Annotated in this window: 38 protein-coding genes and 1 tRNA gene (1 of these 39 running past the window's edge); 24 read left to right on the forward strand and 15 right to left on the reverse strand. The window is 47.6% G+C overall.

Annotated features, from left to right (window positions below; all coding sequences use genetic code 11):
• Positions 1-283 precede the first annotated feature (283 nt).
• From D7D25_RS10580 to D7D25_RS10660, 16 genes are all read left to right on the forward strand, one after another.
• Positions 284-1,486 carry an MFS transporter gene (locus D7D25_RS10580; protein WP_122968933.1) on the forward strand — a complete coding sequence of 401 codons (1,203 nt, stop codon included), beginning with the start codon at positions 284-286 and terminating at the stop codon, positions 1,484-1,486.
• A gap of 142 nt (positions 1,487-1,628) precedes the next feature.
• A complete protein-coding gene (locus D7D25_RS10585; RefSeq protein WP_255417266.1) occupies positions 1,629-4,712 on the forward strand; it encodes a TonB-dependent receptor in 3,084 nt (1,027 codons plus the stop codon).
• A gap of 12 nt (positions 4,713-4,724) precedes the next feature.
• Positions 4,725-6,614, forward strand: a complete 1,890-nt coding sequence (locus D7D25_RS10590; RefSeq protein ID WP_255417267.1) for a RagB/SusD family nutrient uptake outer membrane protein — start codon at positions 4,725-4,727, stop codon at positions 6,612-6,614.
• A gap of 303 nt (positions 6,615-6,917) precedes the next feature.
• Positions 6,918-8,084, forward strand: coding sequence for a Gfo/Idh/MocA family protein (locus tag D7D25_RS10595; protein ID WP_122968935.1), 1,167 nt, complete (start codon positions 6,918-6,920; stop codon positions 8,082-8,084).
• A gap of 134 nt (positions 8,085-8,218) precedes the next feature.
• Positions 8,219-9,784, forward strand: coding sequence for an SUMF1/EgtB/PvdO family nonheme iron enzyme (locus D7D25_RS10600; protein ID WP_122968936.1), 1,566 nt, complete (start codon positions 8,219-8,221; stop codon positions 9,782-9,784).
• Between the two features lie 326 nt (positions 9,785-10,110).
• On the forward strand, positions 10,111-11,481 hold the full coding sequence (locus tag D7D25_RS10610; protein ID WP_122968937.1) for a Gfo/Idh/MocA family oxidoreductase: 1,371 nt from the start codon (positions 10,111-10,113) through the stop codon (positions 11,479-11,481).
• Positions 11,482-11,493: 12 nt separating this feature from the next.
• Entirely contained in the window at positions 11,494-12,408 is a 915-nt protein-coding gene (locus D7D25_RS10615; RefSeq protein WP_122968938.1) for a TIM barrel protein, read from the forward strand.
• A gap of 50 nt (positions 12,409-12,458) precedes the next feature.
• Positions 12,459-14,807, forward strand: coding sequence for a cytochrome c biogenesis protein CcsA (ccsA, locus tag D7D25_RS10620; RefSeq protein ID WP_255417271.1), 2,349 nt, complete (start codon positions 12,459-12,461; stop codon positions 14,805-14,807).
• Positions 14,808-15,126: 319 nt separating this feature from the next.
• Positions 15,127-16,101: a Gfo/Idh/MocA family protein gene (locus D7D25_RS10630; RefSeq protein ID WP_122968940.1), complete on the forward strand. Its 975-nt coding sequence runs from the start codon at positions 15,127-15,129 to the stop codon at positions 16,099-16,101.
• Between the two features lie 203 nt (positions 16,102-16,304).
• Complete coding sequence (locus D7D25_RS18025) at positions 16,305-16,442, forward strand: hypothetical protein (protein ID WP_158602596.1); 138 nt, start codon at positions 16,305-16,307, stop codon at positions 16,440-16,442.
• 79 nt (positions 16,443-16,521) lie between these two features.
• On the forward strand, positions 16,522-17,601 hold the full coding sequence (locus D7D25_RS10635; protein ID WP_122968941.1) for a hypothetical protein: 1,080 nt from the start codon (positions 16,522-16,524) through the stop codon (positions 17,599-17,601).
• A gap of 23 nt (positions 17,602-17,624) precedes the next feature.
• Positions 17,625-18,500 (forward strand): hypothetical protein, encoded by an 876-nt coding sequence (locus D7D25_RS10640; protein WP_122968942.1) that lies wholly within the window; start codon positions 17,625-17,627, stop codon positions 18,498-18,500.
• A 2-nt stretch (positions 18,501-18,502) separates the two neighbouring features.
• Positions 18,503-18,943, forward strand: a complete 441-nt coding sequence (locus D7D25_RS10645; RefSeq protein ID WP_122968943.1) for a S24/S26 family peptidase — start codon at positions 18,503-18,505, stop codon at positions 18,941-18,943.
• Positions 18,944-18,948: 5 nt separating this feature from the next.
• Complete coding sequence (locus D7D25_RS10650; protein ID WP_122968944.1) at positions 18,949-19,218, forward strand: PqqD family protein; 270 nt, start codon at positions 18,949-18,951, stop codon at positions 19,216-19,218.
• Positions 19,215-20,342 (forward strand): nucleotidyltransferase family protein, encoded by a 1,128-nt coding sequence (locus tag D7D25_RS10655; RefSeq protein WP_122968945.1) that lies wholly within the window; start codon positions 19,215-19,217, stop codon positions 20,340-20,342. Before D7D25_RS10650 ends, D7D25_RS10655 begins: the two co-directional genes overlap by 4 nt.
• A 3-nt stretch (positions 20,343-20,345) precedes the next feature.
• Positions 20,346-21,998, forward strand: coding sequence for an ABC transporter ATP-binding protein (locus tag D7D25_RS10660; protein ID WP_122968946.1), 1,653 nt, complete (start codon positions 20,346-20,348; stop codon positions 21,996-21,998).
• Between the two features lie 107 nt (positions 21,999-22,105).
• On the opposite strand, the gene D7D25_RS10670 is transcribed toward D7D25_RS10660, so the two are convergent.
• The 8 genes from D7D25_RS10670 to sprA all read right to left on the reverse strand — a co-directional run bounded on the left by D7D25_RS10670 (position 22,106) and on the right by sprA (position 36,602).
• Positions 22,106-22,999 carry a bile acid:sodium symporter family protein gene (locus D7D25_RS10670; protein ID WP_122968947.1) on the reverse strand — a complete coding sequence of 298 codons (894 nt, stop codon included), beginning with the start codon at positions 22,997-22,999 and terminating at the stop codon, positions 22,106-22,108.
• 140 nt (positions 23,000-23,139) lie between these two features.
• Complete coding sequence (locus D7D25_RS10675) at positions 23,140-24,060, reverse strand: alpha/beta hydrolase (protein ID WP_122968948.1); 921 nt, start codon at positions 24,058-24,060, stop codon at positions 23,140-23,142.
• Between the two features lie 166 nt (positions 24,061-24,226).
• On the reverse strand, positions 24,227-24,790 hold the full coding sequence (gene gmk, locus D7D25_RS10680) for a guanylate kinase (RefSeq protein ID WP_122969019.1): 564 nt from the start codon (positions 24,788-24,790) through the stop codon (positions 24,227-24,229).
• 46 nt (positions 24,791-24,836) lie between these two features.
• On the reverse strand, positions 24,837-25,709 hold the full coding sequence (locus tag D7D25_RS10685) for a YicC/YloC family endoribonuclease (protein ID WP_185140249.1): 873 nt from the start codon (positions 25,707-25,709) through the stop codon (positions 24,837-24,839).
• Between the two features lie 219 nt (positions 25,710-25,928).
• On the reverse strand, positions 25,929-26,654 hold the full coding sequence (locus tag D7D25_RS10690; RefSeq protein ID WP_255417268.1) for a CDP-alcohol phosphatidyltransferase family protein: 726 nt from the start codon (positions 26,652-26,654) through the stop codon (positions 25,929-25,931).
• A 206-nt stretch (positions 26,655-26,860) separates the two neighbouring features.
• Positions 26,861-27,577, reverse strand: a complete 717-nt coding sequence (locus D7D25_RS10695) for a response regulator transcription factor (RefSeq protein WP_019539830.1) — start codon at positions 27,575-27,577, stop codon at positions 26,861-26,863.
• Position 27,578: 1 nt separating this feature from the next.
• Positions 27,579-29,138: a sensor histidine kinase KdpD gene (locus D7D25_RS10700; RefSeq protein WP_122968950.1), complete on the reverse strand. Its 1,560-nt coding sequence runs from the start codon at positions 29,136-29,138 to the stop codon at positions 27,579-27,581.
• Positions 29,139-29,378: 240 nt separating this feature from the next.
• On the reverse strand, positions 29,379-36,602 hold the full coding sequence (gene sprA / locus D7D25_RS10705; protein ID WP_255417269.1) for a cell surface protein SprA: 7,224 nt from the start codon (positions 36,600-36,602) through the stop codon (positions 29,379-29,381).
• Here sprA and D7D25_RS18540 point away from each other — a divergent pair.
• On the forward strand, positions 36,508-36,753 hold the full coding sequence (locus tag D7D25_RS18540; protein WP_255417272.1) for a hypothetical protein: 246 nt from the start codon (positions 36,508-36,510) through the stop codon (positions 36,751-36,753). The two genes, sprA and D7D25_RS18540, sit on opposite strands and share 95 nt — an antisense overlap.
• Positions 36,754-36,900: 147 nt before the next feature.
• On the opposite strand, the gene ruvA is transcribed toward D7D25_RS18540, so the two are convergent.
• Together ruvA and D7D25_RS10715 are read right to left on the reverse strand one after the other, a co-directional pair.
• Complete coding sequence (gene ruvA, locus D7D25_RS10710; RefSeq protein ID WP_122968952.1) at positions 36,901-37,491, reverse strand: Holliday junction branch migration protein RuvA; 591 nt, start codon at positions 37,489-37,491, stop codon at positions 36,901-36,903.
• A gap of 145 nt (positions 37,492-37,636) precedes the next feature.
• Positions 37,637-38,854, reverse strand: a complete 1,218-nt coding sequence (locus tag D7D25_RS10715) for an L-serine ammonia-lyase (RefSeq protein ID WP_122968953.1) — start codon at positions 38,852-38,854, stop codon at positions 37,637-37,639.
• Between the two features lie 211 nt (positions 38,855-39,065).
• Here D7D25_RS10715 and D7D25_RS10720 point away from each other — a divergent pair, with 211 nt between their 5' ends.
• On the forward strand, positions 39,066-39,845 hold the full coding sequence (locus D7D25_RS10720) for an acyl-[acyl-carrier-protein] thioesterase (protein WP_122968954.1): 780 nt from the start codon (positions 39,066-39,068) through the stop codon (positions 39,843-39,845).
• On the opposite strand, the gene D7D25_RS10725 is transcribed toward D7D25_RS10720, so the two are convergent.
• Together D7D25_RS10725 and D7D25_RS10730 are read right to left on the reverse strand one after the other, a co-directional pair.
• Positions 39,831-40,442: an LEA type 2 family protein gene (locus D7D25_RS10725; RefSeq protein ID WP_122968955.1), complete on the reverse strand. Its 612-nt coding sequence runs from the start codon at positions 40,440-40,442 to the stop codon at positions 39,831-39,833. The two genes, D7D25_RS10720 and D7D25_RS10725, sit on opposite strands and share 15 nt — an antisense overlap.
• 14 nt (positions 40,443-40,456) lie before the next feature.
• The gene (locus D7D25_RS10730) at positions 40,457-41,545 is read right to left on the reverse strand and encodes a DUF2027 domain-containing protein (protein WP_122968956.1); all 1,089 of its coding nucleotides are present in this window, start codon (positions 41,543-41,545) and stop codon (positions 40,457-40,459) included.
• A 174-nt stretch (positions 41,546-41,719) separates the two neighbouring features.
• Between D7D25_RS10730 and D7D25_RS10735 the strand changes: the two genes are divergently transcribed.
• The 4 genes from D7D25_RS10735 (at position 41,720) to D7D25_RS10750 (ending at position 51,007) form a co-directional block, all read left to right on the forward strand.
• Positions 41,720-42,946, forward strand: a complete 1,227-nt coding sequence (locus D7D25_RS10735; protein ID WP_122968957.1) for an S-adenosylmethionine:tRNA ribosyltransferase-isomerase — start codon at positions 41,720-41,722, stop codon at positions 42,944-42,946.
• Between the two features lie 278 nt (positions 42,947-43,224).
• The gene (locus D7D25_RS10740; RefSeq protein ID WP_148038908.1) at positions 43,225-47,670 is read left to right on the forward strand and encodes a translocation/assembly module TamB domain-containing protein; all 4,446 of its coding nucleotides are present in this window, start codon (positions 43,225-43,227) and stop codon (positions 47,668-47,670) included.
• A 159-nt stretch (positions 47,671-47,829) separates the two neighbouring features.
• The gene (locus D7D25_RS10745; protein ID WP_122968959.1) at positions 47,830-50,124 is read left to right on the forward strand and encodes a BamA/TamA family outer membrane protein; all 2,295 of its coding nucleotides are present in this window, start codon (positions 47,830-47,832) and stop codon (positions 50,122-50,124) included.
• Positions 50,125-50,383: 259 nt separating this feature from the next.
• Entirely contained in the window at positions 50,384-51,007 is a 624-nt protein-coding gene (locus D7D25_RS10750; protein WP_221408002.1) for a superoxide dismutase, read from the forward strand.
• 256 nt (positions 51,008-51,263) lie between these two features.
• Here the strand turns inward: D7D25_RS10750 and D7D25_RS10755 are convergent.
• The 3 genes from D7D25_RS10755 to D7D25_RS10765 all read right to left on the reverse strand — a co-directional run bounded on the left by D7D25_RS10755 (position 51,264) and on the right by D7D25_RS10765 (position 54,913).
• Positions 51,264-51,334: transfer RNA gene (locus tag D7D25_RS10755), tRNA-Gln, on the reverse strand.
• A gap of 165 nt (positions 51,335-51,499) precedes the next feature.
• The gene (locus tag D7D25_RS10760; RefSeq protein WP_122968960.1) at positions 51,500-54,547 is read right to left on the reverse strand and encodes an AAA domain-containing protein; all 3,048 of its coding nucleotides are present in this window, start codon (positions 54,545-54,547) and stop codon (positions 51,500-51,502) included.
• A 6-nt stretch (positions 54,548-54,553) separates the two neighbouring features.
• Entirely contained in the window at positions 54,554-54,913 is a 360-nt protein-coding gene (locus D7D25_RS10765) for a diacylglycerol kinase family protein (protein ID WP_122968961.1), read from the reverse strand.
• Between the two features lie 445 nt (positions 54,914-55,358).
• On the opposite strand from D7D25_RS10765, the gene D7D25_RS10770 reads away from it, so the two are divergent.
• Together D7D25_RS10770 and uvrB are read left to right on the forward strand one after the other, a co-directional pair.
• Positions 55,359-56,654: a hypothetical protein gene (locus D7D25_RS10770; protein WP_122968962.1), complete on the forward strand. Its 1,296-nt coding sequence runs from the start codon at positions 55,359-55,361 to the stop codon at positions 56,652-56,654.
• Between the two features lie 79 nt (positions 56,655-56,733).
• Positions 56,734-57,671: the start of an excinuclease ABC subunit UvrB gene (gene uvrB / locus D7D25_RS10775; RefSeq protein ID WP_122968963.1), read on the forward strand. 1,072 nt of this gene lie beyond the right edge of the window; only the first 938 of its 2,010 coding nucleotides appear in the window; the start codon lies at positions 56,734-56,736; the stop codon falls past the right edge of the window.

Genomic DNA, 57,671 nt, shown 5'->3' on the forward strand with positions numbered 1-57,671 from the left:
CCCCCCCCCCCCCCCCCCCCCCCCCCCCCCCCCCCCCCCCCCCCCCCCCCCCCCCCCCCCCCCCCCCCCCCCCCCATCTTTCATAGCTTAAAACCTTTATTTCCAGTCAATTTTTCCCTTCTCTATGACAGATATTTTAACAATATTTGTCGGATTCTCTTTATTCCATCTAAAAACATTCCCGGGCAGCATGGGTTAGGGCAGTCCGGGAATGTTTTTTTATGAATGATCCGGTTATAGGAGACTTTGCAATATTAAATAATTAACGATATAAAATTTAATAATGGGACACAAAAACAAGAAACCACAACTCTCCCTGATGATGTTCTTTCAGTTTTTTATTCAGGGATCATGGTATGTGACCATGGGCACTTACTTGGGGCAAACCCTTCATTTCACGGGAGTGCAGATCGGATTGGCGTATAGCACGGCAGCCATCGCCGCCATCATATCCCCTGTCATTGTAGGGATGATTGCCGATCGATTCTTTTCCCCCAACAGGGTTTTGGCGTTTTTAAACATAACGGGCGCGCTATTATTAGTCTGGTTGACACAAATCAATAACTTTTCGTTATTTTTTCCTGTCTTGCTGTTGTATGCAATTTGCTTTATGCCGACCATGTCGCTGTGCAACTCCATCTCTTTTGACAACCTGCTGGAGCCGTCGAAGGAATTCTCCCGTGTACGGCTGTTCGGGTCGTTTGGATGGATCATTGCCGGGATACTGATCAGTTCCATGAATCTGGAACCCTTGTCAACTCCTTTCCTTATCGCTGCCGGCATCTCTTTTCTGGCAGGGTTGTATGCTTTTCTTCTGCCTTACAAGGCGCCGGAAAAGCGTTTAGAAAAGGTGACCGTCGGGCACATACTCGGATTCGACGCTTTTACACTTAGCAAGGATAAATCGTTCCTGGTATTGCTGGTGTTCTCGGCATTGACCTGTATCCCGCTTGCTTTCTATGACTCTTTTACCAACCTTTTCATAGTCAATGTGGGGATCAATAACGCGGCCGCGGCCATGAGCATGGGGCAGGTTGCCGAAGTGATCTTCCTGTTTGCTTTTCCCCTGCTGTTTGTCAAGTTGCGTTACAAGGGAAGTATAGTGGCTGCTATTGTGGCATGGGTGCTGATGTACGGGTTCTTTGCCCTGGGAGCCCATACGGGACAGACCGGCCTCATCTATGCCGTACTGCCGCTGCACGGGTTCTGTTTCACCTTCTTCTTTGTTTCGGGGCAACTGTTCGTCGATGAAAAGGCTCCGTCGTCATTACGGAATTCGGCGCAGGGCCTGATTGCCTTTGCCACTTATGGAGTAGGCAAGTATCTGGGAACACTGGTTGCCGGGAACGTGGTGCATCAATACACTACCTCCCAGGGCGCATACAACTGGGTTTCTGTGTGGATCGTGCCTTTTGTCATGGCTGTTGTCATCCTGATCGGATTTGTGGGGCTGTTCAGGGAAAATAATAGGAACAATGTTGTATGACATATTCATAATACTTTTTGCCTATGCCTGGATAAATCAGACACATTTTCAACAGGAAAAGAATATATTATTGTCATTGAAAAATCACTCTTAAAATTATCTAAATCGTTGAAGCATGAATGAAACATTAACTGTAAATGAAATGAAAACAAAATTGAAACAACATTTGTCAAAATTTTTGATGTTCCTGTTTTTTATGTTGTGTACGGCTTCCATATCGGCGCAAAAGACCGTAAGGGGAACCGTGAGCGATGTGAACGGGGAGCCCTTGATAGGAGTGAATGTGGTAGTGAAAAATGCTGCTACCGCTCTTGGAACCGTGACCGATGTTGACGGTCAATATTCATTGGAAGTGCCGGGAGAGAATTCCATTCTCGTTTTTTCGTATATCGGGTATAACACCGTGGAAGTGACTGTCGGTACCCAGACCATTATAGATCAAACCCTCACGGAAGAGACACAATTGATCGATGAACTGGTTGTCGTCGGTTACGGTGTACAGAAGAAAGTAACCGTAACAGGTGCTGTGGCGAGTGTCTCCGGTAATGAACTCAAGGTATCTCCCACTACTAACCTTTCTAATGCCGTGGTGGGACGTATGCCGGGAGTGATCGGTTTCCAGCGTTCGGATGAACCTGGCGGCGGCGGTACAACCCTTCGTATCCGGGGTACGAATACACTTGGATCCAAAGACCCGTTAATTGTCGTCGACGGAGTACCCGGGCGCGCGGGAGGATTGAATCGCATCAACCCGAATGAAATTGAATCCATGTCTGTATTGAAGGATGCTTCAGCCGCTATCTATGGATCGCGCGCCGCTAACGGGGTTATCCTGATCACGACTAAAAGAGGCAAAGAAGGAAAGCCCACAATTACCTATACAGGCAATATGGGATTCTCGCAACCCACACGTATACCTGAACTGGCCAATGCTTTTGAGTATGCGACGATGGTCAATGAAATTGATAAATATTCGGGGCGTGAACCCCGTTATTCCCAAGAAGACTTGAGATTATGGCAGGACGGATCAGACCCCTGGGGACATCCTGATACCGACTGGTATAGGGAAACAATTAAAAATGTTTCTCCCATGTATCGCCATGATGTGAGCATAACCGGGGGAAGCGATCGATACAAGTTCTATGTCAGTCTGGCCGCTAACGGAGAGGATGGTATCTATAAGAATTCGGCCAATCGCTACGATCAGTACAGCACACGTGTCAATCTGGATATGAAAGTAAACGATTACCTGGATATGTCTTATGGTAGCGTGAATCGACTCCAGGTAACCAATTATCCGGCACGTGGGGCGACAGATATCTTCAGTTCCATGGTGCGTAGTAAACCAATCTTGCCCGCGTATTGGCCTACCGGAGAACCGGGCCCGGATATCGAATACGGAGATAACCCGGTAGTGCGTGCCACTCCGGCCACCGGGAAAGACCTTCACAAAGCATATTATATCCAGAATACACTGAGGGCGACACTTAAAATCCCTGGAGTTGAAGGATTGTCGCTTATCGGGACTGCGTCATATGACCAACATTTCCATAACCGGCGTCGGTTTGAAACTCCGTTCACCCTTTATACCTGGGATGGCAACCCTGAGCACAAGTTGACTCCCTCGTTAAAAGGGGTTTCCCAACCGGTGTTAGAGGAGAGAAGGGATGAGCAGACAGACTGGATGACCAATTTGGTGGTCAACTACGACCGTTCCATGGGTGATCATAACTTTGGCGCCACCCTTGGTATTGAGGCGCAGAGTAACGAATGGCGCAGGGTAAGGGCCACCCGTAAATATTTTATTTCAGACGCGCTGGATGAAATAAATAATGGTTCGGTGACCGATATGGAAACAGAAGGCTATTCCTGGAAAGAAAGCCGTGTCAATTACTTTGGGCGTGTGAATTATAACTATCTCGAAAAATACCTGTTCGAGTTTGTATACCGTTACGACGGATCGTATCGTTTCCCGAAAGACAAACGCTATGGTTTCTTCCCGGGGGTATCTGCCGCGTGGCGCGCATCCGAAGAAGATTTCTGGAAGGAAAACCTCGGTTTCATCAACTATTTTAAGCTGCGTGGTTCTGTCTCCCAGACCGGTAGCGATTATCTTTTGGATACCGACGGAAATCTCGACAGGAGTATTCAATACCTGAATACCTACGGTTTCGGTACTGAATACATGTTTGGAACAACATTCCAGAAGACATTGTATCCGACGCGTACTCCCAACCCCAATATTACCTGGGAAGTAGGGACTACCTATGACCTTGGCCTCGAATTCAAGTTTCTGGATAACAGATTAAGTTTGGAGACCGACCTTTTCCACCATAAGCGCACCAACATGTTGATTTACAGAAACGCTTCATTACCCCAGATTTCAGGTATTACGCTCCCAAGAGAAAATATCGGTGAAATGCAGAACAGAGGCATAGAAGGATTGATTTCCTGGGCAGACAGGGCCGGTAAAGTGCAATATGATGTTTCTTTCAATATGACCTATGCGAAAAACAAACTCTTATTCTGGGATGAAACCCCCGGTATTCCCGATTATCAAAAAAGGACCGGAAAACCGGTTAATACCGAGTTGTGGTATATTGCCGACGGGGTGTTCAATACGCAGGAAGAACTGGACAGCTATCCTCATTGGGCCAATGCACGTACTGGCGATATTAAATTTGTGGATATAAATGATGACGGCGTTATTAATGCGGATGACCGTGTCCGTTCCGACAAAAACTCGGAGCCGCGTTTTGTATTCGGTCTCACTGCCGGTCTCAGTTGGAATAACTTCGATTTGAGGGCGTTATTCCAGGGCGCGACAGGCGGTATTACCTATATCTGGCGTGAAAGAGCCGGTGAAGCCGGAAACTACTATAAGTTCATGTATAAAAACCGTTGGACCGAAGAAAACCCTATGGTGGAACATCCGCGTGCTTATAACCGCGAGAATGAATATTGGGCCAAACAGGGAACAGACCAGAAGAACACTTATTATCAGTTCAAAACCGATTATCTGCGGTTGAAAAATATGGAAATCGGGTATACGTTCAATTTTCCGGCTGTCCGCAATGTGGGAATCCAGGATTTGCGTGTGTATGTAAATGGTTCGAATATATTTACAATAGACAATGTAAAAGTACAGGATCCGGAAGCCAATGATACCGGACGGGAATATCCGCAGCGTCGTATCTGGAATGCCGGTGTATCTATCACATTCTAAAATTAAGAAATTATGAGAAATATAAAACAAATAATGGCCGCCGTCGTTTTGGGATTTATAATCGTCCTCAATTCTTGTTCGGACTTTATGGATATCGTTCCTTCCACTTCTTACACGGAAGAGATGGTCTTTACCGATGCTGCTTTGACCCAGGCTTTTGTGAATGATTTATACAATAACATACACCCGGGTGCTCAAGAGCATTCCTTGGACGGATTGACCGACGATGCCTACTTTACCCATAACTACGGGCAAAAAGATATTGTTGAAGCTGTTTCTATTTCACAAAGCAACCTTCAATGGTATGATAATGACAACAATCCGTTTAAATGGCAAAATAGGTATAGGGGTATCCGCTATGCCAATATTATCATCAATAACATTGACAATGTGCCGGAAAAGGTCGGATTTGACCTGGAACGTATGAAGGGCGAAGCCTATTATATGCGGGCGCACATGTATCATGAACTTGTACGCGGCTTCGGGGGAGTGCCTATCGTCACGGAAGACTTTTCACTGACTGAAGTGGAAGAGATGAAAAAACCTCGTAATACTATGCGGCAATGTCTGGAGTTTATAGTAAGCGACTTGGAAAAGGCAGAAGAATATCTTCCGGAAACCGTCGGTTCTGCAGAATGGGGACGCGTCACTAAATATGTGGCCACCGGATTAAAAGCCCGTATTTTGCTCCATGTGGCCAGTCCGTTGTATGCCGACCGCACGGTAAATACCTTGGCTGTGAATCAATTCGATGGTGATCGTATCGCTACTTATCGTGCAGCCAAAGAGGCTGCCATTACAGTAATCGAGGATGGTCCATTCGAACTGATCGATTGCAGGGGAGGGCTCAATACCGAAAGAGCTGAGAAATTCAAGGCTATTATGACCGACGTGCAAAACAGCGAGCAAATGTTTGTCCGTAACTATCACACCTCTATCGGTGCGGCGAATAATATGGGATTATGGCATGGCCCCAATGGTTATCATAACTGGGCAGGAACTACGCCGACCCAGGACCTGGTAATGGCGTTTGAATTCGAGGATGGTACTATGCCGGAAGGGATGACCAAACCTGGAGAATTCCAGAAAGGAAATCCCTATAATGGCCGCGAGCCTCGTTTTTATGCCACTGTGGCTACCGACGGAAATACATGGGGACGTCCGCGTCCGGCAGATGCTGCCACCTTGGATCCCACCCCTCTGGGACGCCTGCAGGCCGGCAAATATGAAGTGACAAACGGTGATGTGGAAATTGAATACCGGGATGGAGTGGTCCGCCGTTCGATGTGGGGAGTTGATACCCGTCAGGGGCCTATTGAGGACTGGAACGGATCATGGACAGGTTATTATGAAAAGAAGCTTATCGACACTTCCGTTGATGCTCAGTATTTCAGACAAACCGTGCCCCATGTTTACATGCGTTTGGCTGAAATGTACCTGATAGCCGCAGAAGCATGTGTGGAATTGAATGAACTGGAAGAAGCCGCGGAATGGATGGACTTCCTGCGTGCCCGTATTGAGTTGAAAGATACCAGAGCAACTTTGGCAGCCCGTGGTAAACAATTTAACCAGGCCGATATGCGTGAATTTGTGCGCCAGCAACGGCGTGTTGAATTTGCCTATGAGCAACATCGTTATTTTGATGTGCGCCGTTGGATGACCGCCCCGGAAGCTGGCAACAAACCTTTGACAGGGATTGTTGTGGAGGGCATTCTGAAACCAGGCAGGACATCTATGAAGCCTTATATTCACAACGAAGAGATATATGATTATTATTATTATGTAAATGATCTTTCCAGTCGTGAGAATCGGAAATGGCTCGACAAGATGTATTTCGCTCCTATCCATCAGGATGAAATTCGGCGTAATCCCAATTTGGTTCAAAATCCGGGAATGGACTAATCATTTTATCTGACCTGCCCTGTGATGGGTTGATGTCAACTCCTATCAGGGCGGCTCAGGCTTGTTTTTATCCGATTGCTGGTTTTTATTTAATGCAACTTTCGCATGTGAGTTTGAAAAGTATGCAACTAACGCGGAGACCTTTAGATGTTTTGTGGGGAACCCATGGCTCGAAATGTGATACAACTGATCCAGGCTGACTGCCCGGAAATATAATAGGATTCAAAACAATTCTTAGCGCTGTTACTGATAATTTCGTATCTTTGTTTTCGGACACTCTAATAAATAATAATATCGGATATTATGAAGCATAAAAAACTTAAGATGGGCATGGTCGGCGGCGGGAGCGATGCCTTTATCGGAGCCATACACCGTCGCGCGGCCTTCATGGATAACCTGATCGAACTGGTCTGTGGTTGTTTCAGCGCCAATCCGGAAATATCCAGAAGCTCCGGAAGGGAATATTTCATTCCGGATCACCGGATCTATGACAACTACCATGAAATGTTTGAACGTGAAATGAGACTGCCAGAGGATGAACGGTTGGATTTTGTCACTATCGTAACTCCCAATAAATGGCATTTTGAACCTGCCATGATGGCCCTGGAGAGAGGTGTTCACGTTGTGCTCGACAAACCGATCACCTTTTCTCTCGAAGAGGCGGTAAAACTCAGGGAAAAGGTAGAGGAAACCGGCCTGGTGCTGGCACTCACACACGTCTACTCGGGATATCCTGCTGTCAAAGAGGCGAAAGCACGGATTGCCAACGGAGAGTTAGGCAAACTCAGGAAAGTGTATGTGGAATATACCCAGGGGTGGCTCTCACAACGCATAGAATTGCAGGGCGGTAATAACGCCGGATGGAGAACAAATCCCAATACTACCGGTAAAGCGGGATGTATGGGCGATATTGGCACGCATGCCTGGCATTTGGCCGAATATGTGACGGGGCTGAAAGTAGAGGAGGTATGCGCTGATCTGCAGACTTATGTGGAGGGACGGCCCGTGGATGACGACGGCTCCGCATTACTGCGTTTCGAAAACGGTGTTACCGGCGTGCTGATGGCTACCCAGATAGCTACCGGAGAAGCCAATAACATCCGCATCCGCGTATATGGCGATAAGGGGGGACTGGAATGGAGGCAGATGGACCCGAACCGGTTGATCCTGAGATGGGACGATAAACCCACACAGGAGCTGTATATGGGAAATAACGAGTTCCTGAGCGACCTGGCCAAATGGAATACCAGAACACCTGCGGGACATCCGGAAGGTTTTATAGAAGCATTTGCCAATATTTACCGGAATTTTGCTTTGACTGTGATGGCCAAAAGAAATGGAGAAGTACCCCTAGGTCTTATTACTGATTTTCCTGACGTGTATGACGGTGTCAGGGGAATGCAGTTTGTGGAAACTATGGTGGAAGCTGGTAAGGATAACGACACAAAATGGTTCAAATGGATAGAATAAAACCTATTTTTGCTAATAAAGTGTATTTTATAGGTGCGTTTTTTTTAATAGAATAAAATTTCGTACTTTTATGGGCAAATAACGGTGGCATATAGATAGAAACTATAATTTGAAACTTCTTATCAAAAATTACAATGTCGAAGCGTGCCAGAAGGGAACGGAGAACAGGTAAAAAACTGCACCAACGAAAAGGTTTTTTCCTTCTCATCGGAATATTCATCGGAATTGTCTTTGTTGCAGCCTTGTATCAGACTTCAGTTTATTTTTCCACGAATGAGTCGTGTATGATGTGCCATGTGCATCCTCATGCGGAAGAGAGTTGGATGTTGTCGGTGCATGTGAATAACTCGAGCGGGGTGATGGTAAACTGTGTGGATTGCCACCTCCCTCCCAAAGACGACACATGGGCTCATTATACGGCAAAAATATCGTTGGGGGCCCGCGACCTGTGGGGATACCTTACCAAAGATCCGGCAGAGATCGATTGGGACAGGAAATCGGAATTGGAACATGCCGTGAAATATATACCCAACGAATCCTGTGTAAAATGTCATCAGAACCTCTTCCCCCAGGGAATAAGCGATGATGGTATCACAGCACATCTCTATCACGAGGAAAATGCCGAAAAGCTCGATTTGCAGTGTATCAGTTGTCACCTTGATGTAGGGCATTATAATCCGAATTACTCCCATGGCCAGATGGTCGGCATTCCCGGGCAGACCTCCACCGCAGCGGTGGATACGAGCTTGTTCTATAAAGAACCTGCCCAGGTCGCCAGCTTTACCAACTATAGGGAACAAATCCCCGGCACGGCCGTCTCGTTCGGGATGATCGCGATCGAGGGAGGAACTTTCAGGATGGGAAGTCCCGAGAAGGAACCTTTCCGTAATCCGGACGAATCGCCGCAGCATGAGGTATCCCTCAGCCCGTTCTTTATGGCAGAGGTGGAAACCACCTGGGATATGTACTGGGCATTCTATGCGGAGACCATGAGCGAAGGACGTACTCCTCCTGAAACAGTCTATGCGAACAACCTGAATGCCATGGATGTGGATGCCATATCAGGCCCTACACCGCCATTCGGTTATCCTGACCAGGGTTGGGGACAGGGGGATCGTCCCGCCATAACGATGACCCATTACGCTGCCGAAACATTCTGTCAGTGGTTATCGGAGAAGACCGGTAAGAAATACCGTCTCCCTACCGAAGCGGAGTGGGAATATGCTGCCCGTGGAGGTACGGAAACACCTTATTTCTTCCCCGGAAGTCCGAAAGATTTTTCAAATCAGGGATTTATGCGGAATGTTTTCAAGCCGAAGACCGACGGCATCACCTCGCACGTGATCTATGACAAAAATAGTAACGGACGTACGCAGCCTCCTTCCGAAGTGATGGCCAATCCTTTTGGATTAAAAAATATGCTGGGGAATGTGATGGAGTATACGGCTGACAAATATGATCCGCAAGCATATGCCAAACGCTCAGGAGTCACACATGATCCCCGCGTGACCGAAGGCGACGAATGGGTGGTGCGTGGAGGACTCTATTCGTCTGATGCGTCTGATGTGCGCAGCGCGAGCCGCAGCCATACGCAACATGAGGCATGGCTGAGGACAGACCCGCAACAACCAAAGAGTATCTGGTGGTATTCCGATATAAAAGGAATCGGATTCCGTGTAGTATGTGAACCGGAATTATAGTGGGAAAGAGGGAAGAGTGGAGAATGAAGAATGAAGAGTGAAGAGGGAAGAGGGAAGAATGAAGAGTGAAGAATGAAGAATGAAGAGTGGAGAATGAAGAATGAAGAGTGAAGAGGGAAGAATGAAGAGTGAAGAATGAAGAATGAAGAATGAAGAGTGAAGAATGAAGAGGGAAGAATGAAGAGTGAAGAATGAAGAATGAAGAATGAAGAGTGAAGAATGAAGAGTGAAGAATGAAGAGGGAAGAGTGATGAATGAAGAATGAAGACTAAATCTGGAATCCTGAAATTAGAAATAAAACTCAATAATCTAAAATAATCAAAGTAATGAAGAAAGAGAACAGTTTAACCCGTAGGTCATTCCTGAAGAGTTCTGCCGTGGCAGGAGCAGTCGGAGTGATCGGTACCGGTTCCGCAGGATTTCTGACATCCTGTAGTGGTGGAGGAAAAGAGGGTAATGCGCCCTTGAGAGAGCCTGGAACTTATTATATCCCCGAACTTCCTGACCTGGCTGCTGACGGGAAAGAGTTGAAAGCAGGTGTCGTAGGCTGCGGCGGACGTGGGTCGGGAGCGGCGATCAACTTCTTGAATGCAGCCAATGGCGTAACCATTGTAGCTTTGGGCGATGTGTTCCAGGACAGGGTGGACGGCCTAGCGGAAAAATTGAAGAATGAAAAAAACATAGATATTCCTGCCGAGAAACGGTTTGTGGGGCTGGATGCCTACAAGCAGGTGATCGATAGCGATATCGATGTGTTGATCGATTGCACGCCTCCTTTCTTCCGTCCGGAACATTTCAAATATGCGGTGGAAAAAAACAAGCATAGTTTTCTGGAAAAACCGATCTGTGTGGATGCAGCCGGTTATCGTACCATCGTCGCTGCTGCCAGACAAGCCCAGGCTAAAAATCTCTCCGTAGTTACCGGAACGCAACGCCATCATCAGCGCGCTTATGTGGAATCTTATAAACAAATTATGAATGGCGCTATCGGTGAAATCACCGGTGGAACAGTTTACTGGAACCAGAGCATGTTGTGGTATCGCGACAGGCAACCGCAATGGAACGACTTTGAATACATGGTACGCGACTGGGTGAACTGGAAATGGCTGTCGGGCGACCATATCGTGGAACAGCATGTCCACAATATCGATGTGTTTACCTGGTTTGCCGGATTAAGGCCCGTCAGCGCTGTCGGTTTTGGTTCCCGCCATCGTCGTGTGACAGGTGACCAGTACGATAATTTCAGCATTGACTTCACCATGGAAAATGGTATTCATATGCATAGTATGTGTCGTCAGATCGACGGTTGTGCTAACAATGTAAGCGAATTTATACAGGGAACCAAAGGATCGTGGTCGAGCAACGGCGGGCATGTGATTAAAGACCTTGCCGGTAACGTGATCTGGCAATATGACAGTGAGGCTGAAAAGACCAGTTTCCAGCAGACCGATCCCTATACCTTGGAGCATGTCAATCTGATCAACTGCATACGGGGTAACAAACCGATTGAACAGGCATCGGAAACGGCCGTGTCGAATATGGCCGGGATCATGGGACGCGAGGCAGCCTATACCGGACAGGAAGTGACGTGGGATATCATGACTGCCGCTCCGCTTGATTATACGCCGGCCGATCTGAATATCGGCAAGATGGATATGTCCGGATTTACAGTACCCGTACCGGGAAGTGGAAAATAAAAAATGACGATTATGGCACTCGACAGGAGAAGATTTTTGAAAACAACCCTCGCCGGGTCCGCGGCCATGGCCATAGGCGGATGCACCTCGTTTGCTTCGGCAAATGGAAAAGAAAACGCTGCTTCCGGTAAGGCGAAACTCAATATCTCTTTTCAGGAAGGGATTGCTCCCGGAGCTAACCTGAATGAAAAGTTTGATTTCATGGAAAAACATGGCGTGGTAGGGTTTGAACCTCATGGGAGAGGAATCCGGGACCGGATGCAGGAGTTCAAAGAAGCCCTTAAAGGGCGTGATATCAAGGTGAGTGTTATCTGCGCCGGTTTCGAAGGTTTCATCCTCTCTACCGATCCGGAGATCCGGAAAAAGTGCCGTGACACGATGGAGGTATTGATGATTGCTGCGGGTGAACTCGAGGCCAAAGGCGTGATCATCGTTCCCGCATTCAACAGTCAGGTACCCGTGATGCCCCATACGCAGGAAACCCGCGACTTCCTCTGTGAACAGTTCGATGAGATGGGCTCCTTTGCCCAACAACACGCAACGACCGTTATTCTCGAACCGCTGAACCGCAAGGAGGCGTTTTACCTTCGCCAGGTGGCTGATGCCGCTTCCATCTGTCGCGATATCAATAACCCCGGCGTGAAATGCATGGGTGACTTCTGGCACATGACTTGGGAGGAAAATTGCGACATGGCTGCTTTCCTCTCTGCCGGAGAACACCTGCAGCATGTGCATGTGGCCAGCAGGAAACGTCGCAGCATGCCTGGGGAAGACGGTGAGGCTGATAATTATGTAAATGGATTCAAGGGGCTCAAGATGATGGGGTATGACAAATATGTCAGCTTCGAATGCGGAGCCCAGGGCGACCGCACCATAGTGGTGCCCGCGGCACTTGAATTACTTCGTAAACAGTGGGAAGAGGCGTGAGATTTCTCTCATCATATAAAGCCGCTATTGTATTGTTGCTCATCTATGCCATGGGTTTGGCAATGGCTACTTTTATCGAAAAGTGGATGGGGGCGCAGGCCGCCAAGATGTTGATTTATTATTCACCACTGTTTTTGTTCCTTCAATTCCTGCTGGTGATGAATTTTATCCTGATCCTTTTCAGTCGTAATTTCATCCAAAGAAAAAAATGGGCCATGGTGGTGATCCATTTCGCCCTTGTGATTATCCTTTTAGGAGCGTTGATCACATTCCTGTTTGGGAAAGAGGGACAGGTGCATATCCGTGAAGGTGAGAAAACCGATCAACTGGTGATGCATACCTCCAAAGGTATTAGGACCGAAACTTTACCTTTTGTGTTGGAACTCAGGGATTTCAGATTGATCCGTTATCCGGGATCCCAGAGTCCATCCTCCTATGAAAGTGATCTGCTGGTACATGTTGATGGAGAGGTACGTGAAGCGAAAGTGTTTATGAACAACGTGCTGGACATAAAGGGATATCGTTTCTTTCAGGCATCCTACGATCAGGATGAGATGGGTACTATCCTCTCGGTGAACAGGGATGTGGCGGGACGTAGTGTCACCTATGCCGGCTATCTGATGCTTGTGGCAGGTTTCATCCTTATCTTTTTTATGCCTAATTCCCGATTCCGTAAGTTGCAGCGACAGTTAAAGGAAGTCAGGAAAGGCATACTTATTCCGGTTCTTCTGATCATCACCACGTGTGGTTGCGCGCGGGATATGCCGGATGGCCCGATGAGCGGTACAGTACAGGCAAACAGGATACCACCGCAACACGCGGCCCGCTTCGGCACATTGCCCGTACAATTCCGGGGACGGACCATGCCTATGAATACATTCTCTTCCGAGATTCTCCGTAAGGTACATAAGAAACAGGCATTTGGTGATCTCAACTCCGACCAGTTTCTGCTCAGCCTGCTTGCTATGCCACGGATGTGGATGCAAGAACCTCTTATTGCCCTGTCGAATAAAGAGATAAGCGCGCGGTATAACCTTCCGGAGGAATACATACCCTATTATCATCTTTTCGACCAGCAGGGAAATTACAGACTGTTACCCCGATTACAGGAAATCTACCATCGGCCGGCGGACAAGAGAACCTCTTCTGAAAAAGAACTGATTAAGCTCGATGAGCGGGTTAATATCCTTTATGAGTTGTTCAATCATACTATGCTGGGAATTTATCCTGATCCGAATGACCCTTCACATACATGGTATGCACCGGGCGATGATCTTTCAGTCTTTTCCCAAGCAGATTCGGTCTTTATTACACAGTCGTTCGAACAATATCTTGCGGAAGTACGGCAAGCGTTGAGAAGTGGTGACTGGAGCAAGGCCGACCATGCTTTGGAAGTAATTGAGGCATATCAATCAGACAACGATAAGGCTTCTTTAATCCGGCCCGATAAATTGCGGGCTGAATTCCGTTATAACCGGCTGGATCTCTTTAACCGCGTTAAAGTAGGCTATTTCATTTCCGGCGGATTGCTGCTCATTATTGCCTTGACGCGATTGTTGGGTGAAAAGCGATGGAAGCGTTATGCAGCTGTTGGGCTCACCGTCGTTATCGTGTTATTGTTCTTTTGCCATATATTCGGCATGGGAATGCGTTGGTTTATATCGGGATATGCGCCCTGGAGCAATTCGTACGAGACAATGGTCTATGTGTCGTGGGCCACTGTGCTGGCCGGTTTTGTCTTTGGACGGAAAAGTACACTCACACGCGCACTCGCCACGCTTTTCGGTGGGGTTATCCTTTTCGTCGCCGCCCTTAACTGGATGGATCCACAGATCAATACGCTGGTGCCTGTGTTGAAATCGCCCTGGTTGATGTTCCACGTAGCGGTGATTGTAGCGGCTTACGGATTTTTTGGTATCAGTTTCCTGTTGGGTATCACCAATCTTTCAATAATGGCTTTTGCCAAGCATGGCCCCCGTTTGCCCTATCGCGTCAAGGAATTGAGTATTATCAATAATATGTCGTTACTCACCGGAGTTGTGCTGATGACTACAGGTACATTCCTGGGCGCCGTTTGGGCTAACGAGTCATGGGGCAGGTACTGGGGATGGGATCCAAAGGAGACCTGGGCGTTGATCTCCATAGTGGTTTATACGATGGTGACCCATCTCCATTTAGTGAAGGGGTGGAATAGTCTGTGGCTTTTTAATCTGCTCTCGGTTTTTGCTTTTGGTTCCGTCCTGATGACTTTTCTTGGGGTTAACTATTTCCTTAGCGGGATGCATTCCTACGGACAAACCGAAGGCATATCTTCCGTTTTTATGTATATTGTGATCGCTTTTGTAATGCTTGGTGTTTTGGGGATTGTTTCTTATAGGAAAAGAGGAAAAGTGATTTAAAGTGGAGAAGTGAAGAAGCGGAAAAGCGGGAAAGCGGAAAAGCGGGAAAGAGGGAAAGAGGGAAAAAGGGAAAAAGGGAAGGTGGAAAAGTGGGAATCTAAAAGTGAAAGTAGATATTAGAACCAAGAACCAAGAACCAAGACTTTTAAATTTCTTCACTTTCCGGTTCCCAGTTCCCAGTTCTCAGTTCCCAGTTCCCAGTTCTCAATTTCCCAGTTCCCAGTTCCCAGTTCTCAGTTCCCGGTTTCCAGTTCTCAGTTCTCAGTTCTCAGTTCTCAGTTCCCAGTTCTCAATTTCTCCGTTCTAATTTCTAAATATTATGCTTCATTGGGGATTTATCGGTTGTGGCGCCGTCACCGAAAAGAAGAGTGGCCCGGCTTTCAGTAAGGTTAAAGAATCGGATGTGGTAGCAGTGATGCGCCGTGACGGTCAAAAAGCGGAAGACTATGCTCGTCGGCATGGGATAGGGAAGTGGTACGATAATGCCGACGACCTGATTAACGATCCGGCAGTAAATGCGATATATGTGGCTACACCTCCGGGTTCACATGCCGAATATGCGGTAGCTGCCATGAAAGCGGGTAAACCTGTTTACGTGGAGAAGCCGATGGCCGCCTCTTACGAAGAGTGTCTTCAGATAAACCGTGTCTCCCGAGAGACCGGTGTGCCCTGTTTTGTGGCCTATTACCGCCGTACTTTACCCTATTTTCTCAGGGTGAAGCAACTGATGGATGACGGACTCCTGGGGAATATTTCTACGGTGCAGATCCGCTTCGCCATTCCTCCCTATAAGGAAGATTACCATCGGGAGTCATTGCCGTGGCGGGTGAAAAAAGATATTGCCGGAGCAGGGTATTTCTATGATCTGGCATCCCATCAATTTGATCTGCTTGATTATCTCTTCGGCGAGATCACCGGTGTATACGGATTTACCAACAATGTGGGGGGATTATATGAGGCGGAAGACAGCCTCACCGCTGCTTTCTGTTTCAAGTCCGGCGTGACGGGCAGCGGAAGCTGGAGTTTTGTTGCGCCTGGAAACAGCCGTACCGACCTGATTGATATCATCGGCACAAAAGGAAAGCTCAGCTTCGCCACTTTCGATTTTGCCCCCATCCTCATGGATACAGCCGCAGGCATACAGGAGTTTCGTGAAGAAAATCCGGAGAATATCCAGTATTATCTCGTTGAAAGTATTGTCAATTACCTGAACGGATGCGGGCCAGAACCTGTCAGCACCGGTATCTCGGCCGCACGCGCCAATTGGGTAATGGATAAAATTCTGGAAAGTTAAATATATAGTGTCCTAAATTTGCAGGTGTAAATTCACTGTTTTGTTTGATTGAATCTGTTTTTTATTTATTTTTGTGAACATAGTAATGTTTTTTTTGTTCTAACTCTAATAATAACAGATATTTCTGTTGTTCAATCTTGTAAGAGTTGATAAAAAAATCACTCATTTAATTAAAATGTTTAACTTATAAAAAAAAGACAGTAATGAAAGTAAATCAAGAAGAAAAAGAAGGGAAAGAGGCTTATGAAAAGCCTGCAATCGCAGTGATTGAAATGGAAACGGAAGGCATCCTGTGTGCCAGTGGTACTGGTCCCGGCTTCGAACCCGGAGGAGAGTGGTAATCAATGATATTTATTTTCCACAGGCCAATCGGAGTGAAAGGAGAATAAACAAGATTGTGATAATCAAAAATTGACTAAAATGAAGAAAATATTTTATCTAATCGGAATTTCAACACTATTCCTGTTTGTTTCATGTAATAATGAGGATATTCCCCGGGATGATGTCCCTCAATCCGTATCTGAGGTAAAGTTATATACACCTGTCATGCAAGGCGTTTTTGGAAAATTCACGGAGTCCAATTCGAATATTGGCACCAGATCGGGAGTCATTGAGGATAATCCTGACTATGCCTTGGGCGAAAAATTTTACTGGCATGACGGAGATCAAGTCAAAATGCTGTTCTTTCCGGGGGGAGATCTCAATGAGGAGCCAATAGAACGTATTTACACGGCGGTGGTTGCCGGGGGTGAAAAACCGGATAAGGCCCCCTTTATACCCGACCCCGGTGCGGAAGGTATCCCTGCCGGGACCTACACTGTATATGGACTTTATCCTGCCGCTGGCTGGACCAGGGAAGGTGCCGTTTACAAGGCTGCGATATTCGAAACGGATATGGGTGGGAATTATATCAGAGAACCATTGCCTATAAGCGAGGCGTCATCCAAACATCTGGGTCGGTATATGTTTATGAAAGCCAAAGCGACAGATGTGGTAATAGGGGAGGAAGGGACTAATATGGTCGATCTATCTTATCAACACCTCGCCTCTGTGATACGGGTTCGTATAACCAATGAAAATCCTCCTTCTGCATATCCGAGATTGTTCCGGATGAGCATGGGAGTGGATGTGGATGGATCAAACGACGGATTTAATGGTCTTTTTAATCCCGAGGACGCTTATCTTGATGGCGGGATAGACGGTGATTTGTTAGTTCCGGGACCAACTTCGAAACTAAATGTAGCAGCAGTGCAAATAGTAAATGATGCATTGAACGGGCTTGATTTTAATCTTTTTATTCCTATCCTGCCTACCGGGCCATTGGGAAGTAGTAGAATTGTATTTCAAGGTCGTGTTTACGTGAATGAAGGTGATGAAGGCTCCTCCTCCTGGGTAAAGACTCCCGTTGTGCCAAAAGATGTAGGGGCCGGTCTTCCGCAAGGTTTTGAAGCAGGCAAGAGTTATACATTCAACCTGACAATACCGACGACAGCGCCTTAAAAAGCATATAGATATTCATTATTTTGGAGAATAATTTTTTCTATCAGGTAGCCGGGCATCGTTTCCGGCTATCTTTTTCTGAGGATTTCGGGAAGGATGCTCTGGGTAATTATACCCCTTTTCTCGTACCGGAAGGGAAGGGCGGTTATCTCTTCCGCCTCTCCGTTGTAGACGATCTTCCTGATAAATACCTTTATGAACAGGTAGGGCAATTCGATAACGACATCGCTGCTATTGGCGTTTTCAAGTCAGAAAACGGATATTTTCGTTTCCACATTGGTTATCCGGGAAGCAGAAGTTATTGCGCGATGGATGTCGATGCTGCTTTTCGGGTGGCACAGGTGAAACTTCCTGCCGGCGATAAGCACCGTTTTTTCTGCCTCAACAACTGCCTGATGCTGCTTTATGCGTTTTCTACAGCGAACCTTGATACGCTGATGATGCATGCTTCGGTTATTAAAAATGGAGCCGATGGTTTTATGTTTTTGGGTAAAAGCGGTACCGGAAAGAGCACGCATAGCCGGTTGTGGTTAGATCATGTAGAAGGGAGCGAGTTGTTGAACGACGACAACCCGGTAGTACGCGTGTTCGATGGAAAAGCCATTGTGTACGGTACGCCGTGGAGTGGTAAAACCCCCTGTTACCGCAATGAAGAGGCTTTGTTGAAAGGGATTGTAAAGTTGCAGCAGGCTCCTCTGAATCAAATTAAAACCTTATCTTTGTTGCAGGCTTATGCCATAGTGCTCCCGGCCTGTTCGAGTATGCGGTGGGAAGAGGAGATCGCGTCGGGTATACATCGCGCGGTGGAGAAACTAATCGGCATGGTACCCTGCTACCGGCTGGAGTGTCTGCCGGATAAGGCCGCGGCAGATTTGTCGGCCTCCACGATAAAGAAATAACAATGCGGAGTGTCACACTGTCCAATGAAGTGATGCTTCCGGAAGTGGCAAGGATGCTTTCGGAAGGTAAACAAGTTACCATCAGGGCTAAGGGGAACAGTATGCTTCCTTTCATCGTGGGTGGAAAGGATAGTGTGGTGCTGGAAGGAAAAGGTCTCTATGGTGTGGGTGATATAGTGTTGGCGGAAATAAGGCCGAAGCTATTTGTTCTGCACCGTATCCTGAAGATAGATGATGAACAGGTTACCCTGATGGGAGATGGCAATATTTCAGGAATGGAACAGTGCCGCAGGGAAAATATTTGCGGTCGGGTCATAACCATTATCCATAAAGGAAGGCAGATTGATTGCGATAGCAAAAAGTCGCACCGCAAAGCCCGCCTGTGGAAAAGTCTCTTGCCGGTAAGAAGATATTTATTGGGAATATATAGACGAATAATATAAAGACTATGCGAATAAAACAAGGATTTAAACTCCGTACTGTGGGCAAGGAGTATATTGTGGCCGGGGAAGGGCTGGCTCAGATAGATTTTAATAAATTGATTTCCCTCAACCGTTCGGCGGCTTATTTATGGCAGGAAGTCGAGGGAAAGGATTTCGATGAACAGACCCTCGCGGATTTATTGGTGTCGAAATATGACATTCCAGCCGGACAGGCGTTAGCTGATGCCGCCGATATAGCAACAAACTGGATCGAAGCTGGCATTGCGGAAAGATGAGTCGTGCAGAGGAACAATTTTTCGCCCTGTTGCAGTCGGGATTATGGGGTACTCCGGTGGACACTTCCCTGTTCTGCCGCGACACGGACTGGCCGGCAATCCTGAAAATAGCCGTTATGCAAACGGTGAGCGGTATTGTTTTCGATGGTATATCGGGTCTCTCTTCTGAACTACAGCCTCCGGCCACAATCATGCGCCGGCTTTATCAGACGGTTATCCGCATAGAACAAAGCCATGAGTTGTTCAACGAACGGTTGACCCGCATGATAGCTTTGCTGCAATCCGGAGATGTCCATCCCATACTGCTCAAAGGGCAGGGAGTGGCACGCAATTATCCGAATCCTGTCCGTCGCCAGTGTGGCGATATAGATTTATACATCGGGAAGAAAGACTACAAAAGAGCGTGTGAATTGGCTCTTGGGAGGGGAATTGTTTCCAATGGCATATTAGAAAGCCATAAACATTTTCATTTCGACTGGGATGGCGTGAAAATTGAACTTCATCGTGTCGTTGAAAAGCTTCCTGATCCATTCAAAAACAAAAGATTTCAGTGCTGGACTCAATATCATTTGCAAAAAAATAAATTGAATGTCTGGAATTTGAATAATACGGAGGTGCTGCTTCCGCCGGCAAATTTTGATGCCTTATATATCTTTAATCATGCTTTCCATCATTTTATTTCGGATGGAATAGGGTGTCGTCAATTGTGTGACTGGGTAATGTATCTCCATAGATTTCATGCTCAAATAGACAGGCAGGAGTTAATGAAGGACCTTAACGATTTCCGGTTGTTGCGCGCATGGCAGATTTTCGGTTATATAGCCGTACACCAGCTGGGTCTGACAAAAGAAGAATTTCCATTTTATACTGACAAATTCAGGGAAGCATCTCAAAAAATAATATTGAGAGATATCCTGTTACTGGGTAATTTCGGACATTATGATCCGAAATGGAAGACACGTCCCCCCGGTTATCTATCCGGGAAACTGCACAACTTCAGGATGAAAAACCGGAGAGCACTGAAACTATTTTCGATCATCGGGGAAAATGTGTCACTCTACTATATTTATTATTTAGTCATTGGCATGCAGCAAATAGTAAATGACAAATTTAATAGACATTGAACCGTGATAGTCGACAGTATACGACAGCTCCTGAAATATTTGCAAGGCATACGTTTTCGCATCGTGCTGAATAGCCTGGCAGGTATCTTGAATGTCTGTGCCGGCCTATTCTTTGTATGGGTCTCAAAACAACTGATCGATATCGCCACCCGTTCCATGGAAGGGAACATGACCCACTATATAGTGCTGCTGATAGCGACTATGTGCAGTCAAATTCTCTTGTCGGTATTGAAGAATCGCCTGGAAACCGAGACGGATATATATTTCAAGAACAAATGGCGGCACAATCTTTTTTCCCATCTGATGATCAGCGCGTGGAATGGCAAGGAGAGTTTTCATAGCGGCGATGCTGTCAACCGTATTGAAGAAGATGTGCGGGTAGTCGCCGAGGGTATATGTAAATCAGTGCCTGCGGTAATTATCACTTCTTTCCAGTTTCTGGGCGCCTTTCTTTTCCTAAGCAAACTCAATACCCGATTGGCCTGGACGCTTATTTTCATTATGCCCCTATTTTTGGTGTTGAGCAAAGTATATGTAAAACGGATGCGCCGCTTCACAAAAGAGATACGTAACCTGGACAGCCAGGTGCAATCCCATATTCAGGAGAAATTGCAATATAAGGTCTTGATCCAGACCCTCGCGCAAAACATCCCGGTGGCCGACAAGCTCGATGCTATTCAATCCATATTGTATAACCGGGTGATGAAGCGCGCAAACTTCACCGTCTTCTCGCGCATGCTGATCATGGCCGGATTTGCCACAGGTTATCTCATTGCTTTCCTCTGGGGAATAAAGGGTATCTATGAAGGTGCCATCACATTTGGGATGATGACGGCCTTCCTGCAACTGGTCGGACAGATCCAGCGTCCGCTGGTGGAGCTCAGCCAGTATATACCTTCTTTGGCACATACGATTACTTCTGCTGAAAGGCTGAACGAACTGGATGACCTGACCACTGAGGTGCAGGGTGAACAAGAGATGCTCGACGGACAGGTGGGTATACGTCTTGAAAATATTTCGTTTGCTTATCCCGATGGTAAAAGACAGATAATAGAGCATTTATCGTATGACTTCACACCCGGTAGCCGCACCGCAATCGTGGGTGAAACGGGGGTAGGTAAAAGCACCCTTATACGGCTGATGCTTGCCTTACTCCAACCCCGGGAAGGAAAGGTCTGTTTGTATAATTCCATGCGGGAACGGGAAGCCACTCCGCTCACACGCTGTAACCTGATATATGTCCCCCAGGGAAACACTTTGCTTAGCGGAACCATACGTGATAATCTGCTGTTGGGTAATCCGGATGCCACAGACCAGGAACTCCGGAAAGTGTTAACGACTGCGGTTGCTGATTTCATATACGACCTGCCTGATGGGTTGGATACCCTTTGCGGGGAGCGTGGAACGGGCTTAAGCGAAGGCCAGGCTCAACGTCTCTGCATAGCACGCGGATTGTTGCGACCGGGAAATATACTGTTGTTAGACGAATTCAGCTCTTCTCTGGATAGGGAAACTGAACGTCTGCTTATGGAACGCCTTATCTCTCAGGCCGAAGATAAAACCCTGATATTTATCACACACAGGGAAATCGTGGCACAATATTGCGACCAAACAATCAAGTTGGAGCGGAAAGACAGTGAATCATCCTACGCATAACATATACCCTTTTCGTACTATCGATACTATTTTTAGTGATTTGTCGGATTGCGACGCACGCCGCGGATAAGTTACCTGTACATTATCGAATTATTTACAGCACCACCTCAATTTCTGCGTTTTTCCCTCCATATCTGCCAGGAATTGACGAGATTCTGCCAGAGCACATACATCCCGGGGCCGAGTGTGGCAAGCGGGTTCAGATAAGTTTGTGTAAGCCAGATGGCGAGTACGGTATTTTTTTGTCCCAGTCCCTGTCCTCCGGCTACGGTCTGTCCGAAGCGCCGACCGATTTTTCGTCCGAGATAGAATTGCAGGAGGCAGATTATCAATGAAACCACACCGATCATTATCTCAAGGCGGTAATGATCATCACCTTGCATCCGCACGTAATAAGTAATATTGCCTATTACGATAGTGAGGGCGACTGCCCACAGATAGAAAGAGACGATCTGTGCCGATTGGATTTTTTTGTGTATTCGGGGTGCCGATTTTCTCAGCAACAATGCCGCCAGGAACGGTATAACAAGTATAGGCATGACACTGCGGAAGATATGCCAGAAAGAAGCGGCCAATGGAATGGATTCACTGCTTTTCCCTACCAGGGAGAGAAACAGCGGGGCGATAAGAGCCACAGTGAGGTTGCTGATAATGGCATACGCCGCGGTCATTGCGATGCTGCCTCCCAACATTCCTGCCACGACGGGCGCGGAGGTTGCCGTTGCTGTCAGCATACAGATCATGGCCGCTTGCGCAAGTGTCTCGTTGAACGGCCGGAGGGCAAGGTAGATAAGCGCGCTGCCTACATATTGGATAGAGAGCAGGATATAATGAAATTTGGTAGGCCTGATATCGCTCCATCTCACCCGGCTATATGTGATGAAGAGCATCATCGCCAACAGATAGGGAATAAAGGGGGAAAGTACCGATAATCGCGTGTGAAACGCAATCCCCAGCGCCATCGCGATGGGGAGCAGGTATTTCTCTATATATTTCCGCATATATTCATATAGTGTGAATTGACAATCATCAATTATCAATGACCAATTGATTGTTGGATGAATGTGCCGGTTGTTATTTATTTGCAGCTATGGTTGTAAGTGCCTGATTGGTAATTGGTGATTTGTGAGGTGATTAGCAATTAATTATAGTAATTGCCCGGTGTGGTGGAAGTGTCCGACTTCCGGAGCATATCTTTGAAGTGGATATCGGTCATCCATTGTTTTCGGTTGAACACATAATCGGAGATGAACCGGTCGATCTCCGGCAGAAACTCCTGCATGGGATATTCCGACACTTCGTGTCCGATATCTTCCATACTGTAGAACATGTAAGGATACCGTTCGCGCCTGAATTTCTTCGCCAATGGTTTTGAACCAAACATACCGAGATTGAAAAACCGTGTCTTGCCATAGGGTACCAACCTATCGGCAGTGCCATGGAAGAAAAGGGTCGGAGCAGGCGGTTGGGTGTAGGACGGTACTCCTTCGGTACTGAAAATAGCACCGGCAAAGGAGATGACACCTGCATAGCGAAAGTCGTCCGGTAACACATTCGCCGAGGGATGGTTATCCCTGTTCTCATAGTCGGCCTGTAATACGGTGATGGCGCCCGCGCTTGATCCGCTGATAATGATCAGTGACGGGTCGATATGTAGCTCTGTCGCATTCTCAAGCAGATAGTGGGTGGCCGAATAGAGATCATCGACCGCCATGGCAATGGCGTTGCGTAGCGGCTTGGTATTGAATACCCCGGGTGCCTTCTGCTCTTTCATTCCCAGGCGGTAATCAATGGAAACGACGGTGAATCCCTTTTTAACGAAATAATTGAAAAAGGGATGATAGAGTGCCGCACCCCTTTCACCATTTTTGAATCCGCCACCGAAAACAAACAGCAGACAGGGTTGCGGTTGCAGGGTCGTGGAGTCGCTTTGATAAATATCCATCCTCAGTTCTTGCCCCGTCTTTTCAGCATAGAGACGTGTCTCTTTCCGCACTGTTTGCCCGAAAAGGGTCAGTGTCAGGAAAAGGAGGGCATTCAAAAGAAGTAGTTTATTAGTCATAGAATAGGTGAGTTATAAATTACCAATTACCAATTACCAATTACTAAGTAGCATATCGTTCAACCCATGAATCAGCACATCAATGAATTTATTGGCATTCCTTTCCGAAAGATTGCGCCCAGTTCCCGAGGATTGGGACAAATTATCCCGATTTATCGGGGGGATATCAGTCCATTAAGAAATCGGTAACCAGTTTCAATACTTCCGCTTTCGCCTGATTGTAATCGCCGTTATAGACCGTCACGTCGAATTGCGGAGCAAAGCTCATTTCATATTCTGCTTTCGCGAGGCGGGATTCGATCACTGCCGGAGTGTCGGTTCCCCGTTTTTCGAGCCGTTCACGCAGCACCTTTACCGATGGCGGCATCACAAAAATGCTCAAGGCTTGGTCGCCGTATATCTTTTTGATGTTTAATCCGCCAATGCAATCCACATCAAAGACAACATTCATCCCTTCGGCGAGAATGCGGTCCACTTCGCTTTTCAGTGTGCCGTAGAATTTATCTTTGTACACCTCTTCGTATTCGAGGAACTCGTTGTCAGCAATACGTCTGCGAAATTCTTCGGGCGTGAGGAAATAGTATTCAACACCGTTTTTTTCTTCCCCGCGTGGTTTACGGCTGGTTGCTGAGATGGAGAACCGGATATTCAATCCCTGTTCCAGTAAAAATCTTATTAATGTTGATTTTCCCGCACCCGAAGGCGCTGAGAAAATGATCAGTTTGGCCATCGTCATTCCGTTTTCCGTCATTGGCATTCAAAGCTTTGCCGGTAATTTATAGTACATTTAAAATTTGCTCTTTGATTTGCTCCAGTTCATCTTTCATTTGTACCACGATCCGTTGCATTCCCGATTGGTTGGACTTTGAGCCGAGAGTATTGATCTCGCGGCCAATCTCCTGCGCGATAAATCCGAGTTTTTTTCCCTGAGGCTCTTTCTCTTTCAGCGTGGAGATGAAATAATCGAGATGATGTGCCAGCCGGTTTTTCTCTTCATTCAAGTCCAGTTTCTCGATATAGTAGATCATTTCCTGTTCAAACCGATTTTTATCGTACTCGATCCCTTCCAAGCCGTTTAATCCCTCACGGATACGGCTTTTGACCTTTTCCACCCGTTCTTCCTCAAACGGTTCCACGGCTTCCAGCAGGGTGCGGATATTGCTGATCTTGGTTGCCAATACCCGGGCTAACATTTCCCCTTCCTGCCTGCGGAAAGCAATGGTATCGTCCACAGCCTGGTCCACGGCTTGTTCAATAACGTTCCACTCCTCGTCGCTCAACTCCTCCTGTTCCTGTCTCATCACATCCGGCAGGCGCAACAGTACCGGAAACCATTCCTGTGGCGGGGGGATATTCAACTGGTCCGCCAGACCCGAGATTTCCCGGTAATACTGGCCCAGCACGTTATAATCGATCTTCGATGTCACATCTTTGGCTATCACCTCCACATTCATGGAGAGGTCCACTTTGCCGCGCACAAGACGGCGGGCTAAAGAGTTCCGCAGGGCAATTTCTTTTTCGCGATAGGCCGAGGGAAGACGTGTAAACAAGTCAAATTGCTTGCTGTTTAATGATTTTATCTCAACTGTTATTTTCTTGTTCGGGAGTTCTGCCACGGCTTTGCCATATCCCGTCATTGAGTATGCCATTTTGTATGCTTTTAATAAAAATGTACTATTCCCGCCATGGCATAACACAAGTAAACCCGGCCACGCTCATTTTGATTAATAACTATTGTCCGGAGCAATGCTTCAAGCCAGCTTGACATTGCTCTCACTTAACCGTTATTTTAATGAAATAGTTATGCAAAGGTAGCGATTTTCGACATATTTCGGTCTCTTTGCGTGGTGAAAGTTAGAGGGTATCATTCAGGCATTCTCTATCCGTTTCTTTTGGTATTCTTCCTCTTTCATGCGACGGTCGGCCTTGTCACGCTCGTCGGCCAACCTTAAAAGTTTGCGCGCTTCCACAAGATTGGATACCAGAAGAACGATGCAGGCCACAGTGGCGAGATATTGTATGGATCCGGGGATAAATACTTCGACGGTGATAATGGTGCCTAATACCAATCGCACCTCTGTGGGACCGAAAATCCCCGAATCGATAGAGTACTTATTGACTATCTTATACCGTAGTTGGGCGGTGATCATCTCCCATCCGTACAGAATGACGAAGAAAAAACCTGCATATTTCCACCATCCGGGAGCATACATAGTGTAGCCGAATCCGATAAGGAAAGTACCGATCCAGTCTACCGTTACATCGAGTGAGAAGCCATACCATTTGCGGGGTTTGTTGCGGTAGTAGGCTAACCGTCCGTCGAGTGAGTCGCCCACCCAGTTGATGGCGAAACCGATAAGGGACAACAGAAGCCAGTGGCGATGCAGGAAGGCTCCCATCACAAAACTGCCAGCTACTGTCAGGTTACCGAAAAAACCGATGGCTGTGAGGCCGTCGGAAGAGATCCATGAAGGTATTTTTTGTACCAGATAGGCAATTGTTTTCTGTTCCCATTCGCGAAGTATATTCGTTCTCCGACGATCACTGGCGATAAGCCTGAGTGATTTCACCATTTCTCTTCTGTTATTCTTCATATGACTTTCCATTTTAATATTACCGTATCTTAATTGGAACGGTTCTTTGAAAAAAACGCCGAACTATTGCCATTGCAAATGTAGTCAATAAATTGAATGTTGCGGTTCTGTTACGAGAAAAAGTTTAATAAGATTTGAATAGTCTGTTTATTGAATGAAAAAGCCGCTCTTTACGGAAGCGGCTTTTGTAAGATCGGAAATCCTATTTATTGTTCACTATTTTCATTTTCATCGGTAGGAACAATCAATTTGTAACCTTTACCGTGGATATTGATAATCTCGATATTGGGCTCAGGTTTTAGCAATTTACGCAACTTGGTGATATACACGTCCATGCTGCGCGCGTTGAAATAGGTGTCCTCTTCCCATATTTGTTTCAGGGCATGATTCCGTTCCAGGATATCATTTGCATGCGCGCAAAGGAGCGAAAGCAACTCCGATTCCTTGGTGGTGAGTTTTGTCTGGGTGTCACCAATGGAAAGGATTTGCTTTTGGGTGTCGAATGTCATTGTGCCAAAGCTGTAGACTTGTTGTTCTTTGCTTTTCTTGCCTTTCACACGGCGGATGATCGCTTCAATACGAAGCACCAACTCTTCCATGCTGAATGGTTTGGTGATGTAATCATCGGCACCTGCTTTGAACCCTTCCAAGACATCTTCCTTCATATTTTTTGCAGTCAGGAAGATCACGGGGATTTCTGTATTGATGGTTCTTATTTCTTTTACAAGCGTAATTCCGTCTTTTTTAGGCATCATCACATCCACGATGCAAAGATCATACTTCGTCTTCACAAATCCTTTGAAACCGGCTTCCCCGTCGGGAAACAGATCGGTGTCAAACCCTTTTGCCTGGAGATATTCTCTCAGCAACATGCCAAGATTCTCATCATCTTCGCATAAAAAAATTTTTAACTTCTCTTCCATATCATTTTTGTGTTATTACGGGTAAACTTATTATAAATTTTGTTCCTTTTCCTAATTCACTGTCGGCACGAATGGTGCCGTCCATGTCAGTCACGATTTTTTTCACGTATGCCAGCCCCAGGCCGAATCCTTTCACATCGTGACGGTTGCCGGTAGGCACGCGATAAAACCGGTCAAATACTTTCTTCGCATCCTCCTTTCTCATTCCGATCCCATTATCCTCAATACTGATAATGATCTTGTTCCCTTCGTTTCTTGTGCGGATCATTAACTCCGGCGGAACATCCTTCTTCTTATATTTCAGCGCATTGTCGAGGATGTTGAAAATCACATTGGTGAAATGCATCTCGTCCACTTTAATGGTGGATTTCTCCGCCTGAAGGTCGATGTCGAGGGTCCCTTCCAGTTTTTCCACTTTCAACACATGCGTATTGGCCACACTCACCACCAGATCGTTGGCATCGATTTCTTTCATTTTCAGCGTGGCCTTCTGCTTGTCGAAAAGTGACATCTGCAGCACCTTTTCCACCTGAAAACTCAATCTTTTGGTTTCGTCGTGGATCACACCGGTGACATGTTTGAACACTTCGGGTGATTTCAGTATCGATTCATCCTTGAGCATCTGTGATGCCAGCGAGATGGTAGAGACGGGTGTTTTCAGCTCATGCGTCATATTGTTAATAAAATCGTTTTTCATTTCAGACAAACGCTTTTGCCTGAAGAGTGATACCACCGTAAATATAAACGTTATCAACAGGATAATCGTGAATATAAGCGACGGTATAAAGAAAGAAAGTTCGCCGTACACATAATTACTTCTCGTCGGGAAATAAACCCTCAGCCTGTTTAATTTTGCCGGCGGGTCTTTGGGAAACAGAATCTGATTGTAGATCGCGTCTTTCTGCTTTGTGGAGAACCCCGGTGAGGAGTAAACCACTTTGTTGTTGAAATCCACAATCTGAAAACTGAATGGCACATTCAACCCATTGTATGCCAGTTCGGATCGAATGTGTCGCTCCACGTCGTTGAAATCCACCCTTTTTTCAATCGGTTCATCACTTGCGCGTGTCATTATGTCCAGGATGACTTCATCCAGCAATTGACGTTCATGCAGATAGCGTTTCTGCAGAGATTGCTGCAAGTCGTACTGTGTCCTGGAGATGGTGCTGGAACCCTGGTTAGGGGATAAAAACACACTTTCCCGCTGTTGCCGCGGACGCGCCGACTGCCGTGCCCTGCTCAGTTCGATTCTTGTTTCACTTCCATCGGGGCTGGTAATCGTGGTACTGCTGCTTTTATTGGTGATGCTTGGCGAGATTTGCGGTCCGTTGTATTGTGAATACCTGTTTTCCGATTCAATCATATCCTGTTCCAGGTATCTTCGTGTTTGATCCTTTTCCAGGTCTTTCATCACGTTATACAGGCTTCTATTCACCTGCTCGTCGAATTGCTGAGTACGAATATCCAGACTGGTGCTCATATACCTGACCTGCAGGAATAACAATACAAAAAACGCGGTGAACATCACGATAGCAAGCAACCAGATAGTCGATTTTTTCATACACTTCTTTTACTTACCTCCGTTTTAGTGATAATTTTATTTCAAAGATCGTCTCTCTTGATTTTAATTTAACAAATAAACCGCTTTTTTGTTTAACACTTGTCCTTAAAATTAAAAAAAATCGTAATGGGATGGCTTTTACAACATAAATTAACAGAATGCCTTCAATTACGTATTCATTTTAGGATTTCTTTGGCGTGATCGAGACACATCACCACATCACATCACCGCGTCCTCACATCAATTTTGATCCATATTGAATCGGAGGCTTATTCCCGCGCTGGTGGTTGAGGTGGGGTAGGAACCCGATGAGACAAGCGGGCGGTGAACCATCTTGTCAAAAAAAGCACGCAAGGTGACCAACCTGCTTAATGAATAGTCGACGGAAAAGCTGACAGTGGTTGTCTTGATGCCGCTTGTGGCCTGCGTAAACCCTTCTTCAATTCTTCTGATCAGCGCATGGGTGATTTTCCGTGAAATATCGAGGCGGATATTCAGATCGTTACTGAACACGGCCCTCCTGTCGTCCGGTGGTGTCTCCCCGGCCGTTTTACCCGCGGAGGGTTTCCGGCGCTCTCTTTGCTTGGAATGATCCCCAAGGCCAATGACGCGGTTGAAGTGCTGGATACGGTATCCCAGACCGGTCACAATATCGCGGTCACTCGTCTCCACAACCTGATAGGAAGCAATGTTGAGGTTGAGCGCTCTGCTCCTGTTGATCCTGAAATGGAGGCTTATGTTGTTATCCCATACTCCCCGGGCTTCGATCAGTGGATTGAAACTCTCCTGAATACTTGCGGAAGATATGTTGAATGGAGAGGAGGGGATAGGAGAGCCGGATACCGCGTCGCGTATATACCCCAGCTCGCTTCCAGGGGAGAGAGGCACCCAGCTCATAAAGGATTCGAACGATCCGATCCTGTACTGGGAAAGGTATTGATGGGTGAGGGTGAGCGACTGCATATGTTCACCCAGTTGAGGCAGCAGTCTTATCAGGTTATACGAGACAAGCCAGTTGGGCAATAGCGCGGAGATATCCGGAAAAGGAGTGAGCCCCACCGATTCCGGGTTTTTGCCTGTGTAAGCGGCCAGGAAAGCGGGGATAAGCACATCGGCCGAGTTGATATCCACGTCGCCCGTACTGCTGTCGAAGGGTTTACCCTCGTAGTCGCTCCCGGCAAGGAATCCTCCTGTCGGGTAGTTTGTGCCTGCGTATTGTTGCCTGGTACGTTCCGCGATGATGTGCCGGTTCTCGAGGAACTTTTCGAAGGCGGGTGAACGGTAGTTGTTGTCTGCCTGGGATGTTTCAAAAGCCGAAGAAAGGGTCTGTACGGTCATGGCGAAACTGCCACCCCTCTTTTTGGGCATATCGTCGAACATATATTGGATTTCTGTACGATGATTTTTTTCATACAAGGCATTCAGGTCTATCCTTAGGCCCGGAAGCGGCTCTAAGGAGGCATCGAGGCGCAGATTCCTGGTTTCGTTATAGATCGCCGGGGTGATGTTGTTTTCGTTGAGCACAAGCAGGTTATTGGTTTTCAACTTCTCGACGAACCGCTCGCCACCCTCTAGCCCGAAAGCAAACTTCCATCCGGGTTGTAGCCTTCCTGGCATGTGAGCCTGCCCCAAAAAGTCGCCGATCATTCCCTCAAAGCCGGGGATATCGCTACGCGACCGGTATCCCCAATTGACGCTGACACTGCGGAGCATCATCAGCGTCTGTGCGGCATACCGCGCAAAATCCTGAGCGGTGCTGTTCCATGCTCCGGGAGGGGTGGCGGCCTGGCGTATGTTTCCCCCGTTGCCTTCCCTGTCGTCGTTTTGAGGGTGCCATTCACCGGCAAAACGGTTGTTGACCTCCCGTAAAAAGGGAATTTTATTGTAGAGCGATACCATGTTGAAACGATGGTTGAGTGTGAACGAAAGGTCGTTCTGCAAAAAATTGCCAATCCTCTCGTCTTCTATCATCGCGCCTCGTTCCCAGCTGTAGCGGGAGTGATAGGCCGCACTGGAGCTAATCCAGTCGAGCAGTGGAATATGGGCGAACGGCAGGGTGTAGGTCACGTCGGCCGTCTGCGCGTAGTTCAGCGGTTTTCCCAGTTCGCGGATGCTCCGCATCACTGAGTCTTTCCATATCGAGTAATCGTTCCTGTTAAGCGCTTTGTTCACCTGCAGATAAGGTTCCTCGATCTCGGCGACGGTACCCGACCGGAAAGCGGTTCTCAGGTTGCGCGTCAGATCCCAGGTAATGGAGATATCCCGATTCCAAAAGAAATTACGGCTGAACGACAAGTATTTTTGCCCTGCTTGTGTGATCCCCTCGGCATAGGCGTTCAGGTCGCGTAACTGCACCTCTTCATAATGGCGCCTGAGATCGGAGCTGAGCCGGATATTATTGGGCAGGTAATTGAGGTGCATTGCCCGGAGCGGTTTTGTCCAACCGGAATTGGAGTTGCTGTTCTTGAATGGTTCCCAGGTCTTGGTCTGTGGTGTGTAGTCATAATTGGCCTGGATCCTGAAGTCTCTCACAGTGGCATATTCGGTATCGGGGCTTCGGCGTTGGTTTTCGTTGCGGGCGTAGGTAAAACTGAAATTGGCCGGGTCATAAGGCATCGGCTGTTTACTTTTGATATCCATCTTCACGTTGCTGAGGCTGAGGCTCACATCTTTGATGCCTGTGGTGGCGATTCGCCGTATCGAGTCGCGCAGGAGCGGTGTGGCGGATTGTTGAAGGGATTCTGACAGGAGTATATCCTGGTTGAAGGGATCGTAGAGGGGGGCGGTGAGTTGGTTGGAGTAGGAGAAGTAGAGAGGTGCCGACAGCTTGACCTGTTTGGGAAGAAAGCGTCCCATTTCCAGATTCAATGCCAGTTGTACTGATGTGAAATCATCGTCGCGTCGTTGCAATAGGCTTTGGCTAAGTGCTCCAAAGCCGGCCGTCTCTTTCCGGCCGGAGAAGCTGACTGTCCCGATGTCGGACAGCGCCAGTTGCACATTTCCTTGTGCCGCCCAGCCTCCTTTCTGGTCGAATTCGCTCAAACGTAGTTCGTTGACCCATATTTCCGCCGACCTGTGACTGTCGGTGTTATTTCTGATGCCGATCATCAGTACTTTTACTTCGGCCAGCGACGGATTGCCGGTGATGGTGATCCTGTTTCCCTGCTTCTCGGGATCGTGGCGTGTGTAAGGTGTGAAAAAGGATACTCGGTCATCGTGTTGTTTGTCCGCATTGCGTGCTAATTTCAGGTTGGTAAGCAGCGCAAGCGGGAAATCGAACATATTCTCTCCGGGCCACACCTTTTCCTGATCCGGCAGGTTGTTGGAGCTGTATTGCCCCTCGGGGGTGAGCCGCAGAGGGATCTCGTATTCATAGTAATTATTCCTGTAATCCGATCCCAGCCGCAGGAAGATAGAGAGGTCGCCATCCTGTAGGGTTCCCGGATCTTCAGGCAACCGTTCCGCGTGGACAAACATCTGCAGGCGTTTGTATCGACGCAGGTCGTACATGCTGCCCTTATAGACTGCGCGGCTGTCATCCGGATCGAGACCGGTCACTTTCAGGGAGAGCGACTGTTCATTTTCCTGCCGTAGTTGGGGTTGTCCCGGATCGAGAATGCGGGTGACACCCGGCGGAAGGACATAATTGACTGGCGCGCGGCGGCCGTTCTCCTCGATATTGACCGTGGAGATATCGAGGTTGCCCGATCCTTTGACCGCTCCACCGGAGGCGAGATCATTGCGGTAGTTCCTCCATTCGCTCCGTTTCAGTTCCAGAGTGGCAAAGCGCAGGAATTGCGGTTCTTCGAAACCGGTAAGGAACATCCGCATAAAACGGATGTTATTGAACCCCTCTATATTGCCTGTTTTTACCTGATATTCGCGGATAGGGATTTTAAATTGATACCAGGTGACCTTCCCGTCCGTTCCGTTTCGTAGCCGTACGCTCGTTTCCCGTTTGTCTGCGATGAAATTGGTTCCCACCTCCATCGCTTCGGGGCGGAGGGAGATTTTGTACTGGTAATAGGACTCATTCTCATTGAGGGTGTTGTCATTGTCGATATCTTCTACGTCGGGAGTGGCCCGTGAGGCTGAGGAATAGGAATTCCCCTCTTCCGGGGAGAGTGAATTTCCTTCTGTGCCGTTGAAATACTTATACCGGTCGAGGATACTCAACTGTTGCCTGTCCTGTTCCGTTCCCCGGTAATGGCGGAAACGGTCCCCGGCCGGATCATTGAGCGGTGAATGGGCATCTTCCCGCATCCGCGAAAGGGTTTCACCCGACAGGCGGGGACGCAATGTTTCCAGATAATCCCTGTAAGCGGGATATGATTTTTCTTCTTCGCTGCTCAAGCCGTTCAGCCCCACATCCTGTAGCCGGCGGGATTCGTCGCCTCGGGAATTGTCGAAAGCATACACGGTGGACTGGCGCTTGGGGTACTTTCCCCATACCGAATAACCTACGGCTGTGGTATCCCCGTCGACCGGCAGTCCGTTCTCAAAGAATTTCTTGCCGTCTTTCAACACATCTTCCGATATTTCCCCCAGGTTAAAATAGAGGTCGCCCCCTTGTGAGGTGCCCAGCGTGTCATTCACGAAAGGATCCATCAGCCAGAACTCTATGTATTCGATATTGGCCGCTTCAAAATCGCGGACATCCATCCGGCGTGTAATGCCACCCCAGCGGTCCTGTGGATTGAGGAGCCTGCCCTCACTGTCCACGTTGGTGTCGAGGTTATAGGGTCCCCGCTCGTTAGGATAGTAAGAGAGATTGAGTACCGGGATGGTGGCGGGTTGCCCGAAATAGGCATCCCTGCCGGGGAATATCTCCCGTTCATAGACCTCCCGCACGCGGTGGTCGGAGAGCTGTTTGGCGTCGTTCCTGATATGGGAGGGGGTGAGTCCCGAGTTTCTGTAGGTGAACATGCCGTCGATATGGAACCACGCCAGTTGCGCCCGGTTTTTGCCGTATTCGATATTGTTGGAAAGAGTCGCTTCGGGAAATAACCCGGTGGAGGTGTTGTTATAAGGTGTGGCGGCAAGCGACCAGGTGTAAGGGTTGCGGAGGTCGATCCCTGAAGCGGAGGACTCGAAATCGTCGAGATAGGAATAACCGCCCAGGTGTTTGTTTTTGTAATGTCCCGCGATCAGATGGGCAAATTCCAGCCTGGCCGATAGTTGGGAGGGAGCGGTAGCTTCCACGAACGGCAGCAGGTTGAGCAGGTTGGTCAGCGCGATGGACTCTTTTTTATAATCCATGTTGAGTCCCCACAGGGTGTTTTTTGCCGACTCATCGCCAAAAGCGGTTTTCATGATAAGCGGTTTTTCGTAATAGTGCATCAGCGTGGCACCGGCGGAGAAATTCTTTGAGAAGTTGTAAAGTAGATTCACCCCCATCAGCGTTTTGCGTTGCGTCTGTGATGCCATCCGGTTTTCGAGTGTGACGCTCACAGGGGTGCCGGCATCGATGATTGACCGGTTGATAATACGTACTACGCCGGAGAGATAATCCACAGTGTAATCCACCCCCTCGGTCAGGGTGACGCCGCCGGCAGTTACCCTGACCGAGCCCCGCGGGACATTCGTGGTGTTCAGGTTGATCTCTGCCCCTGATGAACCTCTGTACTCGCCACTCATGCGGAATTTGTTCTTTTCCGGCACCTGGCGGGCAGTGGTGAGCGTGGAGTCATATAACTCCTGATAGACAAAGCGGTCAGCCACGACATCGTCACCGATTCTTTCCCGGAGGTGTGAGCCGAATGGCTCCACCACGGGGAAGATGATACGTCCGTTTCCACTGTCAATGGTGTAACTGTCCAGAAAGTCGAAGATCCCGTCGGGATAGGGATCATTGCGTGAATTGAGCCTGTCGAGGTTCATCACCTGCAACAGTAATTTTTCCTCGATCCCGCTGTTGGGAAGATAGTTCAGGTAAATGCCGGTAGTATCGCTCTGGTAGGTGATCTGCAGTTTGAAATGTTCTTTCTGCAAATCGTAAGCGCTGTAACCTACGGAATAGATGTTTTTCATCATCAGGTGCCAGGTGTAAGATCGTGGGGAGAGGGAAACCGGTTTCAGCAGTTTCACGAAGAGCGCGCCTCCCCCCACATCATCGGAAAATTCTCCTACCTGGTATACCTGTCCGTTGCGGGTGTATTCAAAAGCGACCGCCAGCACTTCGTCCGCCTGCAACGGCATTTGAAGCGAGATATAGCCTAACTGCGTCTGGAATGTGTATTCCGACGGGTTGAGAAGACGTGCGTTTTCGAGTTTCTCATAATCTACACCACGCACTATGTTGTCAGGCAATGCATTGTCGGTGGCGGCGATATCCCTCGCGCCGGCATACGCGGTGACAAGCTGTCCGTACATGGAGTTGGCGCGGTTATGCGGGTACTCTTCACCTCCCTGCGCTGCCCAGAAAGGGTTATGTATGGTATTGTGCTCCCCCAGGTCGGCAAACGCGACAAGGTTTCTCACCTGATCGTAATTGCCCTGTTTATTGGTGACCCATACCTCCATTCGCGTGATCGAGACCGGCGACTGGACGTAGGGTAACTTGGCCAATGCGTGGTCGTATGATTCACGGAAATAGTAACCCAGGAAAAAGTGCCTGTTCGCGTCATATTGGTCGGCATTGAATTCGAACGGTGTGGTTTGTACCCCCCCGCGGCTATTCACCGTCTGTGTTTCCGATTGTTGCTGGGAAAAGAGAGTGTTGACATGTAGTTTGCCGAACTGCAGATCCGCTTTTATGCCGAAGAGTGCCGTCCCCCCGTTGATAAGTGAATTGGTGGTGGTCATGCTCACATTCCCCGCCTCTATATTCCTGATGATCTCATCTTCATCGCCCTTGTATGCCAGTTTTATCTGTCTGGCATCCAAATCGAAAGTGGCCTCGTTGTCGTAGTTGATATTGAAGTCAATCTTATCGCCCACCTTCGCGTTCATATGGAGTTGAATCTGCTGATCGAAATCGAACCGGTTGCGTACACGTGCCCGTTGCGGCAGAGTGGGGTTGTTGTTCACATCCCTTTTTAACCCCGCGGAAATTTCTATAGATCCTTGAGTGGCCAACCGTACCCCTCCGGGACCAAAAATGGTGGCACCCTGATTATTCCTCGCCCGCTGTCGGGAAAGTGGAGTGGGGCGGACGGGTGGCGGGCTGCTGTCGACTGAAGCATTACGATCCCTGAAATGAGTGTTTTGCATCTGCTTCAGACGATATTGCATATACTCCTTTGGTGTCATGACAATGGGTATGCCGACCACCATATCGCCGATCGTCCGTTCAATGATATAGAGGTTGGTATTATGATCGTACCGGACTTCTGTTCGCACCGAGGGAGGATCCTGCAAATGGGAGGGAATGATATTGGAGGTAAGGGTGCTGTCGGGCGGTTCGGAGACTGGGGGACTGGATGACTGGGCGGACTGGGTGGACAGAGGGGACTGGGGAGGCACGGATTGTGCATATAGGCCCTTGCCGCCTTGCCTCAAAAGAGGGAACGGGCATATAAAACAATACGCACATAGGAGAATGAGCATACGAACTCCATACGGCCATCGTGAGAAGAAAGGAGAGATAGCCGTGTGGATAAGAAAGGATATGTGACTAATTTTTCTCAGAGAAACAACAGCTTGACAGGATTCATCTATTCAAATCCGTATTACGTAATCAGCCTGTCATCATCTCTTCAAAATATCATTCATCAGTGTATGGTGGAGTGAAGCGAGTTGGTCGCCGACAATGTCGACAATGTTATAACCTTTTCAATGCCTCTTTGATCACGCTTTCCACCGGTAACGCGGGCGATTCTTTCAATATCTTCGACACTACTTTCTGTGAGGCGGCCTGTACGAAGCCGAGCATCACAAGGGCGGAGACAGCCGCATGACCTGTCTCGGAGAGGTCGCTTTTCGTGGGAAGTTGAATGGTGCCGCCCTCATCACTCATTTTGATCTTGTCTTTCAGATCGACAATAATTCTTTGTGCTGTCTTGGCGCCGATCCCTTTTACGGATTGTAGCACTGTGGCGTTCTCCGTGACGATCACATTTTCCAGTTCCCTTGAATTGAGGGATGAAAGGATGATCCTTGCTGTGCTGGGGCCTACGCCCGAGACGGAGATAAGAGAAAGGAACAGTTCCCTCTCATGTTTGTCCCTGAACCCGAATAGCACATGGGCATCCTCACGGATGGACTCATACACGTAGAGTTTTGCCGTGGATTCCTGGCTGATCGCGCCGTAAGTGTTCAGTGAGATATTCAATTGATAGCCGATACCGCCACATTCCAGTGTCGCGTAGGTTGGTGTAAGTTCCGCTATCTCTCCTTTGATATAATCGATCATTTTGATGTAATAAGTTGATTACGTAATACCGCTGTTATAACGGTGAAATTTATAAAAAAGTATATCCGGGAGAGAAAAAGATCCATCTCTCCATTGCACTTTTGTCAGTCGTAAGATTGCCACTTGATCATACGACTGGGATATTTCACGAAAAGGTATGTCCTTTGGCCAATCCCCCTTCGCCGGTCTCCTTATAGAGTGATGGCAGGTCGTGTCCCGTTTCTTTCATTACATTCACCACTCGGTCGAACGAAACCCGGTGAATGCCGTCCGTGAATGATGAATAGAGGTTGGCGTCCAATGCCCTCGCGGCAGCATAGGCATTGCGTTCAATGCAGGGGATCTGTACCAGTCCACATACCGGATCACAGGTCATTCCCAAGTGGTGCTCCAGCCCCATCTCCGCCGCATACTCAATCTGGGCGGGACTTCCCCCGAAGAGCTGACTGGCTGCCGCGGCAGCCATGGCGCAGGCAACACCCACCTCTCCCTGGCATCCCACCTCGGCACCCGAGATAGAGGCATTCTCTTTTACGATATTACCCACTAAGCCCGCAGTGGCCAATGCGCGGAGCATCCTGTTCTTACTGAAACTGCGGCTCTCTTCAAGATGGTAAAGTACAGCCGGTACCACTCCACAGGAGCCGCAGGTAGGCGCCGTGACAATTTCTCCGCCCGAGGCGTTCTCTTCCGATACCGCCAGGGCATAGGCGAAGACCCGTCCCCGCGATTGCAATGAGGCTTTGTATCCTTTGGCTTTGATAAAGTAACTTGCCGCTTTACGATGCAGGCTTAAGGGTCCGGGCAATACCCCTTCATTATCGAGCCCCCTTTCCACGGCACTCTTCATTACCTGCCATACCTCCGCGAGATAATCCCATATCTCTTTGCCTTCGTGCTCTTCCACATATTCCCAATAGCTTCTTCCGGTTTTTTCGCACCAATCCATTATCTCCGTCAGGGTGGTCATCGGATAAATATCTTTACCTTCTTTCCCTGTGACCCCGATCGTTTTTTCTCCATCGAAAATCTTGCCGCCACCCACGCTGTAGACCGTCTGTGAACCTGTTACCTTCCCGTCGCTGTCGTATGCCTCCAGTTTCAACGCGTTGGGATGATAAGACAGGAATGTCCTCGGCAGCCATTCGATGGTGGTTGGTGCGACCGGCTCCAGGACGCTCAGGATTGCTTCGTCGGTCAAGTGTCCTTTTCCCGTGGCAGCTAAACTACCGTAAAGTGTGACGGTGAATTTCTTCGCTTCGGGATGATTTCCGGCGAACATCGCTGCCGCTTTTTTCGGCCCCATAGTATGGCTGCTGGAAGGTCCGTTCCCGATGCGGTAAAGTTCTCTGATTGATTGCATAAAATAAATGTGAAATTAAGTTCCTGCAAAGTCTTTGCAAAGGTAATGATTATTTCATATGATTATTTTATTTTTTTATTTCGGTATATGGACCCTTACGGGCTGTCGCCGGCTAATAGGCCATGTCGACAGATCCACCGGAGAGTTAAATTCGTTTTTGGATATTTTTGTACCTTTGAAGTTTTAAGAACGAAATAGTTGGAAGGGAAAAATGAGTGCAAAGAAAAAATACAGTTACGATATTGGGACGCATGATATCGATTTTCGGCGTAGAGTTTCACTTAGGTCGCTCACCAATATGGTGTTAATGACTGCGAGCAGGAACGCGGAAGAAAACGGTTTCGGGCTGTTGGAGTTACAGACGGAGCATTATACCTGGGTGCTTTCACGCTTGGTGATCGATATGGCACGGTTCCCTGCTGAACAGGATTCCTTTGCCATAGAGACCTGGATCGAACATGTGGGTACAACATTTACTACCCGTAATTTCCGGATGAGGGACGGTGCCGGCACAGTAATCGGACATGCGAAATCTTCTTGGGCGGTCATCAATATGCGGACACGCCGTAGCGTGCGCTTAGATACTATCCCCGGGATCCAACAATTTATTGTGAACGAAAGTATACCGTTGGATGAGCCGGCCAGGATTGCCAATGTGGAAGGGGAGGCGGCCAATAGTTTTATCGTGAAATACAGTGAAATAGATGTCAATGGCCATGCCAACAGCTTGAATTATGTGCAGTGGTTGTCAGATTGTTTTTCGCTCGATTTTTACCGGAAGCATTATATCCGGCGGTTTGAGATCAACTTCCTGAAAGAGATCACTTATGGCGACAGAGGAGCGGTCCTCCGGCAGATGATTGCTCCCGAAGATTACCTTTTCCAGGTTGAAACAACAGAAAAAGGAATTGCTTGTCGCGCACGGATACTGTTTGAGAAGGCGACAAAGGTGGCAGATGAGGAGGCGGTTTACCCGTTAATTTTTCCCTGATCCGTTGTCTTTTCCCCCAAAATTAAATACTACAGGAATCGCTGCGGGCGATTTCAGGACGGTGTTTCCCACTGTTAATTTGGGCCATAACTTCACCGTGACGGAAGTCTCATTGGGCGTGATTCCCAGAAAAGCGCTCATCTCATTGGCGACCCGCTGTTGTGAATAACGGTTCATCACATTTCTCAGATCGACGCTGATGGGGATGGGAACCACTTTGGTCTCTCCCGGTTCAATGCGGATAGGGATATCCATTTTTCCTTCCACAAATTCCATCTCATTGATCAGGATGGCATAATCCAATGCGTCAAGGAAAGCGGCGTTTTTGTTGGGATTGGTCACATCCATATTCAGGGTCATGCTGAACGGTATGTTTTGCATGGTGGATACCCCGGCCAGCGCGGTGGCGATGGATGCCAGTTTCGATACGGAGATGGCAGAAGCATTTCCCAGATTTATCCCTGCCAGTTGGATGTTGTCTAACGAACGATAGCGGTATTCACTTTGTGAAAGTTGGTAGGCTCCTCCGATTTTATTCACTACGTCGCAGCCGTTGCACAGAAAGGCCACGCTAAGGAGCAGGATCATCTTTTTCATACGATTAAAACTATTTATTTGTTTTTTTTAATACTCACCATGGTCGCTCCATAGCCATATTCGCGAAAAGAGGCGTCCTGGTAAAAACATTGGGGATAATTCTTTTTCAACGCTTTGATGATGGCATTCCTGAGTACGCCATCCCCTTTCCCGTGGATAAACACAATTTTGTGATTTTTGCGATGAATATGTTCATTCATCACCTCATTGAATTTATTCAACTGATATTCCAGTATTTCCGCATTATTCATTCCCGCGGTGGAGTCAAGCAATGCGTCAATATGAAGATCGACTTCGGTTGTGGTCTCTTTCCTTGCTTTTTCGATCCGTGCTCTCCGCGGTCGATCGTCCTGCCTTTTTTTTTCTTTCATGGCCTGCTCCAGATCACCTGCGGAAATGCGAAGCTTATCTTCCGGGATATCATTTCGCATGATAAAACAGGTAATGGCATCGTCTTCGAAGTAATCGTTCTCATGAAAACTATGCAACTTATAGAACTTCACCGTATCGACACGCAGTTCCACCGAACAGGGATTCTTGGCACTGAAGGGTTTGTTCCGCTTGAATGCGATGAACTGCACGGTCACCTTCCCTATTTCATTAAGATCTCCTTTTTCGAGTTCTTCCAGAAATATTTTGGTGTTCGGTTCGATAAGCCCGCTATAGCGTATTTTCAGGGAATCTCCTTCCCGGCTCATGTAATTAAAAAAGAGATAGTAATTACTGTCGTTCACGAAATAACATTCGTAGGTTGTGGATGACAGATTCTTTATATCCATGGGAAGCCATGCCAGACAGGCTGTGATCTTCTCTCCTTCCGGAGTTTCTTCAGGCAATTCTTCCTCCTTTTTCTCTCCCGCTGGTGGGTTGAATCCTGAAGGGGCGGGAACTGTATCATAAGAGAACTCCTCCTTTTCGGTCAATTGTCCCGGCTTTTCGTTACCTGCCGGTTGCACCACCACGCATTCCGAAATCAGTACCGGCACGTCGAAGCCATGTTCATCTTCCACGATTACCACCTGTTTGTTTCGGAATCCCTTTACAATCCCTCCCCCTACCGTATTGAGAAAACGGACCGTGGCTCCTATTGTTAATTTATTCATTCTAATATCTCAGCGTGTTTCATTTGTCAAGGCGTGTTTATGACGGAAGCGCCTGTTTGACCCTTTTATTCTTGTTACGTATTGCAAAGTTGACTAATTTTGCGGAATAAAATCATTAATTATTACGAAAAATCATTTTTGTGATAGTAAAAAAATGTAAGATTAAAAAATCAGATGCAAAAGGAAAAGATCCGTCAACTGCAAATATCCCAATATAATTATCCTCTTCCCGACGATAGAATAGCGAAATACCCCCTTCCACAAAGAGACGCATCCAAGCTGTTGTTGTACAGCGGTTTGCAGATCAGCACCTTCCAGTTCAGTGAACTGCCGGAGTTGCTTCCGGAAGGAAGTTTGCTCCTGTTTAATGATACCCGGGTGATTCATGCCCGTTTGTTGTTTCAAAAGGAAACCGGTGCCCAGATTGAAGTATTTTGCCTCTCGCCGCATTATCCGGCCGACTATGGGGTGAATTTTCAGCAACGCCGCGCATGTTCATGGAATTGTATGATCGGGAATGCCAAGCGATGGAAAGGAGAGCCCTTACAGATGCGGATACCCGTCAATAAAGGCATAGTGGGGCTGAAGGTTGAAAAGGCCGGGGTTACGGATGGTGATGATACGGTGGTGCGGTTCTCCTGGGACAATGAGGAGTTTACATTTTCGGAATTATTGGAAATTGCCGGGAAGTTGCCTGTTCCTCCTTATCTGAATCGTCCTTCGGAAGCAAAAGACGATGAGACTTATCAAACAGTCTACTCCCGTTTCGAAGGGTCTGTGGCGGCACCCACTGCCGGATTACACTTCACGGAAGGGATGATGGGGCGGCTTCGTCAGAAAGGAATCCGAACGGCAGAGGTAACCCTGCATGTGGGTGCGGGCACCTTCAAACCGGTGAAAAGCGAAACCATTGCCGACCATGAGATGCATGCCGAATTTATCTCTGTGCCAAAAGAGACGATTGAGCAGTTGCTGCATCATTCAGGGAAGGTCGTGGCGGTGGGAACCACCTCCATGCGTACCGTGGAGAGCCTTTACTATATAGGAAAGAAACTGGGTGTTAATCCCGGGTTGTCGGGTCATGAACTGGACGTGAAGCAATGGGAACCGTATGATGGTACACCGGATATCGCCCCCAAGCAGGCGCTCCGCAATATTCTCCGTCATCTCGAAGAGACCGGGCGGCAACGGCTCATCTCTTCCACCCGACTGATGATTGTGCCTGGCTACGAATTTCATTTTCCCAATGCCATTATCACGAATTTTCATCAGCCTCAAAGCACACTCTTGCTGCTTGTCTCAGCATTCGTGGGTGATGATTGGCATAAGATATACGACTATGCGCTGGAGAATGATTATCGGTTTCTGAGTTATGGCGATAGTTCCTTGTTGTGGAAATAGTAGAATAAAATACAAAAAGCCTATTTTTGGTTAAAAACTTCCTCATATACGGTTTTTTACCCTATTTTTTTCGTATCATTGCATCGTTGAATAATCAACGTTTTCATTCAGCCACGCGAGCATATGTCAAACTCCTTTGGATTATGCTGTTGCCAGCACTATTTCGTTCAGTGGGAGCGAAGTGAATTTGTTTATTTTGCCGAACGAAGAAATTGTGCGATAAGAATTGAAAACGAATGATGTAATCGGAAGTCTTTCATTTTAATATTTCAATTAAGTTGGTCGCTAAAATTGCACGCGTATTCGCCATTATCGTTATTAGTGTCATATTGTTGAATATAACACTTTTCATTGTTTTCAGCATTCCCGCGGTACAGAAGAGTATGGCGAACGTGGCGTTGGAAAAATTCAGGCCACTCATCGGAACGAAAGTCAATCTGGAGAGTATCCGTATCCGTCTTTTTAATACCGTGGAACTTGAAGGGGTGTATGTGGAAGACCTGCGGCAGGATACATTGCTGTATGTCGGCAAGATCGCGGTCCGCATCCATGCACTGGATCTCTTAAGGAATAAGGTGACGGTACACAAGGCGGGTATCGAGAATTTTACCGCCAATGTTCATCGTGAATCGCCCGACGACCCATTCAATTTCCAGTTTATTATTGATGCTTTTGCCAAAGAGAAAGATACCACGCGGGTGGAGGAGAAGAAACCATGGCGTATTACCGCCAACGAGGCAATATTGAAGAATGGAAAACTGCGCTATGATATTCTTTCGATGCCGGGCACTCCGGGAGCCTTTAATGTCAGTCATATAGATATTGAAGATCTTAATTTTAGGGGGAGCGTGGATTTTCTGAGCCTGGAAGACATGCATGCTGAAGTGAATCATCTCAATTTTCTGGAAAAGAATGCGGGCCTTACTCTGAATAATTTGAAAGCCCGGATAAAGGGGGAGGGCACTTTGCTCAGCAGTGACGGGGTGACGGTTGCTTTGAACGAGTCGCGTATCCAAGTCAAAGATGCGGCTTACGATCTTGAGTCAAAACTATTTTCTCTTACTGCGGAAAGTAATCAGATCGATCCGCTGGATATAAATATTTTTGTTTCCCGTTTTGCCCATCTCGATAAGCCGATCTCGTTTGAAATCAGCGCGGAGGGTACGTTGCCTCAGGTTGAGTTGAATAATCTGGCTTTCCGGTATGGTTCCGACACCCAAATCAATGTCGCCGGATCGATCTCTGATTACGGTGATATCAACAACGGGGAACTGCACGTGAATCTGCGCAATCTGTCTGTCTCACAGGAAGACCTGCAAGCATTGATCCGTATCGGCACACCTGAATTCGCTTCTCCAGAACAGTTGGTGGCTATGGGCGATCTCAATCTCCGGATGAAGGCTGACGGCCGTTTGAGACAATTCCTTTATGACGGTGAGGTGGTTACAGATCAAGGCAATGTGAAACTCAACGGGACCGGGCGTATAGGGAATGAATTTAAAAGTCTTGTTTTTGAAGGGCCGGTGACGGCCAATAATATAAAAGTGGGCAATATCATCGGAGAGGATGCCGGAATAGGGAATACCACCATAGATACGGATCTCAAATTATCTATCCTTCAGGACTCAAAAATTACTGTGGCAGCCGATGGCCGGATCGTGTCGACATCTTTCAGGGACTACCTTTACAGTGATATTTTCTTCGACGGGGTGTATGGCGGCAATAGTGTCGTTGCTGATATCCGTTCCGATATGGAGAGAAATAAATTTGATCTCTCCGCGGACATCTCATTTGGGGAAGCAATGAAGTTTGATGTAAAAGGGAATGTGGAACGGCTTGATCTCTCCCCCTTTGTCACGATCGAGAGTTGGAAAGATCCTTATCTCAGTGTGAATATCGATGGAAATCTCTCAGGTAGTTCGATAGATGACCTGACCGGAATGGTCGTGATTGATAACATTTCGCTGGCAGACAGTAATTTCTTCTATAACCCTGGGGCGATCTATCTGCAGGCATTGCCCGATGAGGGCCAGGGAAAGAAGATTGAATTCATCTCCTCTTTTTTTGAAGGCAATATCACGGGTGATTACTATTTCTCCACTATCGGCGCGGAGTTGATGCGGTCAATCCATCCCCATCTTCCCTCCGTAATCGTTGACAATGAGGAGAAGGAGCAAGTGCAAGCCGGCAAGAATAATTTTCAGTTCAATATTCAACTTCAAAATACCGAGGATATCTCCTATGCGCTTTCCCTTCCGTTCTATAATGTGGAGCTGGCGACCATTTCCGGCCGTGTGGACATGACGGCGGAGGAATCGCTGCGGATCGACGCGCATCTTCCCCGGATAATGGTGGGAAGCAATGATATCCGGGAGACGAAGATGAGCCTACGCAACCGCACGTCCGGTCTCGGACTGGATCTGAACAGTTACCTGGTACAGAATAACGGATATATGAATGTGAAACTGGATAGTGACGCGGCGTCGGATTCGGTGATTAACCGCTTGTCGTTCGATATGAAACAAAACAATACCAACTCCAACGGGGAACTGATCATCACAATGGGATTCCGACGTGATATTGACGACCAGTTGGCGGCAAACATCCGTATACCTCCTGCCACCATCATGTTCAACAACAGACAGATCGACTTTAGCGATGCCGCTATCGCCTACAGTACAGACCGCATCGCCATTTCCAATTTCGGGATCAGTGAAGATGACATGCTTTTGCTGGGAATTGACGGGGTCGCATCCAAAAGTGAAGCCGACAACATACGGATCTATTTCAACAATACGGAACTGGCAAATATTCTCAACGCGTTTAATGTAACCAACTTCACCGGCTCCATCAATGGAGATATCTATGTGCGGCAGGCACTGGATAATCCGATGATACGCACCGAAGAACTCCGGGTGGATAACATTACCGTGCATGGTGACACAATTGGTACTTTCCGGATCAATGCGGATTGGGATAACCTCCTCTCCGGCCTTAATCTGAATGCGTGGCTCGAGGAGGGAGGAGAACGCAGCCTCGATATCAAAGGATATATTCCTACCGGAGATGACAGCCCGTTTCCCATGGATGTGAACCTCTCGATTGCAGACTTTAAGCTGATGGCGATCCAGCCGCTTACCACCGGTGTTTTTAGTGAATTGAACGGACGATTAAATTCTAATATACACGTGAGCGGCACACTTTCCGAACCCATCACGGAAGGATGGCTCGGAATTGATGATGGTATGATGAAGGTGGCATTTACCAATGTGACCTATTATATATCCGATACCATAGAAATCAGCAGGGATAATGTGGGATTGAAAGATCTGGTGATCCGTGACCAGGACAATCATACAGCCACTTTGAACGTAAGCCTGTCACATACCAATTTCGGGCGTATGGTGTATAATGCCGGTATCCGTCTCAACGACTTCATGCTGCTGAACAATGCGGACCGGACCGACCTGATGGCCTATGGCAACCTGAAACTCTCCGGAGAACTGAAAGTGACAGGATCTCCCGCCGGAATTTTTGGCAATGGGAATTTGACCAGTTCAAGCAAGTCAGATGTCACCGTGGTGATTCCACAAACAGCCACAGCAACGGAATACAGCGGCATAGTGTATGTCAGCGGCAAATCCCGGGAACCCGATTCGCTGGCGTTTCTACGTAAGAATGAAAAGGCCGCAACACAACTTAACACGAATGTGCCCAGAAGTATTCCTATCGTGATGGCAATTGCCGTGAACCTCAATCCGTTACTCCAGGCGGGTGTGGTACTCGATCCGACTACCGGTGATGCGCTTGAAATAAGTGGAGAAGGTGAATTGAATGTCAATTTCAATTCCCGATCCACACCGTCGGTTTTACTGTATGGAGACTATGTTATTAACAGTGGGAAGTTTCATTATAACCTCCAGAATCTTCGTACGATAGAGTTTAATATCCGGGAAGGGAGCAGGCTCTCCATGGTAGGGAATCCGATGAACACCCAGTTCAATGTCACTGCCTATCTGCCCGTAAAAGCAGATCTGGCCGCACTCCACCCCTCATTTTCCACGCAACTCGCCAATACGCGGGTAGCTGTGAATGCGTTACTTCAGATCAGGGGAAATCTGGAAGGGATGGATCTGCAATATGATATTGAACTGCCGGAGAGCTCCAATGATATTCAACAACGGGTAAACGGTTTTCTCTCTAATGAAGAAACAAAAATCCTTCAATTCGCCTATCTGGCTACTACCGGTAACTTTATACCTTCGGAAGGGTCTCCGGACATGAACTTTGGTTCGTCGGTATTTACGAAACTCGCGGCCAACACCCTCTCCCGGGGGTTGGACGCCCTTTTTGCCAGCGCGCTGAGCGACAACTGGTCGATTAGTACCAATCTGCAGTCGGTCGACGGTAGTCTCGATAACGTGAGGATGGGAGTGGATGTGTCTACCCGTTTGATGAATAACCGGTTGCGTATCAATACGAACCTGAGCTACGGTGAAAACAGTATGGAAGCCGGCCATCAGGCATTTCTGGGTGAGTTTGAATTGGAGTATGATATCAATTCATGGCTTATGCTGAGGGCATTTAACAGGGCCAATCAACGGTTTTACCGCCGCGCCCCCACCACGCAAGGGGTAGGGGTCATGGTTACCCGGGAGGCTAAATTATTCAGAAAGTTATTTGATTTCAGGTTTGTCAGACCAAAGGAGGAAGAGGAGCGATGATGTGATGCGATGATCCCCGCAAGTCGGGACAAGTAGTGACCGATTGATTGATGAATGGGGCCATCCCCGCAAGTCGGCGCAATCTGCCTTGGGGAATAATGATAATGTGTTGGTTATTAATTGGTGATTAGTGATTTGAAATTTTACTCTGCTGATTATATGAAGAAATATATAGTCCTTATATTGTGGATATTTATATTAGGCGCTTGTAATATTACCAAGAAAGTGCCTGATGGGAGTTACCTTCTCAACAAGACCGATATAAAATCAGATGTGAGAGGTATGGGCTCCTCCACCCTGAAGCCTTATATACGGCAGAAACCCAACTCGTCGATGATCTTATTGGGAAGGGTGAAGCTGCATATGTACAATATCCCCGATGATACCTCCACATGGATGAACAGATTGCTTCTCAAATACGGTGAGCCGCCGGTACTTTATAACGAGCAGTTGGCCGTTATTTCGGCAGAACAGATCCGGTTGCACCTCAAAAATAAGGGATACCTGAATGCCGAGGTGGATACCGCCGTGGTGAAAAAAGATAAAAAAGCCAATGTCACTTATAATGTGACGGGCAACGAACCGCACCGTATCCGCACTTTTACCGACACTATCCATTCGGCGGATACTACTATTTATAACATCCTGAACCGGAGCAAACAGCTCGAGTTGATGAAGGAAGGCGATATTTTTGATCTCTCCGTGTTAGAGGAAGGTAGGGAAAGGATGACCACCATACTGAGGAATAGGGGATATTATAATTTTTTGAAGGATAATTTCTATTTTATTGCCGACACTACGGTGGGAATTAACCAGGTGGATGTGACGCTTGCCCTGAATAATCCTACCGATTCTACATTCCACCAGCAGTATCATATGGGGAATGTAACTGTGATCAACGGGGTGGATCAGACTCTTTTGGAAGATTCGACCCGCCATATCCCTTTAGATACCATTGAATACCGGGGGATGCGGATCATTTCGGAAAAGGATCGCTTCCTGCGTCCCCGGGCCATATACTATAACACCTTTCTGCGTCCCGGACGGCTTTATGCCGACAGGGTGGTGGAGCGAACCTATTCTTCGTTGAACGGGATGGGACCGGTAAATCAGACGGCAATCAACCTGACACCTGTTGTGCGCGACGATTCCGCCTATATAGATACAAGAATCACCCTCTTCCCGGGAAACCAGCACTATACACAGTTCGGGGTGGATGGCACCAATTCGGCGGGCGACCTGGGCGTTGCCGGTAACGTGACCTATGAACACCGTAACTTCCTGAAGGGAGGGGAAACATTCCGTATTCAGCTGAATGCCGCTTATGAATTTATCACGGCTTCCGACAGCCTGAATCTCATCGATAACAGTTACTACGAGTACGGAGCCGAAGTGTTCCTCTCCATTCCGCAGTTGCTGCTTCCATGGTTGATGAAGCCGCTCAGGGACCAGCCATCGGCATCGACGGAATTTTCCGGGGGGATCAACTATCAGAACCGGCCGGATTACCTGCGCCAGTTCTTTAACCTATCCACCCGTTTTCAGTGGGCCTCTATGGAGTGGCGATTACAGCATATGCTGGAACCGATAGGTGTCACCTATGTAAGAATGCCCCGCACTTCCGAACGCTTCAGAGAACTTTATATGAGTGACGACACGCCTATTTTACGCTATAGTTTCGAAGAGCAACTTATTGTACGCACTGCTTACAGTGTCACGCATACCAATTATAATCGTCTTGGGAGACGGAGTATGCCGGCTGTCCCGATCCGGGTTCGTTCGGGTATAGAGGTGGCGGGGTGGCTGCCCCGTATCGTTACCGGCCTGGGTGGGGGTGAAGTAAATGAGGACGGATACCATACATTTTTTAAATCACCGTATTCGGAGTATGTGAAAGGGGATTTCGACATATCGGCGTCGTATGCTTTCGACGATAAAAATACCCTCGCAACTCACCTGGCAGCGGGTGTGGCTTACCCTTATGGGAACTCCAACGTCCTTCCTTTTGAAAAGCGTTATTTTGGCGGCGGCGCGAACAGTGTGAGGGGATGGAGCACCCGTACGTTGGGCCCGGGAACATATAGCCTCGACTCCAAAGGCTCCGATTTCGGCCGTAAGATAGGAGATGTGAAACTCGACTTCAGTGTGGAGTACCGGCACAAGTTGACCAATCTGTTTGAACTGGCCTCTTTTGTCGATGCCGGGAATATATGGACTATCAGGGATTATGTGGAGCAACCGGGCGGTATGTTCCGGTGGAACAGTTTTTACAAGGAACTGGCCGTGGCATACGGGCTTGGTCTGCGTTTGGATCTCAATTTTCTGCTTATCCGTGTGGACGGTGGGATGAAGGCGCATAATCCCGCGCTTGCTGAAGGTACCCGATGGACCATCTTCCGACCGGATTTCCGGCGCGATTTTGCTTTCCACTTCGCCATTGGTTATCCCTTCTGATGAGCTAAACCGCCCTGATAGGCTAAAATAGAGTGTGGCTCCGCTTCTCAAAATCGGCGTGTGAACCGAAAACACTGCCGGCAGGGGATAACCTCCCGCCGATTCCTGCCAATGCAAGCCTGTTGAAGCAGTGGTTTTATGCTGAATTTGTTCCGATTTGTTAAATGAATACAATAAAACAACAAAATAATTGTTTTATTGTTGATTGGTATATGTATTTACGGAACTATATAATAGTAAACATCTAAAAAGTAAAATTATGAGTTACACATTACCTGAACTGCCTTATGCTTATGATGCGTTAGAACCTCACTTTGATACCGCGACGATGACTATCCATCACCAGCGTCATCATCAAGCGTATGTTGACAATCTGAATAAGGCTATTGCAGGGACCGACGCCGAGTCTAAAGAGTTGAAAGGAATTCTGAAGGAGGTAAGTAAGTATGCTCCTGCTGTCAGGAATAATGGAGGGGGACATTACAATCACTCTGTTTTCTGGAAAATTTTGTCTGCAACACCCAAAACTGCTCCTGAGGGGAAATTGGCGGAAGAGATAAATAAATATTTTGGAAGCCTCGACGAACTCAAAGCGCGGGTCAAGCAAGCCGGTTTAGGCCAGTTTGGATCTGGTTGGGCTTGGTTAGTAGTAAAGGGGGACGGATCTCTGGCTGTGGTTGCAACTCCTAATCAGGATAATCCCTTAATGGATACCGACCCGGCTAATCAAGGCTGTCCGATCCTGGGTGTGGACGTTTGGGAACATGCCTATTACCTGAAATATCAAAACAAGCGGGCCGATTATCTCGATGCTTTCTGGTCTGTTCTCGATTGGGCGGCCGTGGAAAAGAATTACGAAGAAGCACTTTCGAAGGAGCAGTAATCTTTTCTCTTTTCTCTTTCTCTCTTTTCAATTGGTTTCGTCTTCTCCTTCTCGCAAAGGGGAAGACGAAACTGTAATTATGAGCGAAGATGGTAATTTGAAAAACCGGCACAATAATAATGAATGAAAGCACCGATATTTACAGGTGGATTGGAAAGAAGAGAAGATTTTCACTATAAAAAATGTCGGACCGATGATTTATCAATCCGACATTTATTCGCATCTTTCAAAGAAATATTGATTTCCAGGTAACTTGTTGTCTTACCAGGACTCGAACCTGGACAAACAGGACCAGAATCTGTTGTGCTACCATTACACCATAAGACAATTGGATTGCAAAGGTATAAAAAATTGTCACAACAAAAAAAAGTTCCACAAAAAAAATTTGGCTCGCGTCGTTATTCATTCGCTTCGCTCCCATTGTTCGGCTCCGCATTTGTTCGCAATTTGTGGGTTGTTCACTCGCTTGTTTCGTATTTTACCATTGGATAACTACCGGACAACTGCCCAATAACTATCCTTTTCCTTGTAAAAATCGAGTAGGGCTGCATAGACCGGGGATTCACGCAGGACAGTGGCATTGCCGACAAGAAAAAGTTGCCGGCGTGCGCGGGTAATCGCTACGTTGAGTTTCCTGTCCACCGTTCCGTCATGGTTCGGATTACAGAGAAAGTCCATCTGATAGGGTTTATTTGCACAGAACGAAACCAGGATTACATCGCGCTGGCTCCCCTGATAGCGTTCTACGGTATCGATCATGATTTTCTCCCAATGGGGGATTCCTGCCAATGACAACTTATGTTTGATGAAGGCGATCTGGTTCCGGTAGGGAGCGATAATCCCCACAGCCTGGGTGTCGAATACAGTGCCATTGGCTTCATACACATTACGGATGGAAGTGAGAAGTGTTATGATCAGATCTGCTTCAGCCTCATTGATTTTGTCGGAAGTAGGGGATCCATGGATTTTTTCCGTCGAAAAAAAGGCGGTGCGTTTGGCGGCTATCCACCGGTCGAAGAGGTTGTCTGACGGGCTGCGCGGTTTCCACTCTTCCCATTGCCAGTCGAGTGCGGGGAAAAGGTTGCCGGAATAGAAAAAGGTTGCCGGAAAAGCGGCAATATCGTTGTGCATCCGCCCCTGACGGGTGAGTTGCGCGTAGGCATGATGCCATCCTTTCGCTTTGCAGAGGCGCAACAGTCGTTCAAATAAAGAATCACGGCAATCCATAAATCCAGCCTCACGCAATACCGGCTCGTGGATAGCTGAAAATTGACTCTCCTGCAATACGATGGTGGATAGCTGATGGTGGTCACCGATCATGATAAACCGGTCGAACCGGGGGAGAAGACCGATGATCTGTGGTTCCAGTATCTGCGAAGCCTCATCAATGATGGCCACATGAAAATGTTTGAGATTGAAAAGCTCCATCCGTCCGTTGACGGAAGCGAGGGTGGAAATGTATATACGTGTCCGCTCTATCTCCTGCCGCAATGACTCCCTATCTCTGGCTTTCTCCGAAATCCTTTGCAGTAACCGGTGTCGGTAGGTTTCGGCACAAGAAAGCTCCGTCCCCACCCGGATATAGGCGTCACATTCTCCCTTTTCAGATCCGAAGGCGGCGTTGATGGCTTCGCACAACTCGTCCACAGCACGGTTGGTATAAGCCAGTACCATAATATTTTTCCCCGGTTGAGCGTGATATTCCTCGATAAGTCGGCGGGCAAAGATCGATGTCTTCCCGGTACCGGGAGGCCCCACGATCAGGAAATAGTCCTGGGCGCTCATGGCTTTCCGGATGATATTTTCCGGATAATCTGCCTCTTGAGGAGTTTCTGTGGGATGATTTTCTTTTCCACAAGCTTTATTTTCCCCCGAGGCGTCATCACTTGTTCCCGGAAGCGCCAATCCCATCAGTATATTTTTCTTTTTCGGAGATGCGCCCAGAAAAGAGAAGAGACTTTTGTACATGCTGTTGTAACTGGAGTCCAGCGAATCGTGCTCTATGGCCCAGAGCCGGTTTTCTTCAAAAAAGCGGCGGTTTTTCTGCTTATAGCGAAAACGCACCTCTACTGTCTCGGCTGTGATCCGCGCGATAGCGCCTTTCAGTATCTGCCGGTTCAGTACCGTATCATTGTCATCTTGTCTTGGATAGACAATACATATCTCACCTTCCCTGAAATTGACAATATCGTTTTCTGTATGGTTGCGCGCGAATAAGATCGTCATGTCCTGTCCCGAATCATCTATGGTCAGGATAGTAAGATTGAAAAGTACGTCCAACGCTTCGGCTCGTTGGCTGAAAGCGCTATTCCATAATGATGCCGTACCCGTCGGCGTTTCATGGGCTATGTCACCGATTTTTTGATGATACAATTCCCTTGAGATAAACCGGGTATAGCGATAGAAAAAGGTGAGTTCCGTTTCGCTGCAACCCGACAACAGCGCGCGTATCCGTTCAATTTTCCCGGTGAAGAATTCGGGCAGTTTTTGTTCTCTCCGGAGGAGATTGAACAGCGATTCAAACAACGCCTCCGTATCTCTGTTTTCCCCGCGGATCAGCATCTGCTCATTGGCCACGATCAGGTTGCGGATATTCAGGATCGACTTTTCCAATGCGCCATTTACCCTCGCGGCACGAAGGTTCTCCCCCGGACGGGATCCCGTTGAATAGAGGATGGAGGCATCTACTCCCTGTACGTTCTTGCCGAAGACAGTCTCTATCATCAGGCGGTACACGGCGGTCTGCACTTCATGATTAAGTGTGATTTTATTGCTGTCGGAGGAGGGGTACGGTAACCTGCCCGATTTCAATTCCACAATCCGGGCGTCTGTCTCTTCGGATTGGGCTTGTAGCAAGTCGAGTCGCCCCTGGAATCCGAACCGTTCGCAAAAGAATGAAGGCTCCAGCGTACAGTGATGTAAATCGATGCCCCGGCCGGGGAAATCCTCACGAATTACCCGTTTGATATTTTCAAACTGACTTCGCGCTTTTTCCATGAATGCCCGGAAATCACTGTCGGAAAGGATATCTTCACAACTGGTATATTCGAAAGGCGATTGTTTAAACGATCGCAGGAACACATCCCGGAAGGAAACCTCTTCGGGATTTTCAGCAAATACCAGTTCGTCGAGGAAGAAGTTCGCCAAATTACCCAGTAGCAGATAAGAGCGGTTTTCCTTTTCTTCAAATTTGTTGCGGAAATAGTGAAGCGGGGATGTCAAATAATCCTGAAAACACTCCGCGATGGCGGAAGCATCGATCAGGTAATCAGGCTCGAGGATGATATAGTTAGGGATAAGGAAACCATCCCCGTCGATAATACAATCTATCAGGTTCAGGTGGCCTCCCTCCTGAAATCTTTCCACCGAACTGTCAAAGGCGCTGTTCTCAGGCGAAATCCCATATCTGGCAATCAGCGCTGTCCCCGGATTCTCCATGGTCATGCAGATAAGTAATTTTCTCTCCCGGTCGACTTTGAGTAGTTGGACACGGATAGCATCAGTGGAAATGCCTACGGGAAAAACGGAAGATCCGGTCATGCTATGTCAGAAGATTTTGGGTAGAAAGATGACCATCCCCACTGCCAATGCTGCCAGAGCGGCGATCAAAACGGCTGCGGCTGAAAGGTCTTTCGCTTTTTTGATGGCGGGATGGATCTCTTTGTTACAAGTATAATCAGATAATCTTTCCAGGGCGGTATTTATGGCTTCCATAGAAAACACAGCACCGATAACAACGATAATGGCAAGCCATTCGTTGTGGGATATATCGTATATGAATCCTAACCAGATCGCAATAAATGCCGCTATCAAATGTGTCAGCGCGTTAGGCGTCTCTTTGAATAAAAAACGCAGGCCACTGAAGGCATAGGCAAAGGATTGGATTCTTTTTTTTATATAGGACATTTTGTTGATTGGCTGATTTGTTGATTTGTTGATTGGCTGATTTACTGATTGTTAATCCGCCGATTGGTTGATTTACACTCCGCCCCCATATCGGAAATTTGTAGTCAAATGTACAAAAAATGTCTGTTTTGGCAAAACAGTCTCATTTATTATGATGATTGACATGTTATCAATATGGCATATGGCAGTGAATTAGATAAATGGATTTGGATTGGTCCGACCTTTGATGGTTAATTTATTTTGGACAAGGCCAGAATAATAGTGCGACAAAGGTGTTTTTGGAAGTTGAAGATGGAGAATCCCATATGAGTGGAATAGAGGAATCTGATAAATGGAAGAATAAAAAATGGCGGTGTGACGTCTAAGGGTAATGGGAATTATGCCGGTTTCAAAAAATCTTGTAAATTTGTGGATAAGTAACAGTTCCCATTAATTCTGGAAAAATATGTCTCAATCATGTCCCCTTTGTGGAAAAACCAAGCCGGAAGAAGCGCTTTTTTGTGATGAGTGTACGAGGAAGATCCATACTGAATATGAGGTGGAGATTCCGAAGGAAATTGAAGAAAAGAATAGTTCTGCTGCTGAAAATTTGCTTATGCGGGAACAGTGGGAGGATAGGACCGGCAATTCCGCGTTATCCCAAAAAGAAAGAGTCAATCAGGATCATAACGGTTTAAATCATTCTGATGAAGAGGAAGAGTGTGAAAGGGAAGTGGAATCAAAAGCAGGGACAAATGAGGAGGAACTGGAGACGGAATCTGAAGTGGATTATGCGGATAAAAAGCTTGATCAGGAACCGGAGGCGGAGCGGGTCAAGGAATCAGGCCCGGAGCCGGGAAAAAAGCTGCCGAAGAAGAAAAAGAAGCTAGGGGCGCCGGTTTTATTTGTGCTGGTGACCGCTCTTCTGGTAGGTGCCTTTTTCATGTATAACGCTACCATACGGAAGAGTAACCTGGATCGCGGCGGATGGGATGCGGCCGTAAAGGCTAATTCGGTAGAGGGATATCTGGCTTATATGGAAGCACATCCCCGGGGTGCGCACTTTGAAGAGGCTCAGGCCGGCTTGCGCAGACTCAAATCGGAAGAAGCCGCTGCATGGGAAAAGATGAAAGAAACCGACAACGTCACCGAGTTGCGCGATTTCTTAGCCAGTCACGCCGATAGTCCTTACGCCCCGTTAGTAAGGACCAGACTCGATTCACTTGTATGGATAGGCACCTTGCAAATGAATACGCCGGAGTCATACGCTGATTATATCCTGTTGACCGAGAAGGGTGGTATTCCGGGCGATTATATGGCAGAAGCGAGAAAGAGACATGATTTGCTTTCCCGGCCGCAATCGTCCGATGCCGTTACATTGGATAGTATACGTGCCGCAGTAGGCGGGGTTTTTATAGCCCTTTCCGCCTTGGATCATAATCGTATGGTTCGCTATCTGGCACCTACTGTGTATCGCTTCTTCAATTCAGGTGCCGCTACCCGTGAAAGAATTGCCGGTGAGCTGCTCGTGACGGGCGCGCAGACGGAAGGTACCACTCTGAAATTTACTCCGGATCTGGAGTCACTACAATATGAATTGACGGGCGGCAACCATTACAAAATCAATGTCCCATTGCGGAAGTCTTATCAGAAAGATGGTGCCGCGGAAGAGGTGCACGGCTATATTGCCCACATTGAGCTGGATACAATCTTTCAGGTTGTCAGCATATTTGAAACAAAGCCTTATCCTGAAGCGCCTTAGTGGGAATGGGTGGTTACAGGCCTTGTCCAGATCAGCAATCCCGAAAACTAAATTCAATCCTGTTTGTTAAATAATACCTATGGATTTTCAACTTACATCGGCATATCAACCTACCGGAGATCAACCGGAAGCAATCGCGGCGCTGCTGGAGGGACTCCGGCAGAAAGTCCCTTATCAGACCCTGTTAGGGGTTACCGGATCGGGTAAGACTTTTACGGTGGCCAATGTGATCGCGCAGATAAATAAACCCACCTTGGTGCTGAGTCACAATAAAACTCTCGCGGCGCAACTTTACAGCGAGTTCAAGAGTTTCTTTCCAAATAATGCGGTGGAATATTTTGTCTCCTACTACGATTATTATCAGCCGGAGGCTTATATCCCCACGACCGATACCTATATAGAAAAGGATCTTTCCATCAACGACGAGATTGAAAAACTGCGGCTCGCAGCCACCTCCTCACTGCTTTCGGGAAGAAACGACGTGATAGTGGTTTCTTCAGTTTCCTGCCTGTATGGCATCGGTAATCCCGAAGATTTTAACAAAACCACTGTCGATATCCGTGAGGGGCAGGTGATGGAGCGCGACCAATTATTGCGCCTGCTGGTAAACAGTCTTTATTCGCGTAACGAAACGGCCGATTTCAACCGGGGGAATTTCCGGGTGAAAGGCGACACGGTAGATGTTTTCCTGGCATATCACGATTATATCATCCGCATTATCTTTTGGGGGGATGAGATAGAGAGTATTGAATCGGTGGATCCACTCAGCGGGATCACCGTTGAACGGTTGGATTCTTACCGGATATTTCCGGCCAACCTTTTTGTCACCACCCAGGAACGCATTAACAGGGCGATAGATGAAATACAGATCGACCTGGGAAAACAGGTGGAGTTCTTCCAGTCTATCGGGAAACCGTATGAGGCCAAGCGACTTTACGAAAGGGTGACCTATGACCTGGAGATGATCAAGGAGGTAGGTTATTGCTCCGGGATAGAGAACTATTCCCGCTATTTCGA

Source organism: Proteiniphilum sp. X52 (genome assembly GCF_003712195.1).
Taxonomy (GTDB): domain Bacteria; phylum Bacteroidota; class Bacteroidia; order Bacteroidales; family Dysgonomonadaceae; genus Proteiniphilum.

Bases quoted from the DNA above. Each gene is read 5' to 3' on its own strand.
- D7D25_RS10745 (WP_122968959.1), top strand. From the start codon at position 47,830: ATGAAGAAATATATAGTCCTTATATTGTGGATATTTATATTAGGCGCT.
- D7D25_RS10730 (WP_122968956.1), bottom strand. From the start codon at position 41,545: ATGAATAAATTAACAATAGGAGCCACGGTCCGTTTTCTCAATACGGTA.
- D7D25_RS10635 (WP_122968941.1), top strand. From the start codon at position 16,522: ATGAAGAAAATATTTTATCTAATCGGAATTTCAACACTATTCCTGTTT.
- D7D25_RS10695 (WP_019539830.1), bottom strand. From the start codon at position 27,577: ATGGAAGAGAAGTTAAAAATTTTTTTATGCGAAGATGATGAGAATCTT.
- D7D25_RS18025 (WP_158602596.1), top strand. From the start codon at position 16,305: ATGAAAGTAAATCAAGAAGAAAAAGAAGGGAAAGAGGCTTATGAAAAG.
- ccsA (WP_255417271.1), top strand. From the start codon at position 12,459: ATGGGTTTGGCAATGGCTACTTTTATCGAAAAGTGGATGGGGGCGCAG.
- D7D25_RS10590 (WP_255417267.1), top strand. From the start codon at position 4,725: ATGAGAAATATAAAACAAATAATGGCCGCCGTCGTTTTGGGATTTATA.
- D7D25_RS10675 (WP_122968948.1), bottom strand. From the start codon at position 24,060: ATGACTAATAAACTACTTCTTTTGAATGCCCTCCTTTTCCTGACACTG.
- D7D25_RS10715 (WP_122968953.1), bottom strand. From the start codon at position 38,854: ATGCAATCAATCAGAGAACTTTACCGCATCGGGAACGGACCTTCCAGC.
- D7D25_RS10595 (WP_122968935.1), top strand. From the start codon at position 6,918: ATGAAGCATAAAAAACTTAAGATGGGCATGGTCGGCGGCGGGAGCGAT.
- D7D25_RS10690 (WP_255417268.1), bottom strand. From the start codon at position 26,654: ATGAAGAATAACAGAAGAGAAATGGTGAAATCACTCAGGCTTATCGCC.
- gmk (WP_122969019.1), bottom strand. From the start codon at position 24,790: ATGGCCAAACTGATCATTTTCTCAGCGCCTTCGGGTGCGGGAAAATCA.
- D7D25_RS10655 (WP_122968945.1), top strand. From the start codon at position 19,215: ATGAGTCGTGCAGAGGAACAATTTTTCGCCCTGTTGCAGTCGGGATTA.
- D7D25_RS10650 (WP_122968944.1), top strand. From the start codon at position 18,949: ATGCGAATAAAACAAGGATTTAAACTCCGTACTGTGGGCAAGGAGTAT.
- D7D25_RS10700 (WP_122968950.1), bottom strand. From the start codon at position 29,138: ATGAAAAAATCGACTATCTGGTTGCTTGCTATCGTGATGTTCACCGCG.
- D7D25_RS10770 (WP_122968962.1), top strand. From the start codon at position 55,359: ATGTCTCAATCATGTCCCCTTTGTGGAAAAACCAAGCCGGAAGAAGCG.
- D7D25_RS10760 (WP_122968960.1), bottom strand. From the start codon at position 54,547: ATGACCGGATCTTCCGTTTTTCCCGTAGGCATTTCCACTGATGCTATC.
- D7D25_RS10735 (WP_122968957.1), top strand. From the start codon at position 41,720: ATGCAAAAGGAAAAGATCCGTCAACTGCAAATATCCCAATATAATTAT.
- D7D25_RS10720 (WP_122968954.1), top strand. From the start codon at position 39,066: ATGAGTGCAAAGAAAAAATACAGTTACGATATTGGGACGCATGATATC.
- ruvA (WP_122968952.1), bottom strand. From the start codon at position 37,491: ATGATCGATTATATCAAAGGAGAGATAGCGGAACTTACACCAACCTAC.
- D7D25_RS10725 (WP_122968955.1), bottom strand. From the start codon at position 40,442: ATGAAAAAGATGATCCTGCTCCTTAGCGTGGCCTTTCTGTGCAACGGC.
- D7D25_RS10670 (WP_122968947.1), bottom strand. From the start codon at position 22,999: ATGCGGAAATATATAGAGAAATACCTGCTCCCCATCGCGATGGCGCTG.
- D7D25_RS10685 (WP_185140249.1), bottom strand. From the start codon at position 25,709: ATGGCATACTCAATGACGGGATATGGCAAAGCCGTGGCAGAACTCCCG.
- D7D25_RS10645 (WP_122968943.1), top strand. From the start codon at position 18,503: ATGCGGAGTGTCACACTGTCCAATGAAGTGATGCTTCCGGAAGTGGCA.
- D7D25_RS10615 (WP_122968938.1), top strand. From the start codon at position 11,494: ATGGCACTCGACAGGAGAAGATTTTTGAAAACAACCCTCGCCGGGTCC.
- D7D25_RS10600 (WP_122968936.1), top strand. From the start codon at position 8,219: ATGTCGAAGCGTGCCAGAAGGGAACGGAGAACAGGTAAAAAACTGCAC.
- D7D25_RS10610 (WP_122968937.1), top strand. From the start codon at position 10,111: ATGAAGAAAGAGAACAGTTTAACCCGTAGGTCATTCCTGAAGAGTTCT.
- D7D25_RS10585 (WP_255417266.1), top strand. From the start codon at position 1,629: ATGAAAACAAAATTGAAACAACATTTGTCAAAATTTTTGATGTTCCTG.
- D7D25_RS10630 (WP_122968940.1), top strand. From the start codon at position 15,127: ATGCTTCATTGGGGATTTATCGGTTGTGGCGCCGTCACCGAAAAGAAG.
- D7D25_RS18540 (WP_255417272.1), top strand. From the start codon at position 36,508: ATGATATTGGAGGTAAGGGTGCTGTCGGGCGGTTCGGAGACTGGGGGA.
- D7D25_RS10765 (WP_122968961.1), bottom strand. From the start codon at position 54,913: ATGTCCTATATAAAAAAAAGAATCCAATCCTTTGCCTATGCCTTCAGT.
- D7D25_RS10580 (WP_122968933.1), top strand. From the start codon at position 284: ATGGGACACAAAAACAAGAAACCACAACTCTCCCTGATGATGTTCTTT.
- D7D25_RS10750 (WP_221408002.1), top strand. From the start codon at position 50,384: ATGAGTTACACATTACCTGAACTGCCTTATGCTTATGATGCGTTAGAA.